The organism is Bacillus sp. NS1, from assembly GCF_058248265.1.
This window is the reverse complement of sequence record NZ_JBZAZF010000001.1, coordinates 1037159-1081140: the sequence shown is the minus strand read 5'-3', so window position 1 is coordinate 1081140 and position 43982 is coordinate 1037159. Positions and strand designations below refer to the sequence as shown.

46 protein-coding genes, 1 tRNA gene and 2 pseudogenes (1 of these 49 cut by a window edge) are annotated in these 43982 nt (G+C 43.5%); 14 read left to right on the top strand and 35 right to left on the bottom strand.

The features are described 5' to 3' along the window. From AC4CV5_RS05425 to AC4CV5_RS05415, 3 genes are all read right to left on the bottom strand, one after another. Positions 1-365, bottom strand: a 365-nt coding sequence (locus AC4CV5_RS05425) for a Rha family transcriptional regulator (RefSeq protein WP_490922192.1), incomplete at its 3' end; no start/stop codon positions are given. Position 366: 1 nt separating this feature from the next. Next, positions 367-558, bottom strand: a complete 192-nt coding sequence (locus tag AC4CV5_RS05420; protein ID WP_061188386.1) for a helix-turn-helix domain-containing protein — start codon at positions 556-558, stop codon at positions 367-369. 11 nt (positions 559-569) lie between these two features. Then, entirely contained in the window at positions 570-797 is a 228-nt protein-coding gene (locus tag AC4CV5_RS05415) for a helix-turn-helix transcriptional regulator (RefSeq protein ID WP_063334562.1), read from the bottom strand. A 163-nt stretch (positions 798-960) separates the two neighbouring features. Here AC4CV5_RS05415 and AC4CV5_RS05410 point away from each other — a divergent pair, with 163 nt between their 5' ends. From AC4CV5_RS05410 to AC4CV5_RS05395, 4 genes are all read left to right on the top strand, one after another. Next, positions 961-1326, top strand: coding sequence for a helix-turn-helix domain-containing protein (locus tag AC4CV5_RS05410; RefSeq protein WP_490922190.1), 366 nt, complete (start codon positions 961-963; stop codon positions 1324-1326). A 271-nt stretch (positions 1327-1597) separates the two neighbouring features. Continuing rightward, on the top strand, positions 1598-1960 hold the full coding sequence (locus tag AC4CV5_RS05405) for a hypothetical protein (protein WP_490922188.1): 363 nt from the start codon (positions 1598-1600) through the stop codon (positions 1958-1960). A 69-nt stretch (positions 1961-2029) separates the two neighbouring features. After that, entirely contained in the window at positions 2030-2533 is a 504-nt protein-coding gene (locus tag AC4CV5_RS05400; RefSeq protein WP_131228006.1) for an ImmA/IrrE family metallo-endopeptidase, read from the top strand. 20 nt (positions 2534-2553) lie between these two features. Continuing rightward, on the top strand, positions 2554-3780 hold the full coding sequence (locus AC4CV5_RS05395; RefSeq protein ID WP_490922187.1) for a tyrosine-type recombinase/integrase: 1227 nt from the start codon (positions 2554-2556) through the stop codon (positions 3778-3780). 112 nt (positions 3781-3892) lie between these two features. Here the strand turns inward: AC4CV5_RS05395 and AC4CV5_RS05390 are convergent. The 3 genes from AC4CV5_RS05390 to AC4CV5_RS05380 form a co-directional block, all read right to left on the bottom strand. Further along, positions 3893-3965 (bottom strand) — tRNA-Ala (locus tag AC4CV5_RS05390). 107 nt (positions 3966-4072) lie between these two features. Then, positions 4073-4903 carry an undecaprenyl-diphosphate phosphatase gene (locus tag AC4CV5_RS05385; RefSeq protein ID WP_222141927.1) on the bottom strand — a complete coding sequence of 277 codons (831 nt, stop codon included), beginning with the start codon at positions 4901-4903 and terminating at the stop codon, positions 4073-4075. 92 nt (positions 4904-4995) lie between these two features. Continuing rightward, a complete protein-coding gene (locus AC4CV5_RS05380) occupies positions 4996-6162 on the bottom strand; it encodes an AI-2E family transporter (protein WP_222141928.1) in 1167 nt (388 codons plus the stop codon). Positions 6163-6344: 182 nt separating this feature from the next. Between AC4CV5_RS05380 and iolU the strand changes: the two genes are divergently transcribed. Then, a complete protein-coding gene (iolU, locus tag AC4CV5_RS05375; protein ID WP_490922186.1) occupies positions 6345-7331 on the top strand; it encodes a scyllo-inositol 2-dehydrogenase in 987 nt (328 codons plus the stop codon). 40 nt (positions 7332-7371) lie between these two features. Here the strand turns inward: iolU and rhaA are convergent, their stop codons facing one another. From rhaA to mcpB, 10 genes and pseudogenes are all read right to left on the bottom strand, one after another. Then, complete coding sequence (gene rhaA, locus AC4CV5_RS05370; protein WP_166849031.1) at positions 7372-8646, bottom strand: L-rhamnose isomerase; 1275 nt, start codon at positions 8644-8646, stop codon at positions 7372-7374. A 25-nt stretch (positions 8647-8671) separates the two neighbouring features. Then, on the bottom strand, positions 8672-8986 hold the full coding sequence (rhaM, locus tag AC4CV5_RS05365; RefSeq protein ID WP_166849028.1) for an L-rhamnose mutarotase: 315 nt from the start codon (positions 8984-8986) through the stop codon (positions 8672-8674). A 14-nt stretch (positions 8987-9000) separates the two neighbouring features. Further along, a complete protein-coding gene (gene rhaB, locus AC4CV5_RS05360; RefSeq protein WP_490922184.1) occupies positions 9001-10461 on the bottom strand; it encodes a rhamnulokinase in 1461 nt (486 codons plus the stop codon). Positions 10462-10465: 4 nt separating this feature from the next. Next, positions 10466-11242, bottom strand: a complete 777-nt coding sequence (rhaR, locus tag AC4CV5_RS05355) for a rhamnose catabolism operon transcriptional regulator RhaR (protein ID WP_222141930.1) — start codon at positions 11240-11242, stop codon at positions 10466-10468. Between the two features lie 59 nt (positions 11243-11301). Beyond that, complete coding sequence (locus AC4CV5_RS05350; protein WP_456520459.1) at positions 11302-13371, bottom strand: bifunctional aldolase/short-chain dehydrogenase; 2070 nt, start codon at positions 13369-13371, stop codon at positions 11302-11304. A gap of 137 nt (positions 13372-13508) precedes the next feature. Further along, a complete protein-coding gene (locus tag AC4CV5_RS05345) occupies positions 13509-15497 on the bottom strand; it encodes a methyl-accepting chemotaxis protein (RefSeq protein ID WP_490922183.1) in 1989 nt (662 codons plus the stop codon). Positions 15498-15609: 112 nt separating this feature from the next. After that, positions 15610-16560, bottom strand: a complete 951-nt coding sequence (locus AC4CV5_RS05340; RefSeq protein ID WP_373923100.1) for a methyl-accepting chemotaxis protein — start codon at positions 16558-16560, stop codon at positions 15610-15612. Next, a pseudogene (locus AC4CV5_RS05335) lies at positions 16555-17595 on the bottom strand (cache domain-containing protein); the annotation flags it as partial. The gene AC4CV5_RS05340 and the pseudogene AC4CV5_RS05335, both read right to left, overlap by 6 nt. A 122-nt stretch (positions 17596-17717) precedes the next feature. Further along, positions 17718-19709 carry a methyl-accepting chemotaxis protein TlpA gene (tlpA, locus tag AC4CV5_RS05330; protein WP_490922182.1) on the bottom strand — a complete coding sequence of 664 codons (1992 nt, stop codon included), beginning with the start codon at positions 19707-19709 and terminating at the stop codon, positions 17718-17720. Positions 19710-19886: 177 nt separating this feature from the next. Then, complete coding sequence (gene mcpB / locus AC4CV5_RS05325) at positions 19887-21875, bottom strand: methyl-accepting chemotaxis protein McpB (protein ID WP_490922181.1); 1989 nt, start codon at positions 21873-21875, stop codon at positions 19887-19889. Between the two features lie 158 nt (positions 21876-22033). On the opposite strand from mcpB, the gene AC4CV5_RS05320 reads away from it, so the two are divergent. Next, a complete protein-coding gene (locus tag AC4CV5_RS05320) occupies positions 22034-22771 on the top strand; it encodes a protein-glutamine gamma-glutamyltransferase (RefSeq protein WP_166848994.1) in 738 nt (245 codons plus the stop codon). A 12-nt stretch (positions 22772-22783) separates the two neighbouring features. Here AC4CV5_RS05320 and AC4CV5_RS05315 read toward each other — a convergent pair whose 3' ends face one another. The 8 genes and pseudogenes from AC4CV5_RS05315 to AC4CV5_RS05280 all read right to left on the bottom strand — a co-directional run bounded on the left by AC4CV5_RS05315 (position 22784) and on the right by AC4CV5_RS05280 (position 28735). Beyond that, positions 22784-23038, bottom strand: a complete 255-nt coding sequence (locus AC4CV5_RS05315; protein ID WP_166848990.1) for a hypothetical protein — start codon at positions 23036-23038, stop codon at positions 22784-22786. A 24-nt stretch (positions 23039-23062) separates the two neighbouring features. Next, positions 23063-24094, bottom strand: a complete 1032-nt coding sequence (locus AC4CV5_RS05310) for a nitronate monooxygenase (protein WP_490922180.1) — start codon at positions 24092-24094, stop codon at positions 23063-23065. Between the two features lie 13 nt (positions 24095-24107). After that, positions 24108-24506 (bottom strand): secondary thiamine-phosphate synthase enzyme YjbQ, encoded by a 399-nt coding sequence (locus AC4CV5_RS05305; RefSeq protein ID WP_490922179.1) that lies wholly within the window; start codon positions 24504-24506, stop codon positions 24108-24110. Next, positions 24466-24610: pseudogene (locus AC4CV5_RS05300) on the bottom strand (hypothetical protein). Before AC4CV5_RS05300 ends, AC4CV5_RS05305 begins: the two are co-directional and overlap by 41 nt. Before the next feature lie 14 nt (positions 24611-24624). Further along, positions 24625-26289, bottom strand: coding sequence for a glycoside hydrolase family 13 protein (locus tag AC4CV5_RS05295; protein WP_490922178.1), 1665 nt, complete (start codon positions 26287-26289; stop codon positions 24625-24627). Positions 26290-26413: 124 nt separating this feature from the next. Then, complete coding sequence (locus AC4CV5_RS05290; protein WP_248602137.1) at positions 26414-27706, bottom strand: hemolysin family protein; 1293 nt, start codon at positions 27704-27706, stop codon at positions 26414-26416. 43 nt (positions 27707-27749) lie between these two features. After that, positions 27750-28427 (bottom strand): zinc metallopeptidase, encoded by a 678-nt coding sequence (locus tag AC4CV5_RS05285; RefSeq protein WP_003220791.1) that lies wholly within the window; start codon positions 28425-28427, stop codon positions 27750-27752. Positions 28428-28471: 44 nt separating this feature from the next. Continuing rightward, on the bottom strand, positions 28472-28735 hold the full coding sequence (locus AC4CV5_RS05280) for a YuzI family membrane protein (protein ID WP_490922177.1): 264 nt from the start codon (positions 28733-28735) through the stop codon (positions 28472-28474). 46 nt (positions 28736-28781) lie between these two features. Here AC4CV5_RS05280 and mstX point away from each other — a divergent pair, with 46 nt between their 5' ends. Both mstX and AC4CV5_RS05270 read left to right on the top strand, forming a co-directional pair. Continuing rightward, the gene (gene mstX / locus AC4CV5_RS05275; protein WP_222141938.1) at positions 28782-29114 is read left to right on the top strand and encodes a biofilm formation protein MstX; all 333 of its coding nucleotides are present in this window, start codon (positions 28782-28784) and stop codon (positions 29112-29114) included. Then, positions 29111-30094, top strand: coding sequence for a potassium channel family protein (locus AC4CV5_RS05270; RefSeq protein ID WP_326221970.1), 984 nt, complete (start codon positions 29111-29113; stop codon positions 30092-30094). The genes mstX and AC4CV5_RS05270 overlap by 4 nt, the downstream gene beginning before the upstream one ends. Here the strand turns inward: AC4CV5_RS05270 and AC4CV5_RS05265 are convergent. The 5 genes from AC4CV5_RS05265 to AC4CV5_RS05245 all read right to left on the bottom strand — a co-directional run bounded on the left by AC4CV5_RS05265 (position 30091) and on the right by AC4CV5_RS05245 (position 34889). Continuing rightward, positions 30091-30495, bottom strand: coding sequence for a YugN-like family protein (locus AC4CV5_RS05265; RefSeq protein ID WP_003220782.1), 405 nt, complete (start codon positions 30493-30495; stop codon positions 30091-30093). The two genes, AC4CV5_RS05270 and AC4CV5_RS05265, sit on opposite strands and share 4 nt — an antisense overlap. A gap of 60 nt (positions 30496-30555) precedes the next feature. Then, complete coding sequence (locus AC4CV5_RS05260; RefSeq protein ID WP_490922214.1) at positions 30556-30927, bottom strand: hypothetical protein; 372 nt, start codon at positions 30925-30927, stop codon at positions 30556-30558. Positions 30928-30985: 58 nt separating this feature from the next. Next, the gene (locus AC4CV5_RS05255; protein ID WP_490922176.1) at positions 30986-32338 is read right to left on the bottom strand and encodes a glucose-6-phosphate isomerase; all 1353 of its coding nucleotides are present in this window, start codon (positions 32336-32338) and stop codon (positions 30986-30988) included. 111 nt (positions 32339-32449) lie between these two features. Then, positions 32450-33622: an iron-containing alcohol dehydrogenase gene (locus AC4CV5_RS05250; RefSeq protein WP_490922175.1), complete on the bottom strand. Its 1173-nt coding sequence runs from the start codon at positions 33620-33622 to the stop codon at positions 32450-32452. Positions 33623-33725: 103 nt separating this feature from the next. Beyond that, the gene (locus AC4CV5_RS05245; RefSeq protein ID WP_166848973.1) at positions 33726-34889 is read right to left on the bottom strand and encodes an iron-containing alcohol dehydrogenase; all 1164 of its coding nucleotides are present in this window, start codon (positions 34887-34889) and stop codon (positions 33726-33728) included. A gap of 230 nt (positions 34890-35119) precedes the next feature. On the opposite strand from AC4CV5_RS05245, the gene AC4CV5_RS05240 reads away from it, so the two are divergent. After that, positions 35120-35356 carry a DUF378 domain-containing protein gene (locus tag AC4CV5_RS05240; RefSeq protein ID WP_003220771.1) on the top strand — a complete coding sequence of 79 codons (237 nt, stop codon included), beginning with the start codon at positions 35120-35122 and terminating at the stop codon, positions 35354-35356. A gap of 205 nt (positions 35357-35561) precedes the next feature. Here the strand turns inward: AC4CV5_RS05240 and yugI are convergent, their stop codons facing one another. From yugI to AC4CV5_RS05225, 3 genes are all read right to left on the bottom strand, one after another. Then, positions 35562-35954: a S1 domain-containing post-transcriptional regulator GSP13 gene (gene yugI, locus AC4CV5_RS05235; RefSeq protein ID WP_124044441.1), complete on the bottom strand. Its 393-nt coding sequence runs from the start codon at positions 35952-35954 to the stop codon at positions 35562-35564. 201 nt (positions 35955-36155) lie between these two features. Next, positions 36156-37316 carry an aminotransferase gene (locus AC4CV5_RS05230; protein WP_490922174.1) on the bottom strand — a complete coding sequence of 387 codons (1161 nt, stop codon included), beginning with the start codon at positions 37314-37316 and terminating at the stop codon, positions 36156-36158. Continuing rightward, on the bottom strand, positions 37317-37817 hold the full coding sequence (locus AC4CV5_RS05225) for an Lrp/AsnC family transcriptional regulator (RefSeq protein ID WP_166848968.1): 501 nt from the start codon (positions 37815-37817) through the stop codon (positions 37317-37319). Positions 37818-37966: 149 nt separating this feature from the next. Here AC4CV5_RS05225 and AC4CV5_RS05220 point away from each other — a divergent pair, with 149 nt between their 5' ends. Next, complete coding sequence (locus AC4CV5_RS05220; RefSeq protein WP_166848965.1) at positions 37967-38788, top strand: alpha/beta fold hydrolase; 822 nt, start codon at positions 37967-37969, stop codon at positions 38786-38788. A gap of 27 nt (positions 38789-38815) precedes the next feature. Here AC4CV5_RS05220 and AC4CV5_RS05215 read toward each other — a convergent pair whose 3' ends face one another. Beyond that, on the bottom strand, positions 38816-39076 hold the full coding sequence (locus tag AC4CV5_RS05215) for a YugE family protein (protein WP_166848962.1): 261 nt from the start codon (positions 39074-39076) through the stop codon (positions 38816-38818). Between the two features lie 86 nt (positions 39077-39162). Between AC4CV5_RS05215 and patB the strand changes: the two genes are divergently transcribed. From patB to kapB, 3 genes are all read left to right on the top strand, one after another. Further along, positions 39163-40326, top strand: a complete 1164-nt coding sequence (patB, locus tag AC4CV5_RS05210; protein WP_490922173.1) for a cystathionine beta-lyase PatB — start codon at positions 39163-39165, stop codon at positions 40324-40326. 128 nt (positions 40327-40454) lie between these two features. Next, on the top strand, positions 40455-41741 hold the full coding sequence (gene kinB / locus AC4CV5_RS05205) for a sporulation sensor histidine kinase KinB (protein WP_490922172.1): 1287 nt from the start codon (positions 40455-40457) through the stop codon (positions 41739-41741). A 45-nt stretch (positions 41742-41786) separates the two neighbouring features. Then, complete coding sequence (gene kapB, locus AC4CV5_RS05200; RefSeq protein WP_490922171.1) at positions 41787-42173, top strand: kinase-associated lipoprotein KapB; 387 nt, start codon at positions 41787-41789, stop codon at positions 42171-42173. A 26-nt stretch (positions 42174-42199) separates the two neighbouring features. Here the strand turns inward: kapB and kapD are convergent, their stop codons facing one another. Together kapD and AC4CV5_RS05190 are read right to left on the bottom strand one after the other, a co-directional pair. Beyond that, positions 42200-42817: a 3'-5' exonuclease KapD gene (gene kapD / locus AC4CV5_RS05195; protein ID WP_490922170.1), complete on the bottom strand. Its 618-nt coding sequence runs from the start codon at positions 42815-42817 to the stop codon at positions 42200-42202. A gap of 75 nt (positions 42818-42892) precedes the next feature. Further along, positions 42893-43096 carry a hypothetical protein gene (locus AC4CV5_RS05190; protein ID WP_166848947.1) on the bottom strand — a complete coding sequence of 68 codons (204 nt, stop codon included), beginning with the start codon at positions 43094-43096 and terminating at the stop codon, positions 42893-42895. Between AC4CV5_RS05190 and AC4CV5_RS05185 the strand changes: the two genes are divergently transcribed. Next, positions 42999-43982, top strand: partial view of a multidrug efflux MFS transporter gene (locus AC4CV5_RS05185; RefSeq protein WP_411809593.1) — the 5' portion only. It continues 225 nt past the right edge of the window; only the first 984 of its 1209 coding nucleotides appear in the window; the start codon lies at positions 42999-43001; its stop codon lies beyond the right edge, outside the window. The genes AC4CV5_RS05190 and AC4CV5_RS05185 overlap by 98 nt on opposite strands.

Genomic DNA, 43982 nt, shown 5'->3' with positions numbered 1-43982 from the left:
ATCCATCGCTTTGCCCGGCTGACTGGATCTTCGATCATGTAGGACGGCTGAGTCATTTTTTCCAATTCGGCTTCCATCCGATTAAATTCGGCAATGTATTTTTCTTTGAATAGCGCTGCTTTGGCGCCCGTGTAACCAAAAACCAGAAATGTGAGTCCATCACGTTTAATCAAATATTTTTTCAATGATCGACCTGTTGAATCTTGATATTCACTCAACGAAAAATTTCGTTCAGCAAAATCTTTAGAGCAATTAAGCGTTTCAATGCTTTTTATTACATCGGCGTGTCGTTTTCCGAATACCTCAGCCACTGTCAGGCTGTCTGTTACGGCTTGGTTGCCTTCAATAAAAACGAGTTGATTCACTCTATAGAGCCTCCTTCATATTTGCTTGTTCCTGAGCTTCAATCCAAGCATCTATATTGTGCTTAGTGAAGAAAATACGTGTGCGCACTCGGAAGTGAGGAATTTCTTTTTCACGAACCATTGTGTAAATCGTGTCGTGATGAACACCTAGGTATTCAGCCGCTTCTTGGACGGTCATTGTGTTGCGAGTCATTTCATAACCTCCTATGCTGTGTTTGTAGTTTGAGATTCTTGGACTTTTAAATTTAAAAAAAGATCGTTTATATCACGTCCAAGTTTTTCAGATAGCTTAAACGCAATAGGCAATGTAGGATTTGATACCCCATTCTCCCAGTTGCTTATTGTTGTCTTTTTACAATTTAAAATTAAAGCTAATTCATCCTGGGTATAGCCCTTTGCCTTTCTAGCTAAAATCAAATTTTGGTTTTTCATTATTTCACCACCTGAAATCCAAGTTTGTTGAACTGTTAAGCTTAGTATAAATCCAACTTTCTTGGATGTCAACCTAAAAGTTTGATTTTTTTGGACTTATATTTATTTTACATTATATTGATGTACAATATATTTGAACTTATGTGATAGGTTGTGGTAGATAATGCTTCCTAAAAGATTAAAACAACGGAGAAAAGATTTGGGTTTAACTCAAACTCAACTAGCAGAAAAAGTTAACACGAAGAAAACTACAATCTCGAACTATGAGACTGGGTACAGCACTCCTTCTAATGAAATGCTTAGCGATTTAGCAGACGCTTTACAAACTACAGCAGATTATTTACTTGGAAGAACGGATAATGATTCAATAACCGTTAAAACTCCCGTTGATCCAGACCTCATTAATGATCCAGATCTGCAAATAGCTTTTAAAGAAGCAGCAGATTTTTCTGAGGAAGCCCGCAGACAAACTATTGACTTTATCAACTATCTAAAAGAGAAAGAAAAGGCGAAAGGTCGTAAAGGTTAAGCAATTGCCTAATATATTTCTCTGTTTATTATGTTTAAATTCTGTTTACTAATAAGATCCGATTTCTCTTAAGGATTTAAACAGGAGTCTCTTCCGGATGGAGAAAACATCCATAACCTTGAACCCTTATGTACCAAGAGTTGGAGCATTTCTTCTCATCCGGATTCTCTTCTGAAATCGAACAGAAGTCTCTTCTGAAAAATTAAAGGTTTTAAAAACGAGGCCTACTCGTTTATATAAAAGAATTCAACATAAAAAAGGGGAATTTATTTTGAGAAAAATAATTTTATTATTTGCCTCCTTCTCTCTAATTTTAATCTTAGCAGCTTGTGGTTCTTCGGATTTCAATTATAAAGTCGTAGAGGAAAATAAAAACAAGGCTGGTCAGCTATATTTAAGAATCACAACTGATGTGAGTAAAAAAGACGATCTTAAAACATTAGCTGAACAAGTAGCTCGGGAAAAAGATGACGGGAAATTAGATTCAATTTTCATTTTTATCCACAAAGAAGCCGGTAAGAACGATAAAAAATTCGGCGAAAATATGGCCACAGCAAAAGAAGCTTATACTAATAAAGGACAAGCTCAAACTGGTTTAGATGATAATTACAAGATAAATATAGAATATAAATAAAAGTCTTTTTACAGGCTTTTATTTTATAACCAAAATAAGAACATACATTCCCATTTGGCGGTGTTTATTATGACAATCCAGTTATCGCATCTTGAAGAAGAAGTAAAAAAGATTTACACAAAATTAAATATGCTTACTCCTGAAAACATAGATCTTGAACGCATTGCCGCTGCTTTTAAGATATGGATTCATTATGAGAAAGCTAATAGCAGCATGTTTTGTATCAATGGTCTTTACAGCATGGTTTTGGATATTCGGGCTTCACCACAAGAGCAATGGCAAGACTTCGTTCACGAACTCGCCCACGTGCTGAAGCATGCCGGAAACCAATTTAATATGAATAGAATGTTTAGAGAGCTTCAAGAATATCAAGCCAATAGTTTCATGTATCACTTTTGTGTACCAACATTCATGCTCGAAAAGATTTCGTTGCCGCGCATGCAATCAGAGGCTATAAAGTTAATTGGGGATACATTTAACGTCACATACCCTTTCGCAGCTAAACGGCTTGAAATGTACAAAAGAAAACAGTTTTCTATTCTCTGGCATCAAAAGCTCTATCAACTAAATTAATAGAACAAGGAGGTAGTCACATGGCTAGTATTGAAAGACGCAGTGAAAAATCTTTTAGATTAATAGTCGAAAATGGTTATGACGCAAACGGTAAAAGAGATAGAAAAAAGAAATCGATTCGTATCGAAGATCCCAAAATATTAAAGTCTAAACGGAAACTACAGGAGTATCTCGAAGATCAGCTGCACCGTTTCAGAATTGAAGTAGAGGCCGGCGAGTATATTGCTCCTGAAAAAGCAACTTTCGAATCATTTGCGGAGAAATGGGTTGAAAAGAAACTCTTTAATAAAAGTGGAAAACCTTACTCTTATAAAGCATCCGAGAAACACTCAGGTCACTTACACAACCACATCCTCCCTGCATTTGGGCATAAACAAATAGACAAAATAAAAACACTGCACGTTGTTGATTTTATAGATGATTTATCTAAAGATGGGGCTCGAAAAGATGGGAAAGCTGGTGGGCTCGGTGATAGAACAATTCTTGATGTATTTCAAACGCTACAGGCAATGTTCAAGACAGCTACAGAAGAATGGAAACTCATTAAAGACAACCCTATGGAGGGGTTGAGTCAGCCACATGTGGAACCAAAAGAAATGCAGTATTTTCAGACTGATGAAGCTGAAGAATGTATTCGAGTTTTATATGAGATTGATATTAAATGGCGTTTGTACTTTTTGGGTGCAATGATTGGCGGTTTGCGGCGTGGTGAAGGACTTGCCTTTCAATGGCACTTGGATGTGGATTGGGACAGAGGAGGATTCTATGTAAATCGCTCAATATCTAAAACAGTCAACGGGCAGCCGCTTGTAAAGGCACCTAAATCTCGCAGTTCCAAACGTTTTGTTAAAATGCCAGATTTCTATATGGAGGATTTAGCAAAGTATTATCGCATGTGGAAGAAAGAAAAACTTATGCTCGGTGATGCCTGGGAAGGCGAGGACAATCAATACATCTTTCATAGTGGAACAGGAAAGCCATATTACTACACTACCCCTACTGCAAAGTGGGCTAAAATCAAAAAGAAGTATGGGCTTAAAAATATTAGGCTCCATGATCTGCGGCATACGATGGTGGCTCTCCTAATAGAAGCCGGCGAAAATATGAGTGCAATTCAAAAACGTGCCGGTCACGCAAGCAGACGAATTACATCTGATATTTACGGTCACGTTACCGAGAAACTTGAAAATGAGACAGCTCAATATTTTGATCAATTTAACCCTAATTTGAAGGTAAAAAGCAACTAAATGACCCCAAAATAAAATTTTGGTCCCCAATTTGTCCCCAATTGCTTTTTTGGGTATTTGGCTCTGTTCCTGACAAACAAAAAAACCCTTATAGAATAAGGGTTTACAGGTATGGAGCCAAGGGGGCTCGAACCCCTGACCTCTACGCTGCCAGCGTAGCGCTCTCCCAGCTGAGCTATGGCCCCGTATGTAACGTCAAATTTATTATAGATGATTTTTTTTTGAAAAACAAGCTGTTTTCTCTTGAATTGACAGAAAAAATAAGGCTCTTTCCAGAGCCTTATTTTCTGACTTACATCATGATCAAAAGGATAATCACACCGAGAATGATTCGATAGATTGCAAATGGGACGAGTTTGATTTTGTTAATCAGTTTTAGGAAGAAACGGACAACAAACAGCGCGACAACAAAGGCACAGATAAAGCCAACGATGAAAAACGGCATCAGATCCGAGCTTAAGCTATCCCAATGCTTCACAAGGCTTAGAAAGCTTGCTCCCATCATGATCGGCATCGCCATAATAAACGTAAAGTCAGCTGCCGCGCGATGATTTAAACCAAGAATAACGCCTCCGGAAATGGTTGAACCGGAACGCGAGAAACCAGGCCAGAGGGCAAGACATTGAAATAAGCCGACCCCTATCGCCTGCTTATAGGAAATGCGGTCGAGGGTGTCAGTCGCTGCTTTCCGTTTATTTACCCAATCAGCAAAAAGCATCAGGACTGCCCCGGCGATTAAACCGAAGGCCACAGTTTTAACGGAAAATAAATATTCATCAATGTAATCCTCAAACAAAAAGCCAAGAACAGCTGCAGGCACGAGCCCGACGGCAATTTGCGCGATGCTTAATTTATGACCCTGCTTCTGGTCGCTTGTAATATTCTTTTTCAAGCCGAGCAAATTCAAAATCCGGTCTTTAAACACGATTACTACTGCTAAAATGGAGCCTAACTGAATAACCACTTTGAATGAGTTGGCAGCTTCTTCTGACATCAGATTGCTTGATTTAAGCCAGATATCGTCTACTATGATCATATGTCCTGTCGAAGAAACCGGCGCGTACTCTGTTAATCCTTCTACGATTCCTAAAACGGCAGCTACAAACAGTTCCCATAGAGTCATGATTTTGATTCTCCCCATTAGACATTTATTTTTTTACATAGCGGGAGCTTTCCATACATGGAAAGCCCGTCTTATATAACTATAAACGAAAATCACACTTTATGACCTGACGCATTTTCATTTTTTTCTTCGTCGTATAAATGTGAGCGCATTTTAAACCAGTCAAATAAATGTGTCGTAATGACTTTGGCAACTGCATAGCCCGGAATTGCAAGAATGATTCCAACAACGCCAAACAGCTTGCCGGCTGTTAACAGCAGAAAAATAATCGTAATTGGGTGGATGTGAAGGTTTTTCCCCATAATTTGAGGAGAGATCAGCTTCCCTTCAATCAGCTGAACAATGGTCCAAACGATCACCAGTTTGAGCAGCATGAGCGGCGATGTCACTATGGCGATGATAATCGCTGGCGTAATGGCGATCGTCGGTCCTAAATACGGAACGATGCTCGTACAAGCCGCAATGACGGCAAGCAATGATGCATAATCCAGCCCGATAATCAAATAACCGATAAACAGCAAAAAGCCGATACAGAAGCTGACAATGATCTGGCCTCTGATATAAGAGCTTAACCGATGATTCATTTCGCTTAAGACTGTGTATGTCTGTTCTTTCAATCGAGTCGGCACAAACTTCAGTATGTAGACCGGCAATTTCTTTCCATCTTTTAATAAATAGAAAAGAATAAACGGAACCGTGACGATCGAAATGATAATCTCAGTCAGAGCGCCGATAAAATTCCCAACGCCGGTGAAGGTGCTGTTCACAATCGTCGCTGCCTGATCTGAAACCTTGGTTGCGAGATCAGATATATTGATGTTCATCGTCTGCTGAGCCTGGTTGACGAATTTGCTGCCGATCAGCTGTTTCGTCTGATCTTCTACGACATCCACATATCTGGGGATGTTGTCAATCAAACTCATAATTTGTTCTTTTAAGAAGGGGATGATGGACACGATCGTGATCGTGATCAGCCCGATAATCAATAGATATAACAGCAAAATAGAATAGATTCTTCTAATTCTTCTTCTCTCAAGGAAATCGACGACCGGGTTTAACAGATAAAAAACAATGCCTGTTAAAATAATTGGCAGTGAGATCGTTTTGAGAAGAACTATAATCGGGGTGAAAATAAATGATGTTTTTGTAAAAACAAGAATATTTAAACCAATCAGCAGCAGCACAAGCAAAAATAAAACAAACTTATTGTCCAAGAAGAATCGCTTGAATCTGCCGCTCCATGTTTGCAACGTCTCCACTATCGTTCCTCCGTCATATATCGTTTAACTAAATTGTACACTATCATCCCTATAATGAAAAATAAAAACCGTTAATTGCTGGAAAAACTTCCCCTTGCTTTAAAAATGTGATTTGATCTATCATGTGCTTTTCTCCTTTTTAAGCTATAATTTAGCTATATCATGCAAAAGGAGCGATAAGAGTGATACGTTTTGCAATAATAGGAACCAACTGGATTACAGACCGCTTTCTCGAATCAGCAGCGGAAATAGAGGATTTTCAGCTGTCTGCTGTTTATTCAAGATCGGCTGACCGCGCTGCCGAGTTTGCTGCTAAACACAACGCTGAGCACACCTTCTCGGACCTTCAGGAAATGGCGGCAAGCGATTGCTTTGATGCCGTATACATAGCCAGTCCGAATGCCCTTCACAAGGAACAAGCCGTTCTTTTTATGAACCATGGCAAGCACGTGCTTTGCGAGAAGCCTTTTGCTTCGAATACAAAAGAAACGGAAGAGATGATTTCATCAGCCAAGGAAAACGGCGTTGTCCTGATGGAAGCGATGAAGACCACTTTCCTGCCGAATTTCAAAGAGCTGAAAAAACACTTACATAAAATTGGCACAGTCCGCAGATTTACCGCGAGCTACTGCCAATACTCTTCACGGTATGATGCATTTAGAAACGGTACCGTCTTGAATGCGTTCCAGCCTGAGCTTTCCAATGGGTCATTAATGGATATCGGAGTCTATTGTATTTATCCTGCTGTCGTGCTGTTTGGTGAGCCGCAGGATGTGAAAGCGAACGGATACGCTTTATCTTCCGGAGTAGATGGAGAAGGAACCGTCATTCTGTCTTACGACGGGTTCGAAGCTGTTCTGATGCATTCTAAAATCTCTACTTCCTATGCTCCGGCGGAAATTCAGGGTGAAGATGGGACGATTGTGATCGATACGATTCACCGGCCTGAACGAGTAGAAATCCGATATCGCGACGGCCGTCTTGAAAACATTTCGATTCACGATCCTAAACCGGCAATGTTCTATGAAGCAGAAGAATTTGTCACACTCATAAAAGAGAACAAGCAGGAATCTGAAGAAAATACATTTGAACGGTCATTGATCACCGCAAAAATCATGGAAGAAGCAAGAAAGCAAATGGGGATCGTGTACCCTGCTGATCAAGCCTAAAAAAATCCGCCCGCGTGCAAATGCCGCGGCGGATTTTTTATTAAACAATCGGAGAAGATGCCTTCCTTTTTAATAGCACATTTTGTTCATACTCATTTATGTCATGAAGCCATGCCTCTCTTACCGGCACGCCCATTTGCTCACAGTAGGAATCCCAGATGGCCCCGAATGGATATGTTTTGAATTCCTCCATCAGCGCCAGCCTTTCTGTAAAGCGGCCCTCTTCCTGCAATTGTTTTAAATAGCCGTTCGGGAGAAGCAGTGCATACAGTAAAGCTTTAATCATATTTCTTGTTCCGATGGTCCAGGCGGCAACACGGTTAATGCTGGCATCGAAAAAATCGAGGCCGATGGCGACCTTCTCGAGAGCCTGATTGCGTACAATTTCAAGAGCGATTTCTCTCAATTCATCGTCTAAAACCACAACATGATCGCTATCCCAGCGGACGGGCCGGGACACGTGCAAGGCGAGTTTGTCTGTGTAAAGCAGCATCGAAGAGATCTTGTTTGATACCGTTTCAGTCGGGTGGTAATGGCCTGTATCAAGTAAACAAAGCTTATGATTCGTCAAAGCATAAGCTAAATAAAATTCATGAGATCCGACAACATATGATTCGGAACCAAGCCCGAACAGCTTGCTCTCGACTGAATCAAGATTGTGTTGTTCATTGATCTCCTCTGCGAAAATCCGATCCAGTGATTCTTTTAATCTTTTACGAGGTGTCAGCCTGTCACTCGGGACATCTTTATAGCCGTCAGGAATCCAAATATTCGTTAAGCAAGGCGTGCCTAGTTCTTTCCCGAAGTATTCTCCAATACGGCGGCACGCGATGCAATGCCTGATCCAAAATTCCCTGATGGCCGGGTCGGGGTGTGAAAGAGTGAGTCCGTCAGCCGCTTTCTCATGCGAAAACAAGGTCGGATTAAAATCTAAACCGAGACCGAGCTCTTTCGCCCATTTCACCCAGTTTTTAAAATGCTGCGGCTTCAATTCGTCCCGTTCTACCGCTTCTCCGTTTGTTTCTGCGTATATCGCATGCAGGTTTACGCGGTGCTTTCCAGGAATAAGAGAAAGGGCCTTCTCCAAATCTCTTCTTAATTCTTCAGGAGTTTGCGCTTTTCCGGGATAATTGCCGGTCACGTCAATCCCGCCTGAAAGTTCGCCCTTATTTACTTCAAAACCTTCAATGTCGTCACCCTGCCAGCAGTGGATTGAAATAGGCACTTGCTCTAATTGCCGAAGCGCCTCTTCAACATCAATTCCCCATTTTTCATACGACTGTTTTGCACTGTCATAATTGGCTTTTATGGTCATGCGGCTCTCTCCCTTTTTCAGTTTTTTAATCCAAATAAAAAACTTCCTTAAGATCTATCGAAACAGGACTGAAATCTGGATTTGTTTTCATTAATGGCGACATCGATTTCCACCATCTGCGGCAAACTTCTGTGTTCGCCATCTTTCTCCACTTCTCTTCATCCTCTATTTCTAAATAGGCAAAAAGCCGGCCTGTTTCCTCATCTAAAAAAATGGAATAATGGTGTGCTCCATGAGCTTTGAGTGCTTCTGCCATTTCAGGCCAAATGTCATCATGCCGCTGTTTGTATTCATCGTACTTGTCTTGATGGACAAACATGATACTGGCTTTTCTTTTCAAACCTGATCACCTCTTCACCTTTTAGATAGCGCTTTCAAAACAGTTTGCTGAAATGACTGAATGATCGTGCTTCTGTCAATGTCTTTAGGTGTAAACACTTTGATCGGAAAGGAATTTCTGACGGTTTGCCGGGCTTCTTTTATGGTATTGACTTCGTTGGCAGCAATCATTTGCATCAGCACATTTCCGATGGCTGTCGCCTCTATGGGCCCTGCGTATACCGCTTTTCCGCTCATGTCTGCCGTTAATTGATTTAAGAAATCATTTCGGGCTCCGCCGCCGATGATATGAAGCTGCTCAATCGGTTTTTCTGTGATGGTTTCCAGCTCTTTGATGGCTATCGCATAGATGATGGCTAGATTGCTGTAGATGCAGCAGGCAAGTTCGCCTGCAGTGCGGGGAATCTTTTGGCGGGTTTCTCTGCAATAATGTTCTATTTCCTCTGTCATGCTTTCTGGATTCAGAAAACGTTCATCATTTAAGTTTATAAACTGCTGAAATGGTTCTGTTTTTCGGGCTTCGTCTGCAAGCTGCTGAAAAGAGTAATCTGCTTGTAGTTGCTGTCTTACTTCTTGTAGCACCCACATGCCGATGATGTTTTTGAGAAAGCGAATGGTGTTGTTTGCGCCGCGTTCATTTGTATAGTTGTTTTTTAAAGCCAGCTCAGTTAATATCGGCGTTTTGTTTTCAACCCCGATTAACGACCATGTTCCGCTGCTGATATACGCCCAGCTATCGTTTACGCCTGGGGCCGCAATGACGGCCGAGGCAGTATCATGCGTTGCGACTGTCATCACCTTGCAAGCCGGAAGATCATAATCCGGGAACCAATCATTTCTCAGCATCCCGAGCTCACGCCCAGGTTCAGTCAGCGGCGCAAATTGCCGTTCCTGAACAGCCACAGCTTCAAGTAATTCAGTGTCAAGCTTTCCGGTAGAGACGTTTAAAAGCTGTGTTGTGGACGCATTTGTGATTTCTGTTACGGCTTTTCCGGTTAAACAATAGCCTAAATAATCAGGAACCATCATAATTTTGTCTGTTGTTTTCAGCAGCTCACGGTCTTCTTCATACAATTGATAAATCGTGTTAAAAGGCTGAAATTGTATTCCTGTTTTTTGATAGATTGTGGCTTTTGACAGGATATGTTCCAGCTTGCCTATTGTGTGATCTGTTCTTCTATCCCGGTAAGACATCACTTCCCGCAAGCGATTGCCTTTATCGTCCAGCAAGACATAATCAACTGCCCATGTATCAATGCCGACGGTGCATCGTTCATGACCAAGCGCTTTCACCTTTTGCAGCCCTTGCAGGATTTGTTTTAGCAAATGATCAATATCCCAAAAGCAATGTCCGTCTCTTTGAATAAAGCCGTTAGCGAATCTGTGAATCTCTTGTATGTCAAGCTTCCCTTCCTTCAGTTCACCTACCATGACCCTCCCGCTTGATGCGCCTATATCAATGGCAGTATAAATCATTCTTTCACCCTCTCTTCGGAAGGGGAACAGCTGTCACTTTCACCTTTTTGTCTTCAAGCGCTTTTACCGATACCGGATCAAGTCCAGCATCAGTAATAAGGCTGCTGATATCTTGCAGCGAGGCGATATGTGAAAATTCGCGGTTTCCCCATTTACTTGAATCGGCCATCAAAATGGTTTGATCAGACCTTTCGATCATCCGTTTTTTGAGCAGCGCCTGCCACTCGTTTGAGTCGCTCATCCCGTTGTTTATGTCAAAGCCTTTACATGACAGAAAGGTTTTGGTGACGTGATAGGTCTCAAGTGAACGCTCTGCTAACGGGCCGGCAAACGATAATGATTTTTCCAGCAAAATGCCGCCTGTTGAAATGACTGATATGTTTTCTTTATTGCTGAGCTCAATGGCTGCTTTTATTGAGTTTGTAATGACGGTGAGCTCAATATCAGGGAGTATTTTCGCCATGTACCAGGCAGTGGTGCTTGCATCGAGAATGATTCGGTCTCCACTCTTTACATATTTGGCCGCTTCGTGAGCGATGGCTTTTTTTTCTATGACATTTGTAATTTCCCGGTCAGAAAAATGAACTTCTGATTCCTGCTGCTGAATACTGACCGCTCCTCCGTGGCTCCGGCTCAGTTTATGTTCTTTCTCAAGCTTCTCAAGGTCGCGCCGAATGGTTTCCTCTGTGACAGAAAATATGTCACTTAATTCGGATACGCGGATGCTTGAACGCATATTAACTATTTCCACTATTTTTTGCTGCCGTTCTGCTACTAGCATCGGTAACGCCCTTCCTCATATCGTAATCCGTCTTATTGTTTTTCTATCATAGCACATTTCTAACGCGTAAAAGCAGCAGGGACGCCTCCGTCTACCGTGATCATGCAGCCCGTTGTTTTTTCGGCTTTAGAAGAAGCGAAAAATGCAATGGCTTCGGCAATATCCTGCGGGTAAATATTGACGAGCAGTGCCGTTCGTTTCCGATAATGTTCCTCTAGCTGATCTGGTTCAATCCCGTACGCCGCGGCCCGTTCCTCCCGCCAGCTTGACCCCCAGATTGCCGACCCTTGAAGAACTGCATCAGGCAAAACGGAGTTGACCCGAATGCCGAATTCTCCGCCTTCTGCTGCGATACATCTTGCCAAATGGGTTTCAAGCGCTTTTACCGAGCTGTAGGCAGAGGCGTTTTTCCCTGCATAAACCGAATTTTTAGATCCTACAAATACCATGCTTCCGCCTCTGTTTTGCTGTTTCATTTGTTTAAACGCTTCACGGGCCACAAGAAAATAGCCTGTTCCTAATACATTCATATTAAGATTCCATTCTTTTAGACTTGTTTCGTCAAATGGACTTGATGTGGCCAGCCCGGCATTATTGACGACGATATCAATGCCGCCGTAAGCAAGCGCTGCTTGCTCAAAGGCTGACCGTACTTCCTCTTCCCTTGTCACATCCATTTTGACAGCCATTGCCCGTCCTTCTCCGTATGCATCGTTTATTTCCCCGGCAATTTTCTGCGCACCTTCTATATTCAGGTCAGCTGCGATCACGTGCCCTCCTTCCGCTGCAAAGCGTCGGCATGCCGCACTGCCGATTCCGCCGGCTCCTCCTGTTATCAACGCTACTTTACGGGAAAATTCTGCTTCCGGCGGGGCCAGTGTGAGCTTATATAATTCGAGCGGCCAATATTCGACATGGTAGGATTCATTTTCATTTAAAGAAACAAAGTGCCCAAGAGCCGTTGACCCTTTCATAACAGCGATAGCCCTCCGGTATAAACCGCCGCTCACTTTAGACATGACGTAACTTTTTCCCGTATTCACCATTCCGATGCCGGGAATCAATATCACCCGGGGGGCTGATTCAAAGATTTGATCCCCCTCCTGCTGATTGCGTGTAAAGTAAGCCTGATACTCTGCTGTAAAACGCTCCACTCCTGACTTGATCAAGTCCGCCAGCTTATGCACATCTTGAGTTTCCGGATTCCACTCAATGTATAGAGGAACCCGTTTTGTGTGAACTAGGTGATCCGGGCATGCCGCACCGATTTGCGAGAGCGCTGGCGCTTGAACACTGTTTACAAATTCCAAGACGTCGTCATGATCATCATAGGACAGGATCATTTTCCTTTCTTCACTTACAGCGCCTCTAATCACAGGCATGATGGCTGCCAAGATTTGTTTTCTTTGGTCTTCCGGCAGCGGCTGATATCTTTTGCCTCCGAATGTCTCATGTTGTTTGATACGATCATTAATATACTGCTCGGCTTCTTGAATGATGGATATCGTTTTTTCATAACACGCTTCAGAAGTCTCTCCCCAAGTGACTAAGCCGTGTTTCTCCATTAACACAAGTTCGGCGTTGGGGTTGTTCGCTACGCCTTCAGCGATCATTTTAGACAAAGTAAATCCAGGGCGGACGTATGGTACCCATACAAACCGTTTTCCATAAATATCTTCAGCTATTTGTTTTCCATTATCAGCGCAGCAAATGCTGATAATCGCATCGGGGTGGGTATGGTCAACATGATTGTATGGCAGAAAAGCGTGTAACAGCGTTTCAATTGAAGGACGGGGATGTTTGCTGTCTATCATACAATGAGACAAGTAGTCTACCATTTCTTCATCTGACATTTGGTCCCTTTCAATCAGCGGGCGGATGTCATCTAATTTCAAACCGGTAAAGTTATGCGCTTTCATTGTTGCCAAATCTGAACCGCTTCCTTTCACCCACATGACTTCTGTTTCACGTCCTCTAAAATCCTTTTCCGTTGTTTTCATAGACGTATTCCCGCCGCCCCAGTTGCAGACAGTGCGATCTGACCCGATTAGATTGGACCTGTACACCAATTCCTCTACGCCTTTCGGCAGCTGTGCAGCACGCTCTGAATCCCATACACGTTTCACCATAATTGATATTCCTCCGTCCCTTTTATTTGTATTCGTTTTCATTATATATTATTTTTGTTTATTTTTGAATTATTTTTGTTTACTTTTGTTTTTTAACAAAAAAAGAAAGCAGCAGGATATGCCGCTTTCTCTTTCCATTACGATTCAATTTTAAATTTCTTCGTGATGTCCTGAAGTTCTTCTGCCATGTTTGCTAATGTTTCAGCTGAAGAGCTGATTTCTTCCATGGACGCAAGCTGTTCTTCTGCCGAAGCTGCGATGTCTTGAATGCCAGCTGAGCTTTCTTTCGCCACTGCAGAAATGTCTTCAACCGCACTTGACACTTCCTGTGATCCAACTGACAGCTGTTCAACCGTCGCATTCAGATTTTGCAATTCGCCGGAAATTTGGGTTGTCATCTCGTAGATTTGTTTAAAGCTTTCCGCTGTTTGGTCAGTAATCTGCAAGCCTTCCTTCACTTCATGATTCACAGATTGGAACATCGAAAGTGAAGTGCTGATTTCTCTGACAATCTCTTGAATTAACCCTTCAATTTCCTTGGCAGAGTCCGCTGATTGTACGGCGAGTTTTCTGACCTCTTCCGCAACTACCGAGAAGCCTCTTCCGTATTCTCCCGCTCTTGCCGCCTCAATCGCGGCATTTAATGCCAGCAGGTTGGTTTGATCAGCAATGCCGTTAATCACATTCAAGATGCTTGTGATGTCTTGCGATTTTGTTTCAAGACCCTTCACCACCGCTTCCGCTTTTTGAACGGATTGGTCGATTGTTTTCATTTGGCCGACTGTGTGCTCCACCAGTTTTTCTCCGCTGCCCGCTGCCTCAGAGGACTGGATCGATGATTTCGTAATGGTTGAAGAGGCCTGAGCCACTTTTGAAATCCCGTCGTTCATTTGAGAAAGATGGTTTGAGCTTGTTTCCAGTTTCTCGCTTTGCGCCTCGTTACCATCTGAGAACTGTTCGATAGCAAGTGTAATATGTTCGGTTGCCTTGCTCGTTTGGGCCGCGCTTGCCGTCAACTCTTCAGAAGATGAAGCGACGTTTTCTACAGACGTTTGAATAACGCCGATCACAGAACGCAATGAGGCAGACATTTCGTTAAAGCTTTCGCCAAGCTGTCCAAACTCGTTTTTCGAGTGAATATCAATGACTTCTGTCAGGTCTCCGCTGCTGATTTTCGCGGATGTTGAAACCAGTTTTCTTAACGGCTTGGTAATGGCATTGATAATAAAGAAAATAAGTATGCCGCCGATCACAAGTGACACGCATAGAATGATGATTGCTGTGTTCAGAACCGGGCTTGAAGCATCTTGCAATTCACTGACAAAGTACGTACCCGCTATTTTCCAGCCTGTCAGTTTATTTGTCGTAAAGGCCATTTTCTTTTCTTTGCCTTCAAAAGTATATTCAAATGAGCCTTCTCCTTTGGAATATACTTGGTTTGTCCAGTCGCCGGATCCAGTTGTCCCAGGCTTAATTGTCGGATGGGCGATATATTTTTTGTTGCCCGTTGTAATAAATGCAAAGCCGTTTTTGCCGATTTTGATTCTCTGTGAAGCAGTAAGGACTTCATCCAGATTTAAATCAAGTGCTATAACCCCTGAACCGTCTTTTAATTGTTTTGAAATTGTGACAACCATATCCCCTGTTGCTTCATCAGTATACGGTTCTGAGAAAATAGCCTGTCCTTTTTTCGCAACAGCTTGTTTGTACCAATCACGTCCTGTCGGATCGAACCCTTTAGGAATGCCGCTATCCGGATATTTGTAAAGCTTCTTATCTTCTGAAGCAGCATAGATTGCGCCTACATCGGCATTCAATGTAGTGTACTGCTTAAATTTCTCATTCAGTGAGGTTTTATTTTTCCCTTGTAATATATCTTTATCGATCGTCTCACTGTAATAATCAATTGCCTTTACTTTATTATTCAATTTGTTTTGCAGCGTGCTGTTGAGTTCTTCAACGTTCCCCATTGCACTATTCGTAAGTTCCCTGTCCAGTGCGTTCCAAGCTGATTGATAACTGAAATATGCTAAAACCCCAACCGGCAAAATAAGCACTGCCAGAAATGCAGCGATAAGCGGTTTGCTGATCGATGGCTGTTTAATCCATTGTGTAATTTTTCCCATTCTAGTTGACTCCTCCTTTAAGCTAAATCTAATATCGTCAAACTAGGATAAAAGGTTTAATAAAAAAACTAAAAAAAACACCCAAGTGCTAAGGCTTGGGTGTTTTGGCTTACTATTCGATTTTGAATCGTTTTGTCATATCGCGAAGCTCTTCCGCCATAGACGAAAGGGTTTCTGCTGACGAGCTGATTTCTTCCATGGAAGCAAGCTGCTCTTCGGCTGACGCCGCGATATCTTGTATATGAGCCGAGCTTTCTTTTGAAATCGACGCAATGTGCTCGGACGCTCCAGAAACTTCCTCGGAGCTGGCAGAAAGCTGCTGAACCGTCGCACTCATGTTTTGCAGTTCGCCGGCGATTTGGTTCGTCATTTCAGAAATGCGTTTAAAGCTTATTTCTGTTTTATCTGTGATGTCAAGGCCTGTCTGCACCTCTTGATTGACAGACTGGAACATGCCGAGAGATGTATTGATTTCCTTCACAATTTCGATGATTAATCCTTCAATCTCTTTTGCTGAATCTGCTGACTGAACTGCCAGTTTTCTTACTTCTTCCGCTACAACGGAGAAGCCGCGGCCGTACTCGCCTGCACGTGCCGCTTCAATTGCTGCGTTTAAGGCAAGCAGGTTCGTCTGGTCTGCGATACCATTAATCACACGCAAAATATTGGTTATATCTTTCGATTTCGTTTCCAATCCGCGCACGACTTGTTCTGCTTCTTTAACTGACTTGTCAATGACGTTCATTTGGCCGACGGTTTGATGAACAAGCTTTCCGCCTTCACTTGCAATTTCTGTTGACTGAACAGATGAATCTGTGATGACTTCAGAAGCTTGAGCCATATTCGTCAATCCGTCATTCATTTGATAAATGTGCTCTGCTGCGGTTTCAATGTTTTCGTTTTGTTTTTCATTGCCGTTAGAAAATTGTTCAATCGCCAATGTAATGTGCTCTGTTGCCTTGCTCGTTTGCGCGGCTGATGCAGTCAGTTCCTCAGAGGAAGCGGCAACATTGTCCACGGAATCCTGGATAGTGTGGATGAGAGAACGAAGTGACGACGCCATATTGTTGAAGCTTTTGCCGAGTTCGCCCAATTCATCTTTTGAACGGATATCAATGGTTTCCGTCAAATCTCCCTCGCTGATCCGCTTAGAGGAACCGACAAGCTGTTTCAGCGGCGTTGTAATCGACCGAATGATCAATGTCATGACGATAATCCCTATGATAATCGCTGCGGCTAAGACAATTAAAGCAATGTGAAGGACAGGCTGGGCTGCCTCATGAATTTCATCCAAATACATGGTGCCGCCCACTTTCCATCCCGTTAGCTTATTTGTGTCAAAGGCCATTTTTTTCTTATCGCCGTCCATGGTGTATTGAAAATCGCCTTTATCCGCATTTAGCACCTTGTCGAGCCAGTCGCCCTTCAATTCAGTTCCTGAGGTTTCATTAGGATGGGCGACAACCTTTTTGTCCTTCGTCATGATAAATGCGTAGCCTTGTTTGCCGATGTTGACTTTTTTGGTTGTTTTCAACAGATTTTCGATCGTCATGTTGATTGCGATAACGCCTGAACCATCTTTTGTCTGTTGAGCAATTGTTACAACCATTGTGTTCGTAGAGGCTGTTTTATACGGGTCTGTCACAACGACTTTCCCTTTATTCGCAACCGCTTTTTTGTACCAGTCGCGTTCAACCGGGTTATAATCGCTCGGCATCTGAAGATCCGGGTAACGGGTAAAGCGCCCGTTTTTGTCACTTGTATAAATGGACTCTACATCTTTATTAATGCTGATATATTGTGAGAATTTCTCTGCAATACTTGCATTGCTTTTAGCATTATACCTCTTTTTTGTCAGCCATTCGCTGAAGTAAGCAGCGCTGTTTTCTTTTTCACCGATGCTGGTGTTAATGGTTTCGTTTAATTGCTGTACATTTTCTAAGGCGCTCCCCATCATCTGCCTGTCGAGTGAGCTGCTTGCCGATTGATACGCAATGGCCGCCAATATGGCAACCGGTATGATGAGAATCGACAGAAAGGAAACGAGAAGCTTCCGTGTAATAGATCTTTGTTTTATCAGTTGGAGTATTTTTTTCATCATTCATTTCTCCTTTTTTATGCTACCCTTCATATCGGCAGGAAATGGGTAAATATATACATTAAAAAAGAAGAAATTCAACAAAAGTAACTAATTTCCCATAAATAGATAGTTGTTTAGACCTATTCCTTGTCCACTTTAAATCGTTTTGTCAGATCACGGAGTTCTTCAGACATTTTTTCAAGCGTCTGTGCTGATGAACTGATCTCCTCCATGGATGCCAGCTGTTCCTGGGCTGATGCGGCGATATCTTGGATGCCGTCCGAGCTTTCTTTAGAAATGGCTGTGATATCATTCGAAGCAGCGGAAATTTCTTGAGCTCCCGCTGACAGCTCCTCAACCGTCGCATTCATGTTTTGCAGTTCGGAAGCAATTTGATTGGTCATGTGCGATATATGTTTGAAGCTTTGTTTCGTTTCGCCTGTCATGACAAGCCCTGTTTCAACTTCTTTATTCACGGACTGAAGCACGTTCAATGATGTGTGAATTTCTTTCACAATTTCGCTAATCAGTGATTCAATTTCTTTTGCCGAGTCAGCTGACTGTACCGCGAGTTTTCTCACTTCCTCAGCGACAACAGAGAAGCCCCGGCCGTATTCTCCCGCTCTGGCCGCTTCGATGGCGGCATTTAAAGCTAAAAGATTGGTTTGGTCCGCAATGCCGTTGATGACACGCAAAATATTCGTGATATCCTTTGATTTGATTTCCAGCCCCTTCACCACATGTTCCGCTTCTTTTACTGAGTGATCAATCGTATTCATTTGGCCGGCTGTTTTCTGTACGAGTGTCTCACCCTTGCTTGATACTTCTGTTGAATCTGCGGATGTTTCCGTAATCACTGCGGCAGCCCGCGCCAATTCAGCCAATCCGTCGTTCATTTCATTAATTTGTTCGGTTGTCTTCTCAATTCTGTCGCTTTGGCTTTCACTGCCGTTTGAAAATTGCTCGATGGCCATCGTAATATGCTCAGTGGCTCTGCTTGTCTGGTCAGCGGATGCAGTCAATTCTTCTGATGATGAAGCAACATGTTCTACTGAATCTTTGATGCCGTGAATGAGTGAGCGAAGTGAGTAGGCCATATGATTGAAGCTCTGGCTCAGAACGCCGAGTTCATCTTTTGAATTGATTTCTATCGTTTCGGTTAAATCGCCTTCACTGATTTTTTCAGCTGATGCTACAATGCGTCTCAATGGCTTTGTGATCGATCGAATCACAAAATAAATCGCTGTAATTCCAGCTGCGATGGCAATCGCCAGTACGATTGAAGCCATGGTCAGAACTTTGCTTGCAGCATCGCGGATCTCGTCCGCATACATCGTGCCGCTTATTTTCCAGCCTGTTGTTTCGCTTGTGGCAAATGCCATTTTCTTCGCTTTGCCTTGGTATGTATATTCAAAGTCGCCGCTTTTATTTGTGTAGAGCTTATCAACCCAGCTCCCCTTTAACTCTGTTCCCGCTTTTTCTCCGGAGTAGGCGATGACTTTTTTGTTTTGGCTTAAGATAAAAGCATAGCCTTCTTTGCCGATATTGATTCCTTTCGCTGTTGTGACCAGGTCATCAATTTTCATATCTATGGCGACAACGCCTGATCCATCCTCCGTCTGGCGGGCGATGGTGACGACCATTTTTCCTGATGAAATAGATTCATAAGGCTCAGTGACGATTGTTTTGCCTTTATTAACCATTGCTTCTTTGTACCAATCTCGTTCTAAAGCATTAAAGTCACTCGGCATGTCTGCATACGGATAACGTGTGAATTCCCCATCTTTACTGCTGGAAAATACCGCAGCGACATTGTCATTCATTTGGATAAATTGTTTAAATTCCTGTTTCATCTCTGTTTTCTTTTTATCCTTAAACTTATCTGCTGTAGCCCACTCGCTGAAAAACGCGAGGCTTTTTTCAGTCGTGCTGATTTTATCGTCAATGATATGATCTAATACTTGAACGTTTTCCTTTGCGCTTTGCGTCATCTGGATATCAAGAGAGGCAACTGCTGATTGATATGCGCTTACCGAAAGAGCGGTAATGGGAACAATTAAGATCAGCAGGAAAGAAATAATAAGTCTCCTGGCAATCGATGACCTGCGAATAGTGGTAAGTGTTTTTTTCATTTCCTTTTGAACCTTCTTTCAATAATTTACAAGTTATATCGGCGGATCTTCCTTTATATTACATTGAAAATGAAGGTAAAAATGAAAAATAGTTCTAAAATCACCGAAGACACTAGTGCTTTATTATTATTTACTGCACGAAAAAAACAGCGCCTGGATAGCGCTGTTTTTCTGCTTTTATTCGATTCTGAATTGCTTCGTCAGATCACGAAGCTCTTCTGCCATCTGCGCAAGAGTGGTCGCTGATGAACTGATTTCTTCCATAGAGGCAAGCTGCTCCTCGGCAGATGCGGCAATGTCTTGGATGCTTGCTGAGCTTTCTTTCGACACATCGGCAATGCCGCTGACTGCTTCTGAAACATGCTGTGAACGGCCTGACAGCTGTTCGACGGTGGAATTCATCGTCTGCAATTTGCCCGCTATTTCGTTTGTCATGCTGAAAATGCTCTGGAAGCTTTCTTTTGTATTGTCTGTGACAACGAGTCCAGACTGTACTTCTTGATTCACTGCTTTAAACATATGAAGAGAGGTTTCGATTTCTGCTACGATTTCTTGGATCAGCTTTTCGATTTCTTTTGCTGAATCAGCTGATTGAACAGCCAGTTTTCGCACTTCCTCCGCTACGACAGAGAAGCCGCGTCCTGATTCTCCGGCACGCGCCGCTTCAATGGCCGCGTTTAATGCCAGCAGATTTGTTTGGTCAGCGATGCCGTTGATGACTCTTAAAATGCTTGTGATGTCTTTTGATTTTCCTTCTAAGCCTTTGACCACAGCTTCAGCCTGCTGAACCGATTGATTAATCGAGTTCATTTGTCCGACTGTCTGCTGGACAAACTTTTCACCCGTTCCGGCGATTTCCGTTGATTGGATAGACGCCTTTGTAATATCTGATGATGTTTGTGAGACTTGCTGGAGCCCTTCATTCATTAAATTCAGCTGATGAGAGCTGGAATCAACCTTTTCGCTTTGCTCCTCGTTTCCGTTTGAGAACTGCTCAATTGCCATCGTGATGTGCTCGGTGGCTTTACTTGTCTGTCCGGCAGATGCGGTAAGCTGTTCGGACGATGCGGCCACATTGTTCACCGAGTCCTGAATAGCGCTGATCAGTGAACGGAGAGATTGTCCCATTTCGTTGAAGCTTTCCCCAAGCTCTCCAAGCTCATCTTTCGAACGGATTTCGATCGTTTCTGTCAGATCCCCGCTGCTGATTATTTTCGATGATTGAACGAGACGTTTTAACGGTTTTGTAATCGAACGAACGATAAACAGAATTAAAACCCCGCCTGCCGCAATGGAAGCGATCAGCACGATCATGCCTGTTATGAGCACAGACTTTGAGGCATCCTTGATTTCACTCATATACATTGTGCCGGCTATCTTCCACCCAGTCAGTTCATTTGTTGTATATGCCATCTTTTTATCTTCGTTATTCAAAGTATACTGGAGTTCACCGCTGTCATTAGCATACATTTTTGTTACCCAGTCTCCTGACAGCTTTTCTCCAGCCTTATGGTCCTGGTGGGCGACATATGTTTTGTTTTTCGTTGCAATGAAAACATAGCCTTCTTTTCCGACCTTGATTTGCTTCATCTGTTCTAACAATTTATCAATGGTAATGTCCATGGCGACAACGCCAGATCCGTCCTTCAGCTCCTGTGCAATGGTAATGACCATGCTTCCGTCATTCGCCGCCACGTAAGGATCTGTCACGACAATTTCACCGCCGGCCTTCATCGCATCTTGGTACCAAGGTCGTTGTCTCGGATCGTATCCATCCGGTAATTTTTCTTTAGGCGCTTGTACATAGGTGCCGTTTTCTATGCCAGCATAAATTCTGGCCACCCCTTGATTGATAGAAACATATTGCGAAAATTTGGTTTTAATCCCTTCTTGATTAGACTTTCCTTTGAATGCGGAGCTTTTAAGAGATTCACTGAAAAAGGTGACCGCTTTCGCTTTTGCTCCCAGATCATTTGTAACAGTTGTATTAAATGTATCGACACTGCTTTTCGCATTTCCCATAATTTCCTGATCCAGCTTTCCGCTGGCGCTTCGGTAAGAACTCAATTCCAATATAAGAATAGGGATAATAAGAATCGCAATAAATGAAACGATTAATTTTCTTGAGATAGACGGTTTCTTCAGCCAATTGATAAAAGTCTTCATGTCCAGTTTCTCCTTCAGGTTTGATACAGTATATATCGGCTGCTTAAAAAAGTTTTAAAATAAAAAATGGAAGAAGATCTTTTTCGGCTGTCTTCTGTCTTTTAGCTTTCATTGCCCAAGCCCTGTGCATATCTTATAAAAAACAAGGGGGGCTAAAAATGATTATTGTATCCGGACAATTGCTCCGTCCCCAAGATGTTGAAAACTGGCAGATTGATGAGAATCTAAATCCTCTGTTAAAAGAAATGATTGAGACGCCTGTTCAGTTTGATTATCATTCAATTGCAGAACTGATGTTTGAGCTTAAACTGCGGATGAATATCGTCGCAGCGGCAAAAACGCTGCACAAAAGCGGAGCGAAGTTTGCCACTTTTTTAAAAACATACGGGAATACAACGTATTGGAGAGTTTCACCGGAAGGCGCCTTGGAGCTGAAATACAGAATGCGGCCTTCAAAAGCAATTCGGGACATAGCTGAGAATGGCCCGTTCTACGCGTTTGAATGTGCGACCGCGATTGTTGTCATTTATTATTTGGCCTTGGTCGATACAATCGGGGAAGAAAAATTTGATGCCACCTTTGACAGAATTATTTTATATGACTGGCATTATGAGAAATTGCCGATATATACGGAAACAGGACATCACTTTTTTCTCGGAGATTGTTTATATTTTAAAAACCCTGAATTTGATCCGCAAAAAGCGCAGTGGCGAGGCGAAAATGTGATTTTACTGGGAAAAGATAAATATTTTGCCCATGGTCTTGGAATCTTAAGCGGGCAGCAAATTATCGATAAGCTGAATTCGTTTAGAAGAAAAGGAGCTATACAGCCAGCCTACCTTCTGTCTCAGGCGACCAGACTGGATGTTCCGTCTCTTTACCGCATTGTCCGCTAAAAACCCCATCGCCTATTTTCGAGACGATGGGGTTTCAAATGCTTTTCGTTTTCGATAAAAAGGGGCTGTGCCGAAAAACTGGTTCGCAGCCCACTCCATTTTTTCAAGGTCATTTCTTGTCACGATTGGATCTAGGCTGCTCCATTTGATGAAGCGGACAAAATAGTAGCCTTTGATAGGAGCCATGGTAACTTTTGAGTGAGGCCAGCCTTCAAATACAAACTCAATTTTCCCTCTTTTTTTATAAGAATATTGAAGAATGTTCATCACCTGTCACCTCTGTTTATCAAGTTACGTTCGGCAAAGCTCGGCTAACAGCGTTTTTACATCAGCGGGCCCGTTAAGCATTCCGACAGATTGCCCTGCCCACAGGGACATATATCCGGAATCTTTTTCACTGGCTGCGTGTTTTCTCATCGGCTTTGTTAATGTGTTTTGCAATGGATAAGGAAGCGCGTTTGCCTCCTCTTCTTGCTGCTCTTTCATCCATTGATTGACTATACCCCGTGCAGGCTTACCCGAAAACAATGAGGTGAGGCGCGTGTCTGTTCCCTGCGCTTTTTTTAATTCTCCTCTGTACACTTTTGATACTATACATTCCTCACACATGAGAAATGGCGTCCCGACCTGTACGCCCTGGGCTCCGAGACAATGAGCAGCTTGGACGCCGCGCCGGTCGGCAATTCCGCCTGCCGCGATCACTGGAACGGAAACGGCGTCTGCCGCTTGGGGAATGAGCGACATGAGGCCAAGTGTTGATTCTCCGCTGACCGGCAGAAAAGACCCGCGGTGGCCGCCCGCTTCGCTTCCTTGCAGTACGATGATGTCCATTCCGCGTTCTTCAAGCAGAACGGCTTCCTGCGGAGTCGTAGCTGTCCCGATGAGACAGCAGCCATTTTTCTTTAACGCATGAATGCTTTCATCCGGCGGAATGCCGAACGTAAATGAACAGGCTGTTACATTGTGTTTGAGAATAATGTTAATTTTTTTATGGAAGTCCTCCCATTCTTCTTCCTCTGAAGAGAATGAAGGAGCCTGTTCGGCGTACGGAATTTTGTTTTTCCAAGTTTGAACGATGTCCTCATCCGGTTCTTTTCTGCTTTCCGGAACAAACACATTCACCTGGAATACCCGATCAGTCAGCTGCTGCATCTCAATGATTTGCTTTTCAAGCATGTCGGGACTGAGATATCCGGATGCCAGACTTCCAAGCGCACCTTCATTTGACACAGCGGCTGCGAGGACGGGCGTGACAAGCCCTCCGGCCATTGGCGCTTGGATAATAGGTTTTGTCAGCGATAATGCTTTCATCCATTCTGTCATGAAACCCCTCCTGTTACCCCATAATTTTGATATAACAACTCCGTGTACGCGGGCCGTCAAATTCACAGAAATAAATGCCCTGCCATGTTCCAAGAATCAGCCGGCCGTTTTCAATAATGACTTGCTGTGAAGCTCCCACCGTACTCGACTTCATGTGTGCAGCTGTATTGCCCTCCATATGGCGGTCGAGCTCGTGTTCCCACGGATACACCTCATCAAACCTTCTGAGCATATCTTTTTTGACGTCCGGATCGGCATTTTCATTAATTGTAATGCCCGCTGTCGTATGAGGACAGTAAATCAGTGCCGCCCCGCTCGTTACACCAGTTTCTTGAAGAAACGCTTCCACCTCGCGTGTGATTTCAATCATTTCATCTCGTCTGTTCGTTTTGATTTGCATTGTTTTCAGCATTTGTTTCTCCTTTCATTAATCCGCTCTATTTGCTATTTCGTTCTGTGTTCTTTTTTTCCTGTTAAACCGCTCTCATAAACCTGATAAAAAACAAAAAACTCCAGTCTCACGCTGGAGTTTAGCGCCATACATATATTCTTGCTTCATACGGTTTTAACAGTACTGATGTCATGTGCTTGTGACTCTCTGTTTCAACATTTGACAATACGAGTGCGTCTGATGACAATGGTAACCCGGAGTGCTTGAATAAAGCTGGCGTTCCTGTCAGATTGGCCGTAATCAGTGCAGTATGGCTCTCGTTTTTCCGAAGATACGCAAAAATTTGCTGATCTTCCGGTAAAATGAGCTCGTATGTCCCATTAATAAAAACATCGAATATTTGGCGCAGATTGATCAGGCTTTTGTAAAAGTGGTATACGGATGTTTTGTCGTTTTTTTGAGCCTCGGCATTCAGCCATTTGCAATTCTCATTGATTCCGATCCACGGTCTGGCCTCAGAAAATCCGGCGTATGGATCAGCATTCCATTGCATAGGTGTTCGTGAATTGTCCCTTCCCTTTTTCCAGACAATCTTCATGACGTCTTCGTGTGATGCGCCTTTCGCCGTTTCTATTTCATACAGGCGTTTCATGGCGACGTCATCATAGTCCTCAATAGATGGAAATGCCACGTTTGTCATACCAAGTTCCTGTCCCTGATAAATAAACGGTGTGCCTTTCATGAGAAAATAGACAGAAGCAAGCGCTTTTGCACTTTCTTTCAGGTACACTCCGTCGTCTCCCCACACAGAAACTGAACGGGGCTGGTCGTGATTTTCCATAAACAAAGCATTCCAGCCGATCCCTTCAAGACTGTCTTGCCAGTCAGTTAGAATTCGTTTGAAGGAAACGATGTCAATGCTTTCATTGATCTCTACATCCCACAGGCCGAGATGTTCAAATTGAAAAATCATGCTGAAAATGCCGTTTTTTTCTCCAGCCCATTCAGCCGCTTCCTTTGCAGCGACACCGTTTGCCTCACCGACTGTCATAATCGGATAACGGGAAAATGTGTTTTCTTTCAGCTCTGTTAACAAATCCATTATGCCGTCAGCATTCATATGATAAGGAAAGGAAGGTACGCAATCCAGCCCTTTTGGATTCGGCATATCGGGAAGCCCTTCTTTTTTCTTAATATGCGTAATGGCATCCACCCGAAATCCGTCAATTCCTTTATCAAGCCACCAATTCACCATGTCGTAAACAGCATTTCTCACCTTTTCATTTTCCCAATTCAAATCAGGCTGTTTTTTATCAAAAAGGTGAAGATAATACTGGTTTGTCTTTTGATCATACTGCCATGCCGGCCCGCCGAAAATGCTTTCCCAATTGTTCGGCGCTTTTCCGTTTTTGCCATCCTTCCAAATATACCAGTCGCGCTTTTCGGAGTGTATGGAAGAACGGGATTCAATGAACCACGGGTGTTCGTCGCTTGTATGGTTCACGACAAGATCCATAATCAGCTTCATGCCCAGCCCATGAATGTCATCAAGCAGCTGGTCGAAATCCGCCATAGTGCCGAAATCGCTTAATATGTTTTTATAGTCCCTGATATCATATCCGTTATCAGCATTTGGCGAATCATACAGCGGGCAAATCCAGATGACGTCAGCGCCCAGCTCTTTTATGTAATCAAGCTTGGATCTGATTCCTTGAATATCTCCGATTCCATCGCCATTTGAATCTTTAAAACTGCGGGGGTAAATTTGGTAGACAATCGATTCCTTCCACCAAGCCTTTTTCATACAGCCACTCCTTCCTAAGTGTGCGGTCTATATATCTTATGTAGAAAAAAGGCTTTACAGCATTGCTTTTTCCGAATACCATCAGCGGTCATAAAAAAACAGCCGCTCAATCTTCGGCTGCTTTTTATAAAAAGTCGGTTTTTTTAATTTCTACAAAACGGATATGATGATCTTCGGCATCGAGGATTTTAAATTCACACCCCTCCGCGTGTATTACATCTCCTGCTTTCAGCTCCATTTTTTGCGTCAGAAGCCAGCCTGCAATCGTATCAATTTCTTCGTTTTCAATCGCAATGTCAAATAGATCGTTTACTTCGTCTATTAACGCTTTTCCATCCATCACATAATGATGCTCGCCTTTTTTCAAAATATGAGGCGTTTCATCCTGGTCATATTCATCGCGGATTTCCCCGACGATTTCCTCGATTATATCCTCGACAGTGACAAGCCCTGCCGTTCCGCCGTATTCATCTACGAGAATGGCCATGTGAATCCGCTCCTTCTGCATGCGGATCAAAAGCTGCTGAACAGGGATGCTTTCAATAACTCTGATGACAGGCCTCATGATCTGCTTCAGCTTAATCGGCTGTCCGAGAAAATAAGCTTTAAACATATCTTTGCTGTTGATGATCCCTAAAATATGATCTTTGTCTTCTTTAATGACAGGGTAACGTGTATACCGTTCATTTATGATGTGATGAATCGCCTCTTCTAACGACTGCTCCAGAGAGATGACCGCAATTTCTGTCCGCGGAATCATAATCTCTCTTGCTACCCGGTTGTCGAATTCAAAAATCTTATTTACATAGCGGAATTCTGACTGATTGATTTCTCCCTTTTCATAGCTTTCTGAAAGGATCAGCCTCAGTTCCTCCTCGCTAATGACAACCTCATGCTCCTTCACTGAATGAAAGCCAAATAATTTTACAAGAAAGCTTGCTGAGCCGTTCAATGCTTTAATAAACGGATACGTGATTTTATAAAACCAGATCAGCGGCTTTGCAATCCATAAACTGACAGCTTCAGCCTTTTGAATGGAAACCGTTTTCGGGGCAAGCTCACCCATTACCACATGCAAAAAAGTGACGATGATAAATGCAATTACAAATGTGACAATGTGGTTAAACGGTTCCGGTATGCCTGTCGCTGTAAATAAGGGATGAAGAATGCGTTCAAATGTCGGTTCACCAAGCCATCCAAGGCCGAGGGCTGTAATCGTAATCCCGAGCTGGCAGGCTGATAAATACTCGTCAAGATTGGAGATGATTTTATGTGCGGCAAGCGCCCGGCTGTCACCGCTTTCGATGAGCTGATTGATTTTTGAACCTCTGATTTTGACAATCGCAAATTCCGCTGCAACGAAAACAGCCGTAATGCCAATCAAAACAAAAATGGCGATCAATTGTAAAATAATCAAAAAAAGCCCTTACCATAAATGGTAAGGGGCCACCTCCTTAACGTTAATTCTCATTACGACCGTTTAAGAAAATCATCACAAAGCGAAGAAGTTCAAAGAGGGAAACCAGGGCGGCAGCCACATACGTTAAGGCAGCGGCGCTCAGCACTTTATTTACCCCATTCTCTTCATTGTTCCGGATGAATCCTTCTGACACAATAATTTGCTTCGCGCGCGAACTTGCATTGAATTCGACAGGCAATGTAATCAGCTGGAAAAAGACAGCGGCTGAAAATAGAATGATGCCAAGCCCGATCAAATTCAGGCTGCCGAGAAGCATACCTCCTAAGAAAAGCATAGGAGCTACACCGGATGCAAAATTCACGACTGGGAAGATTTTATGTCTCAGCACAAGCGCACCATATGACTCCTGATGCTGCAAGGCATGTCCGACTTCATGGGAAGCTACGGAGATGGCGGAAATTGAGCGGCCGTAATAGACCGGCTCAGATAAACGCACCACCCGTCTTGTCGGGTCGTAATGGTCTGTTAAAGTGCCTCTTACCGGTTCGACCGGCACGTCGTAAAGACCGTTTATATCTAAAATCCGTCTTGCCGTTTCTGCCCCTGTACGTCCGCTTGAGGCTTCCACTTTTGAATATTTTTCAAAGTTGCTCTTCACTTTAAATTGTGCCCAAAACGACAATCCCAATGCGGCTATTGTTAAAAATATAAACAGCATTTTTCATCATCCTTTTTCCAAGATCAAATCTTTCTTTATTACAATTATTTTAATGAGTTTTCTTTCTCCTGTACAGAAAAGCGCTTCTTCTTCCGGCTCGGAGCACACATTCCAATCAGCAGAAAGAGCAGTCCTGCTGAAAACAAATAAAAGGCAAAACTGCCGATCAGCTCTTGCAGAAAGCGAAGCCAGGAAAAGCTGCCGGAAAAGTGATTATATGAATTCAAATCGAAAATAAACAAAATCACCGCGGATGCTGCCAGCTGCGTACCGATCAAAACCACGATCGTTCTTTGAATGATCGTCATCTGTTTTCATCCTTTTTGTTTTAGTTTATGGAGAAATCCGTTTTATATGTTTTGTTCATTTTTTGATAAACATCACCGGAAGTGGGACATACTGTTAAAAAAAAGCACGGGTGTGATGGAAGCCATGAAAGTGACGAGTGAGGAAAGGGAACAGCTGAGCACAGCAATCGACCGAATGAATGAAGGTCTGGACGCATTTATTCAGCTTTATAATGAATCGGAAATCGATGAGCCGCTTATTCAGCTTGATGATGATACCGCCGATTTAATGAAGCAGGCTCGAGATATGTACGGCCAGGAAAAGCTAAACGAGAAATTAAATACGATTATCAAACAGATTTTATCCATCTCATTATCTGAAGAAGGAGAAAAAGAATGAAATCAAATCGGATATTTATTTCATGGCTCAGGTGGCCGTTATTTATCCGAATCGGGGTTATTATTTTATTTCTGATTCTTTTGTTTGGCCAAATCATTTATATTCTTGAGCCGAAGCAGTTCACTTCAGTGTTTGAGGGCATTTGGTGGGCTGTCGTTACGGTTTCGACTGTTGGCTACGGAGATTATGTGCCGCACACGCCGCTGGGACAGGCGGCTGGAATATTGCTGATTTTGAGCGGAGCAAGCTTTGTTACTGCATATTTCGCCACTTTATCAGCGGCCGCATTCAGCAGACAGCACCGTTACATCGAAGGAAAGGTCGCTTACAAAGGGCGCGGCCACATTATATTGATCGGGTGGAATGAAAAAACAAACCGGCTGCTGAAGGACTTGCAGCTTGCGGCTCCTTCCAAGACGGTTGTATTGATTGATGAATCCTTAAAACAAGGCCCGCTTATCGAAAACGTCCATTTTATACGCGGGCACGCTGCCGAAGATGAGACACTGAAACGGGCCAATATTACTGAAGCGGAATCAGTGATGATTACAGCCGACCAGTATAAAAGTGAAGCTGAAGCAGATATGCTGTCAGTGCTGATTCTTTTATCAGTTAAAGGGCTTAACCCCCTTGCTTACTGCATCGTCGAGATTTTGACTGACCGGTTTGTCACCAATGCGGAGCGGGCAGGCGCTAATCAAATCATCGGTACTTCAGAATTTATCAGCCGGGCGATGCTGCAGCATTACCAAATCAAAGTACGGCCGTCTAAGCAGAACGAAATCAATCTGACACTTGATCAGCATGTGAAGCTTCTTCCTGTTCCTGATGATCTAAGGGGAGCCGCTTACAAAACGTGTGTCCTCTATTTTCTTGATCACAACACAACAATTATCGGCGTACAAAAAGAGGAAGGGCCGATGATTTCCCCTCCTCTAACATACAAGGTGCTCGAAACAGATCAATTCCTTGCGATCTAATGCAGCAGAACATCCTCCAATTCTTTCACAAGGGAGGCGCCGATATCCAAATACGCCGGATCAATTTCCGCGTCGCGCCTTTCCGGCTCGGAAAATTGATTAAACAGCGATTGGAACGGCCCTCCCTCGGCATAGTCATCAAGGTCCGCCTGAAACACCTGCCTCAGCATAAACGGCGTTCCGATCCGGACGGCCGCTCCTCGTTCATCGAGACTGCCCTGAACCGCATTGACTGGAATCCTTAAAAACAAATAGCCATTTGTATCATCAATTTTATAATCAAAGTAGCCGTGATCGTATTCCCAGCCGCCGTTTATCACATAACCGAGCGGCTTCATTACTTGTTCCAATTCTTGAAGCAGAAAAGACTGTCCATCTATCGCGGAAGGTATTGTAATCATCAAAAATGCCCCTTTTTCACTTATCCTGTCCTGCCGAACAAGACTTCATTCAGAGGCGAACTACATGGAAATCGTTGTTTCTTTCGTGCGGCCAACAAAAAAGAAAGCGCATTCAATTAAAAAGTAAACAGCCATTGCCGCAGCAAGCCCTACAGCCGATTCCCATGAGATATAAACAACTGCGGCATAGAGTCCTAATTTAGTGAAAAGAGCATGAGATCTTTTTAAATTCATCATCCGGTGTACCGCATCGGTAAAAAGCGCAAGCGGCAAACCAATAAGAAGAAAGGCGTGGATGAAAAAGTGTGATAGCGTGCCGCCAAAGCTTGAAGAAAACTCTGTATACACGGCATCAAAGGAGATAAGGATACTTAGAACAACCGCAGAAAAACCGGCAATGATGAGATGTTTAACCATTTGTTTCATGAACATCAGCACCTTTCTGATTTTATAAAAAGCCGACCGGCAAATGCCAGTCAGCTTTTCCACATTAATCTTCCAGACGTTTTTCAAGCTCTGCTTTTTTCTCTTCAAAGCCAGGTTTGCCAAGCAATGCAAACATATTGACTTTATATGCCTCTACTCCAGGCTGGTCAAACGGATTGACGCCAAGGAGATAACCGCTCATCGCACAGGCTTTTTCGAAGAAGTATACAAGGTATCCAAAAGTATATGCATTCAGCTCAGGAATGTTGACGATTAAGTTCGGAACATTTCCGTCTGTATGAGCAAGCATCGTGCCTTGGAACGCTTTCTTGTTAACGAAATCTATCGTTTTTCCAGCTAAATAATTTAAGCCGTCAAGATCGTTATCCGCTTCTTCGATTGTCAGCTCATGTTTAGGTTTCTCTACATTCAGTACTGTTTCGAATAAATCTCTGCGGCCTTCCTGTACATACTGGCCTAATGAATGAAGGTCTGTTGAATAGTTAGCTGAAGAAGGATAAACGCCCTTCTCATCCTTCCCTTCACTTTCTCCGAACAGCTGCTTCCACCATTCTGCAAAGTATTGAAGCGCCGGTTCGTAGTTGATGAGCATTTCAATTGTTTTGCCTTTATTATAAAGCACATTTCGTACGACCGCATATTGGTATGCAGGGTTTTCCTCCAATTCAGATGTTGCAAAATCTTTGCTCGCATCCAGTGCGCCTTTCATCATGTCGTCAATGTTGACGCCGCTGACAGCAATCGGCAAGAGGCCTACAGCTGTTAATACAGAATAACGGCCGCCGACGTCATCAGGAATGACAAATGATTCAAAGCCTTCTTCGTTAGATAGCGTTTTTAATGCGCCGCGCTCCTTATCAGTTGTCGCGTAAATCCGCGCTTTCGCTTCTTCTTTGCCGTATTTCTCTTCAAGAAGCTTGCGGAAAATGCGGAAAGCGATTGCAGGTTCAGTTGTCGTACCTGATTTAGAAATCACATTAATAGAGAAGTCAACATCTTCAAGAAGATCCATGACATCTCTCATATAAGATGAACTGATGTTGTTTCCGATGAAAATCACTTGCGGATTGCCGCGTTTTGCTTTTGGCAAAGTGTTGTAAAACGCGTGATTAAGCGCTTCAATCGCAGCCCGCGCCCCAAGGTAAGAACCGCCGATGCCGACAACAAGCAAGACATCAGAGTCAGATTTGATTTTTTCCGCGCTTTTTTTAATGCGCGCGAATTCTTCTTTATCATAATGTTCAGGGAGGTCCACCCAGCCTAGAAAATCGCTGCCAGCGCCTGTTTTTTCATGAATATTATGGTGTGCTGTTTTTACAAAGTCCCGCAGGTATGTAAGTTCATGTTCGTTGAAGAAAGTCAACGCTTTTGAGTAGTCAAAGCGTACATGCGTCATTGCTTGTCCCTCCATAACGGTATAATGTTTTCATCTTTCACTTTATATGAACTTATCTGTGAAATCAAGTCAAGAAGAAAGGGCGGAATGACTGGATTCCGCCCTCTGGGTTTATAGAGACGCGCGAAGGATGGCGAGCACGTCATCTTTGTTCAGTTTTTGGAAGTTGCCGAAGCCGCCGTGTTCCATTTCTTTTGCTGCGATATCAGCAATCAGCTCAAGCTTTTCTTCTCCGATATTGTAATCGGCAAGACGGGAAGGCGCGCCGAGGCTTGTCCAGAATGCAGACAGCTTGTCGATGCCTTCAAGCGCAATTTCTTTATCTGTTTTGCCTTCAGGATCAATGTCAAACATGTTGAGCATGAGGTTTTTAAAGCGGCCGACATTTGTATCAAGCGTGTATCTCATCCAGTTCGGAAATAGAATCGCAAGTCCGCCCGCATGCGGAATATCATACACAGCTGAAACAGCGTGTTCCATTGTATGAGAAGCCCAGTCGCCAAAGTAGCCCATTTGGAGCGTTCCGTTTAAAGCGATTGTGCCTGCATACAAAATCGTTTCACGGTGCTCGTAGTTTTCCAGATCTTCAAGAAGCTTAGGAGCTGTTTCGATGACCGTCTGAAGAACCGCAAAGCACATTCTGTCCTGAAGCGGCGTGTTTTTAACATTATGGAAGTATTGTTCAAATACGTGGCTCATCATGTCAACCATGCCGTATACTGTTTGGTTTTCTGGGACAGTGAATGTATTTTCAGGATCTAAGATAGAGAAACGCGGATGAGTCACATTGCTGCCCCAAACATATTTCTCGTTTGTTTCCCAGTTTGTAATCACGGAATCAGGATTCATTTCAGAACCTGTCGCAGCAAGGGTTAAAACAGTTCCGAACGGCAGCGCACTTTCTGCTGTTACTTTTTTGCTGAAAATAGCCCAAGCGTCGCCGTCGTATTTTACTCCGGCAGCAATCGCTTTTGTGCAGTCGATGACACTTCCCCCTCCGACAGCAAGCAGAAAATCAATGTCATGCTCTCTGCATAGGGCTATGCCTTTTTCAACTGTCGCAAGACGCGGGTTCGGCTCTACACCTGACAGCTCATGAACAACAGCGCCTTCTTCTTTTAAAATGCCTGTAACTTGATCATAGAGGCCGTTGCGTTTAATGCTGCCGCCGCCGTAGACAAGCAGCACATTCTTGCCGTATTGTTTTAATTCTTTTCTTAATTGTTCAATCTGACCTTTTCCGAAGATCAGCCTCGTCGGATTATAATAAGTGAAATTTTCCATTGTAAAACCTCCAAAATGATGCTGGTAAAAAACAGATTTTCCATTGTAACATAAGTAGACAAAAAGAAAAAGGGAAGCAGCCTAACGGCTGTTTCCCCTTTTTTTATAGAGATGCTTTTAAAATGGCAAGCACATCTTCTTTGTTAAGCGATTTAAATTGGCCGAATGTACCGTTAGCCATAGCCTTGTCAGCAATTGTATCAAGCTGCTCATCATTGATATCATAATCAGCAAGACGGTTCGGAGCGCCAAGGCTTGTCCAGAATGCAGACAGCTTATCGATACCTTCAAGTGCGATTTCTTCATCGGTTTTACCTGCTTCTTCAACGCCAAACACGCGAACTGCAAGCTGTTTCATGCGGGCAGGGTTTTCAGACAATGTGTGTCTCATCCAGTTCGGGAACAGAATCGCCAGTCCGCCGGCATGCGGAATGTCATAAACGGCTGATACTGCATGTTCAATATTATGAGTTGCCCAATCCCCTCTTGCACCCATAGAAAGCATGCCGTTTAATGCAATTGTTCCTGTGTATAGGATCGTCTCACGCAATTCGTAATTTTCGAGATCATCGATCAGCTTAGGTGCTGTTTCAATGACTGTGCGCAGAAGTGATTCACACATACGGTCCTGATACGGCGTGTTTGATACATGATGGAAGTATTGTTCGAATACGTGGCTCATCATGTCAACCATACCGTAGATCGTGTGATTTTTAGGAACGGTGAACGTATTCACCGGATCAAGAATCGAAAATTTAGGGAATACGAGCGGGCTGCCCCAGCCGTATTTTTCTTTTGTTTCCCAGTTTGTAATCACCGAGCCTGAGTTCATTTCAGAACCAGTTGCAGCGAGAGTCAGTACAGTTCCGAATGGCAAAGCATCCTTCGGCTGATGTTTTTTCGTGACGATATCCCACGCATCACCATCATACTTCGCTCCTGCGGCAATCGCTTTTGTACAGTCGATTACACTTCCGCCTCCGACAGCCAGCAAGAAATCAATGTTGTGTTCTTTGCAGATGGCAACACCTTTATTAACAGTCGACACACGCGGATTCGGTTCTACACCTGCTAATTCATGCACGGTCACTCCGGCTTTATTTAGCTGTTCTATCACTTGATCATACAGACCGCTGCGTTTAATACTTCCGCCTCCGTAGATAAGCAATACGTTTTTCCCGTAAGGTTTGAGTTCCTCCGGAAGTCTTTCCACTTCTCCGCGCCCGAAAATTAATTTGGTCGGATTCCAGTATGTAAAGTTTTGCATGACATCTCCTCCTTAGATTTTTTATTATGCAGAATGTCCTCACTACATGTAAAGCAATCAGCTCTCGCCGGCCAACATATCGCATGGTTTTATATGGCAAGATGCTGGGAAAGAAACTGATATAGGTGAGGGCAGACAAGTTTCCCTCAATATGGAGAATGCATGTATAGATTCTCCAATATGTCACAATCTATAACTGTTTTAATAATTCATGGAGGAGGTTGCAAAACATGAGTACCATTCAGAGAATTTGTCTTGTTTTAACAATCATTGGCGCTATTAACTGGGGACTGATCGGATTTTTCCAATTTGACTTAGTAGCGGCCATCTTCGGCGGCCAAGGGTCAGCTCTTTCCCGCATTATTTACGGACTTGTCGGAATCGCCGGCTTAATCAACCTCGGTCTGCTGTTTAAACCAAACGAGGAAAGATCACGTGAAGAGGCAGCAAATCCTGAAATGCGATAGGATAAAAAAGCACCGAACATTCCTGTCCGGTGCTTCAGCGAGTTGACAAACCTTCGCATTCGTTGTCAGGTCTGTGCGTCGGTGCTCACGAATTGTACATTCGCTGTGCTCCAATGCTCGCCCTTCCTAGACTTCAAAGGTTTTCAATCATGCTGAAAAAAGAAACAAAAGCACCGGACATTCCTGCCCGGTGCTTTTTTCATGCTTATTTTTTGATAAGGTCTTTACGGTTGGACATTTCGATCCACTCTTCAAGCTTATCTTTTAATGTGTTGAAACCTTGTGGTGCAGAAGCTTCTTCGCTTACTTGCGCAGCTTTAGGTCTTCTTGGTTTGCTTTCTTTTTTCTCAGGCGCAGCTTGTGTCGCACGAATTGAAAGGCTGATTTTTCCTTTTTCTTCATCAACAGCAAGTACTTTTACTTGTACTTCGTCGCCCACTGAAAGGTGCTCGTTGATATCTTTTACGAAACCGTGAGTCACTTCAGAAATGTGTACTAAACCTTGAGTTTCTTCATCTAATGCAACAAACGCACCATACGCTTGTAATCCTGTAACTTTACCAGTGTAAACACTGCCCACTTCAAATTTTGCTGCCATTCATAACAACTCCTAAGTTAAATTAAATATCTGTTTATACGCAATTTAAAATTATATCACACATGTCTTATTTCCGCAAAGAAAACTTTTTTATAAAAAAACAGGTTTATGCACAGCAAAAAGGGGGTAAACTGAAAATACCAAAGGCTTTCTAGTATTCCCCCCTTTTATTGGATGCGAACAAAAGGTTCGTATCTTTTTTTATGTTGTTTTATGCAGGAAGCGTTTCATTCTAACTAACGCTTCTTGAAGCTGCTCGATCGAGGTTGCGTATGAACAGCGGATGTACCCTTCACCGCTCGGACCAAACACACTTCCCGGAACAACAGCCACTTTTTCCTGCGTCAGAAGCTCTTCGGCAAACTGCTCCGAGCTCATTCCCGTGCTTTTGATGGATGGAAAAGCATAGAAAGCGCCGCCCGGATGATGACAGCTGAGGCCGATTTCATTGAGCGTTTCCACAAACAAATTCCGTCTTCTTCGGTAGCTTTTTTTCATTTTTTCTACGTCTTCCATGCCGTTCTTCAATCCTTCTAAGGCGGCAAACTGCGCCATTGCCGGCGCGCACATCATCGCATACTGGTGAATTTTAAGCATGGCATCCCGAAGCACAGGTGGTGCTGCGGCAAAACCAAGCCTCCAGCCCGTCATCGCGAACGCTTTTGAAAAGCCTGAGATGACAACCGTCCGTTCCTTCATTCCCGGCAATGCTGCTATGCTTGTAAATTCCTCATCATATGTCAGCTCGGCGTAAATCTCGTCAGCTAAGACGATGACTTCATGTTTTTTGGCAAACTCAGCAATTTCATTCAGCTCTTCCTTCGAATAAACCGAACCTGTCGGATTCGATGGCGAGCAGATGAGAATGGCTTTTGTTTTTTCAGTGACCGCCGCTTCAAAATCCGCAGCCGTTGCTTTAAAGCCTTTGTCTGCCGTTGTATGGACATGAACCGGGATCCCGCCTGCCAAAGAAACAAGCGCATCGTACGCCACAAAACACGGCTCAGGAATGATGACTTCCTCACCTGGATTTACAATGGCGCGTATCGCAATATCCAAAGCCTGACTTGCCCCTACTGTCACAATCAGCTCATTGTCTGGCGAGTAGCTAAGGTCAAACCTGCTGCTTAAATAACGGCTGATTTCCTCACGCAATGAGTATAAACCGGCATTTGCAGTGTATGACGTATACCCTTGCTCAAGGGAGAGAATGCTTGCTTCGCGGACATTCCATGCGGTAACAAAATCAGGTTCGCCGACGCCTAAAGAAATGACGCCTTCCATCGTTGCCGCCAAATCAAAGAATTTGCGAATGCCGGACGGCTTTATTTGTTGTACATAGTCAGATAAATACGAAGCCATTTACGGTGACACCACGATTCTTTTGTCGTCGTCTCCTGTTTCAAACACTTTGCCGTCATGCTTGTATTTTTTCAGGATAAAATGAGTTGTTGTAGATACAACTGAATCTAGTGTGGACAGTTTATCTGAAACAAAACGCGCAACGTCAGACATCGAATTGCCGCGAATCACGACAGACAAATCGTATACGCCTGACATCAGGTAAACTGATTCAACCTCTTGGAACCGGTATATCCGTTCCGCCACTTCATCAAAACCGACTCCCCGCTTCGGCGTTACTTTGACATCAATCATGGCTGTGACGCCTTCATGCCCGTCGACTTTTCGCCAGTCAATCATAGCGGAATAATCGATGATAACCTTTTCTTTTTCCAGTTTATCAATAATTGCTTGTACTTCATTTACAGGGATGCCCGCCATCTTTGCGATTGTTTCTAAATCGGCGCGGCTATTTTCGTCTAAAATTTCTAATATTTCTGTTTCTTTTTCTGTCAATTTCATTTGAATTCACACCTTTGCAATGTCAAGAAATCTCATGACATTATATCACGTTTTTTGACGAATGCTAAGAAAAAACGAGGAGAAACTTCCGCTAGAATTGACAATTTCAGGGCACAATACAGACATCACATGAAAGGGAGTGACACAGAATGGAGGCGGTCTCACCAATAAGGCGGCATACAGTCAATGGCGTAAATGTATACTACGAACATTATCAAAATCCGGGCAGGCAAACACTTGTCTGCGTACACGGCTTTTTATCGTCTGCTTTCAGCTTCAGAAAAGTCATCCCTCTTCTTCGGGACAGGTACGACATTATCGCACTTGATTTGCCTCCTTTCGGCCAATCTGAAAAATCGAAAACCTTTATCTATACCTATCAAAACCTCGCGAAGCTCGTCATTGGGATTTTGGAACACTTGCAAGTCAAACAGGCTGCGCTTGTCGGCCATTCTATGGGCGGGCAGATTTCGCTGGCTGCTGCTCTCCAAAAGCCGGAGCTTTTTTCAAAGGTTGTGCTGCTTTGCAGTTCAGGGTATTTAAAACGTTCGCACCCATCAGTCATTTTCGGGACCCACCTCCCGTATTTTCATCTTTATATCAAACGCTGGCTCTCAAAAGAAGGCGTGATGAAAAATTTATTAAATGTTGTGCATGACAAATCGCTGATTGATGAGGAGATGATTGACGGCTATGGCAGGCCGTTTCAAGACGAGCAGATTTTCAAAGCCATGACAAGGTTTATCCGCCATAGAGAAGGAGATTTAGAACCCGAGCAATTAAAGAAAATGAACAAGCCTGCTTTATTGATTTGGGGCGAGGAGGACCGAATCGTCCCTGTGGAGATTGGTAAACGGCTGCACGGAGATTTGCCCGATTCCGTGCTGTACTCACTCGGTCAGACTGGACATCTGGTGCCTGAAGAACGGCCTGAAATCGTTTCCGAACACATTGCAGAGTTTATCAAATAACAAAAAAACCGGTGCTGAACCGGTTTTTTAAGGCGTACAGGAGCTGCTGTTTTTAATGAATAAAAGCTGGCCAGCCACTTCCCGGCAGCTGTCAATCGGCAGCATTTGTTCAAAGGAAACTTCAAATATATGCTGAATGCTTTTCGCCAGCGCCTCGGGATCGTCTTCATCATAGACGGCCTGAACGACATCAACAGCCTCCGTTTCGTAAAACTCTTCTCCATATTTAAACGGGTCCCATTTGGAAATAATCTTGATCATTTCCCTGACCGCTTGACTTTCTTCCATATTCATCACCGCTTATAATATAATTTGCAGTTCAATTTTATCATAGTTACGTGAAGAAGAATAAACCTACATGAGGGGGTAACAGAATGAACTTTGATAAACGAGAAGAACGCCTTGGCACCCAATCGGTCAAATGGGACAAAACAGGCGAATTATTCGGCGTGACAGACGCACTCCCGATGTGGGTGGCGGATATGGATTTTCGCGCGCCGGAAGCGATAACTGAAGCATTAAAAGAGCGCCTCGACCACGGGATCTTCGGTTATACGGCTCCAGACCAAAAAACGAAGGATGCTGTGTGCGGATGGATGCAAAACAGGCACGGCTGGAAGGTGAACCCAGAAAGCATCACATTCAGCCCGGGCGTTGTCACAGCTTTGAGCATGGCGGTACAGGCTTTCACGGAGCCTGAAGACCAAGTGGTGGTCCAGCCTCCTGTCTATACGCCTTTTTACCATATGATTGAGAAAAACGGCCGGCGCATTTTACATAATCCGCTGCAAAAAAAAGACGGCACGTATGCAATGGATTTTGAAGATTTAGAGACGAAGCTTAGTGATCCAAGCGTCAAATTGTTTATTTTATGCAATCCTCATAACCCTTCAGGGCGTTCATGGGGACGGGAAGATTTACTGAAGCTTGGCGAATTGTGTCTTGAGCATGGGGTCACAGTTGTATCGGATGAAATCCATTCCGACCTGATGCTGTACGGACACAAACACACGCCGTTCGCTTCTCTCTCTGACGAATTTGCTGAGATTTCTGTGACATGTGCTGCACCAAGCAAAACATTTAATATCGCCGGATTACAGGCGTCGGCCATCATTATACCGGATCGGCTGAAGCGCGCTAAGTTTTCCGCAAGCCTGCAGCGCAATGGTTTAGGCGGATTGAATGCATTTGCCGTCACTGCGATCGAAGCCGCTTACTCTAAATGCGGACCGTGGCTCGATGAATTGATCTCTTACCTTGAGAAAAACATGAACGAAACTGAAGCCTTTTTGAGCACCGAGCTGCCGAAAGTTAAAATGATGACTCCGGATGCATCTTACCTGATCTGGCTCGACTTCAGCGCTTACGGCTTGTCCGACGCTGAGCTTCAGCAAAGGATGCTGAAAAAAGGAAAAGTTATACTAGAGCCCGGGACAAAATACGGGCCTGGCGGAGAAGGATTCATGCGCCTGAACGCGGGATGTACACTTACGACCTTGCAGGACGGCCTGCGCCGTATCAAAGCTGCATTAGCGTAAAATATAGCCTGTTAAACGCCTTTACGTCTTCATTCGTAAAGGCGTTCTTTATAAAGGAATTTTATATTTTACTTCTAATATTTAGTGTTATAATAGATTCATATTTTATACGAAAGGATTTCACACGAATGGAAATTCTAAAAGACTATCTCCTGCATATCTGCTTTATTTTGTTTCCTATTCTTCTCTACCAAGTGTTTTGGCTTGGAAAGCCGGCGATCCTTGTGCCCAAAATAAACAACGGGTTGGTCACGTTATTCGCCTGCGGCGCCTCCGTTTTATGCATTATATTTCCTATTCATGAAATGGACTACATACAATACGGCCTTCAGATGATTCCCGTTATCATTTGTTTATTTTACATTAGTACTGCTTCCGGGCTTACAGTCGCCGCAACTGTCTTATGTTTTGAACTGCTGTTTTACGAACCTTCCGCAATGTTTGTTTTCACTTTGCTGCCTTTTCTTATCATCATCCCAATCTTATTTCAGAAAAAATGGCCATTCATGTCCAAAGCGAAAAAACTGCTGCTGTCTTTGTTGCTCAGCTGCTTGGAGATTTCCCTATTTTTCGCCTCCAGTTGGATTTTTACTACCTTGAATATTTTAAATTTTCAAAAATCAGGAATTTTACTTTATGAGGCAGCTGTCTCAGGGGTGTTCCGCTCCAGCGTTCTTCTTTTAAGTATCTATATTATAGAAAGCATCGCCGAAAATATCGCCCTGCGTTCACAGCTTATCCATTCAGAAAAAATGACGATTGTGAGTGAACTGGCAGCGAGCGTCGCTCATGAAGTCAGGAATCCGCTGACAGTTGTCCGCGGGTTTGTCCAGCTGCTTTTTAATGACGAAACCCTTCAGAACAAGTCGAGTGCGGATTACAAAAAGCTTGTACTGTCAGAGCTTGACCGGGCGCAAGACATTATTACAAACTATCTCGATATGGCCAAACAGCAATTGTATGAAAAAGAGGTTTTTGATTTATCGGCTCTTATCAAAGAGACAAGCTCCCTTATGGTGTCGTATGCCAATTACAAGTCTGTGACCGTCGAGGCTGAAGCAGAGCCCGGCCTTTTTATATACGGAGACGCAACAAAACTGAAGCAGGCTGTCATCAACCTGATGAAAAACAGCATTGAAGCGGTTCCTCACGGGAAGGGGATGATCCACATATCAGCCAAAAGAAGCGGCCATACGATTATGATTAACATAGCGGATAATGGAGTCGGCATGACAGACAATCAAATGCAAAAACTCGGCGAACCTTTTTACTCATTAAAATCAAACGGAACGGGACTCGGGCTCACTGTAACCTTTTCAATTATTGAACATCATCACGGGACCATTTCATTTAGCAGCAGCTTCCAAAGAGGCACCACGGTGACAATTAAGCTTCCCGCTGATCTTCCTCACTAGCAAATCGCTTGGAACTTTTATAGAATAAATGTGAGGTGATGACAGATGAGTACGTTTGAGACTGGTTCTATCGTTAAAGGATTTTACAAAACAGGTGTATACATAGGAGAAATTACGGCTAGCAGGCCGCAGCATTATTTAGTGAAAATCAAAGCGGTTCTTACCCATCCCGCTCAAGGAGACCTTCATCATCCAAAACAGGCGGATGTGCCGTTTTTTCATGAGAGAAAAGCGCTCGCATACGGCGAACAGACCAATATCCCCCATCATATGGTGAAGCCTTATGACGGTGAAGTGCCGGATTATGCCAAGTCTTTGCGGGAGGCGGCAGCAAAGCTGAGAGCCAAATTGAATGAGGATGGTTCGGAGTGGGCAAAGCGCTCCCTTAATACTCTGGACGTTTTAGAAAAAGAATATTTTAATCGGCCATAACCCAGTCTGACAAAAGATTGGGTTTTTTACGTCGCGCGCTTGAACAGTTCGGATAAATCGACTCTTTCGCCGATTGTCGGCGGTTTTGGTTTTTCGAGATACTGCTTATCCTGCTCAACAAGCTTAAAAAGCTTATGTGCTGTAAGAGCATCATCAAGCGCTTTATGATGGGTGCCTGTTCCGGAATCTCCATACTCTTCGGCAGCTTTCCATAAACCCGTTAGTGTCCGGTCTCCAAAAAAGTTTTTGTATTCAAGCGACAAATCTCTCATTTCTCCTTTAAATGGGAAAGGAATATGGTTAAACATACAGTTTTGCTTCAGGACTTTCATGTCCATGTTTCCCCACGTAATAATCGTGCTGTTTTTCTCAGGATCAAGCTCGTTTAGTTTACGGATGAAATCTTCGAACCTCATCCCCTCGTCTACCTGCTTTTGAGTAATTTTTAAAAATGATTTGCAGCGTTTCGTCAGCTTCGGGAATTTTTTCGGTCTGACATAGCTAGAAAACGTCTCAACTACTTCATCATCAACCGACTTTACAATTCCAGCTTCAATGATTTCCGGAAAAAAATTTTGCGGGCTGTACTTTCCCTCGGGCATCGTAAATTCGAAATCAATAATGAGTAAGCTGTTTGTCGTCACCTTTTTACACCTGCCTTTCCTCCGATCAGAAAATGCTATCTTTATAGTATATCAATTCCCCTTCTCGACCTTTCTTCATTTTCTAAAAATAATGAAATTTCCCAGCCGCTTTGTTTCTTTTAAATTATGAATCGTTTCTTTATAATTAGTAAGGAACCCGAAATAATAAGAAGGTGATGTTATTTCTATCCGTAAGAAAAACTTTGTCATTGTGTGGCTGGCCAACTTTTTTGTCTCTGCCAGCACAACGATGATTATTCCTTTTCTCTCCTTATACATTGAGACGCTCAGCACTTTTTCAAACGGCTTTGTGCAAAGGTGGAGCGGCTATGTGTTCGGCATTACATTTCTCATGGCGTTTTTGGTATCCCCGTTTTGGGGGCGGTTCGGAGACAAACGCGGATACAAGAAAATCCTTATGGCAACCGGAACGGGCATTGCCCTCAGCATTTTATTAATGGGCTTTGTGACATCGGTGTACCAATTGTTTTTCCTTCGTATGGCAATGGGGCTTGTAACCGGATTCATCCCGACGTCTCTTGCGATGATTTCGGCACAGACCCAGAAGAGCTCAGCCGGCAAAACACTCGGTACGCTTCAAATGGGGCAAGTGTCCGGAAGCTTGTTCGGTCCGCTTTTGGGAGGCATGCTTGCTGACCGTTTCGGCTTTACGTATACCTTTTTTATCACATCCTTTGTGATTTTCTCATCTGTTCTTCTCGTGTTATTCGGCGTCAAAGAAAAGCCTCTTGCAGAAAAGACAGCCAAACGTACGTCTTACTCGAGAAAAGAAGTGCTCTCCTATATTTTTCACCAGCCGGCGCTTTGGGTCATGATGCTGTTAACCATGCTGATTCAAACAGGCAATTTCAGTATCCAGCCGCTGCTCGCTTTATATGTAAATGAGCTGCACGGACCTGTCAATCTGGCCTTTTTCTCTGGCATGGCATTTTCAGCAACGGGACTCGGAAGTTTGCTGCTGGCTAGAAAATGGGGGGATCTGGGCGACCGCTATGGCCATCGCCGCATTTTAATCGGACTTTTACTCGCCGCCTCTTTCTTTTTTATTCCGCAGGCGCTTGCGTCCTCACTCAGCGTGCTCCTTGTTTTCAGATTTTTATTCGGAATGGCGATGGGCGGCTTGCTGCCATGCATCACTGCAGCC

Coding starts and splice junctions, on each gene's coding strand:
- AC4CV5_RS05420 (WP_061188386.1), bottom strand. CDS start 558: ATGACTCGCAACACAATGACCGTCCAAGAAGCGGCTGAATACCTAGGT.
- AC4CV5_RS05415 (WP_063334562.1), bottom strand. CDS start 797: ATGAAAAACCAAAATTTGATTTTAGCTAGAAAGGCAAAGGGCTATACC.
- AC4CV5_RS05410 (WP_490922190.1), top strand. CDS start 961: ATGCTTCCTAAAAGATTAAAACAACGGAGAAAAGATTTGGGTTTAACT.
- AC4CV5_RS05400 (WP_131228006.1), top strand. CDS start 2,030: ATGACAATCCAGTTATCGCATCTTGAAGAAGAAGTAAAAAAGATTTAC.
- AC4CV5_RS05395 (WP_490922187.1), top strand. CDS start 2,554: ATGGCTAGTATTGAAAGACGCAGTGAAAAATCTTTTAGATTAATAGTC.
- AC4CV5_RS05385 (WP_222141927.1), bottom strand. CDS start 4,903: ATGACTCTATGGGAACTGTTTGTAGCTGCCGTTTTAGGAATCGTAGAA.
- rhaA (WP_166849031.1), bottom strand. CDS start 8,646: ATGACCATAAAAGCCAATTATGACAGTGCAAAACAGTCGTATGAAAAA.
- rhaB (WP_490922184.1), bottom strand. CDS start 10,461: ATGATTTATACTGCCATTGATATAGGCGCATCAAGCGGGAGGGTCATG.
- rhaR (WP_222141930.1), bottom strand. CDS start 11,242: ATGCTAGTAGCAGAACGGCAGCAAAAAATAGTGGAAATAGTTAATATG.
- AC4CV5_RS05350 (WP_456520459.1), bottom strand. CDS start 13,371: ATGGTGAAACGTGTATGGGATTCAGAGCGTGCTGCACAGCTGCCGAAA.
- AC4CV5_RS05345 (WP_490922183.1), bottom strand. CDS start 15,497: ATGGGAAAAATTACACAATGGATTAAACAGCCATCGATCAGCAAACCG.
- AC4CV5_RS05340 (WP_373923100.1), bottom strand. CDS start 16,560: ATGGCGTCGTCACTTCGTTCTCTCATCCACACTATCCAGGATTCCGTG.
- tlpA (WP_490922182.1), bottom strand. CDS start 19,709: ATGAAAAAAACACTTACCACTATTCGCAGGTCATCGATTGCCAGGAGA.
- mcpB (WP_490922181.1), bottom strand. CDS start 21,875: ATGAAGACTTTTATCAATTGGCTGAAGAAACCGTCTATCTCAAGAAAA.
- AC4CV5_RS05320 (WP_166848994.1), top strand. CDS start 22,034: ATGATTATTGTATCCGGACAATTGCTCCGTCCCCAAGATGTTGAAAAC.
- AC4CV5_RS05315 (WP_166848990.1), bottom strand. CDS start 23,038: ATGAACATTCTTCAATATTCTTATAAAAAAAGAGGGAAAATTGAGTTT.
- AC4CV5_RS05310 (WP_490922180.1), bottom strand. CDS start 24,094: ATGACAGAATGGATGAAAGCATTATCGCTGACAAAACCTATTATCCAA.
- AC4CV5_RS05305 (WP_490922179.1), bottom strand. CDS start 24,506: ATGCTGAAAACAATGCAAATCAAAACGAACAGACGAGATGAAATGATT.
- AC4CV5_RS05295 (WP_490922178.1), bottom strand. CDS start 26,289: ATGAAAAAGGCTTGGTGGAAGGAATCGATTGTCTACCAAATTTACCCC.
- AC4CV5_RS05285 (WP_003220791.1), bottom strand. CDS start 28,427: ATGCTGTTTATATTTTTAACAATAGCCGCATTGGGATTGTCGTTTTGG.
- AC4CV5_RS05280 (WP_490922177.1), bottom strand. CDS start 28,735: ATGACGATCATTCAAAGAACGATCGTGGTTTTGATCGGTACGCAGCTG.
- mstX (WP_222141938.1), top strand. CDS start 28,782: ATGTTTTGTTCATTTTTTGATAAACATCACCGGAAGTGGGACATACTG.
- AC4CV5_RS05270 (WP_326221970.1), top strand. CDS start 29,111: ATGAAATCAAATCGGATATTTATTTCATGGCTCAGGTGGCCGTTATTT.
- AC4CV5_RS05265 (WP_003220782.1), bottom strand. CDS start 30,495: ATGATTACAATACCTTCCGCGATAGATGGACAGTCTTTTCTGCTTCAA.
- AC4CV5_RS05260 (WP_490922214.1), bottom strand. CDS start 30,927: ATGTTCATGAAACAAATGGTTAAACATCTCATCATTGCCGGTTTTTCT.
- AC4CV5_RS05255 (WP_490922176.1), bottom strand. CDS start 32,338: ATGACGCATGTACGCTTTGACTACTCAAAAGCGTTGACTTTCTTCAAC.
- AC4CV5_RS05250 (WP_490922175.1), bottom strand. CDS start 33,622: ATGGAAAATTTCACTTATTATAATCCGACGAGGCTGATCTTCGGAAAA.
- AC4CV5_RS05245 (WP_166848973.1), bottom strand. CDS start 34,889: ATGCAAAACTTTACATACTGGAATCCGACCAAATTAATTTTCGGGCGC.
- AC4CV5_RS05240 (WP_003220771.1), top strand. CDS start 35,120: ATGAGTACCATTCAGAGAATTTGTCTTGTTTTAACAATCATTGGCGCT.
- yugI (WP_124044441.1), bottom strand. CDS start 35,954: ATGGCAGCAAAATTTGAAGTGGGCAGTGTTTACACTGGTAAAGTTACA.
- AC4CV5_RS05230 (WP_490922174.1), bottom strand. CDS start 37,316: ATGGCTTCGTATTTATCTGACTATGTACAACAAATAAAGCCGTCCGGC.
- AC4CV5_RS05225 (WP_166848968.1), bottom strand. CDS start 37,817: ATGAAATTGACAGAAAAAGAAACAGAAATATTAGAAATTTTAGACGAA.
- AC4CV5_RS05220 (WP_166848965.1), top strand. CDS start 37,967: ATGGAGGCGGTCTCACCAATAAGGCGGCATACAGTCAATGGCGTAAAT.
- AC4CV5_RS05215 (WP_166848962.1), bottom strand. CDS start 39,076: ATGGAAGAAAGTCAAGCGGTCAGGGAAATGATCAAGATTATTTCCAAA.
- patB (WP_490922173.1), top strand. CDS start 39,163: ATGAACTTTGATAAACGAGAAGAACGCCTTGGCACCCAATCGGTCAAA.
- kinB (WP_490922172.1), top strand. CDS start 40,455: ATGGAAATTCTAAAAGACTATCTCCTGCATATCTGCTTTATTTTGTTT.
- kapB (WP_490922171.1), top strand. CDS start 41,787: ATGAGTACGTTTGAGACTGGTTCTATCGTTAAAGGATTTTACAAAACA.
- AC4CV5_RS05190 (WP_166848947.1), bottom strand. CDS start 43,096: ATGTATAAGGAGAGAAAAGGAATAATCATCGTTGTGCTGGCAGAGACA.